Here is a 55910-nt window from a genome sequence, read left to right as displayed (position 1 = left end):
ATATCGGCAGACCAGACCAGCACCATGACCGCGAGAATGAGCCAGTTACCCATCTCCGCCCGCTTGAGCACCATCAGCCCCTGCCAGGCCGGCAGCAGGATCAGCGCGCCGATCAGCAGGCGGCAGGCGACGCTGGCCCACAGCTCGCTGCTGCGCGGGTAGGTCATCACCAGCCAGGTCGCCACGCCCCACCACAACACCGAAGCCCCGAGGATCCAGGGTTCCAGGTCAGGCATCAGGTACAGCAGCATCAACAGGCCAGCGATCACCGCAGCGTAGGCCACCCGCACCACCTGAGAGACCAGACCGGCAAGCCGGGCCCACTCCCAGGCGCCGAGGGAAACCACCAGGCCGATGAACAGGGCGAAGTCCGAGCCATCGAGCAGGAAGAACCCGCCCAGGGCGATCGGCAACAGGATCAGTGCGGTAATGATGCGTTGCTTGAGCATTAGGCACGGGCTCCAGCTTCGACCTGCTCGCTGGTTTTACCGAAACGGCGCTGGCGCGAAGCGAAATCGGCCAGCGCAGTGCGCATGGCCTCGTGTTTGAAGTCCGGCCAGAAGAGGTCGGAGAAGTACAACTCGGCGTAAGCCAGTTGCCACAGCAGGAAGTTGCTGATGCGATGCTCGCCACCGGTGCGGATGCACAGGTCCGGCAGCGGCAGGTCGCCCGTAGCCAGGCAGGTCTGCAACAGCTCGGGAGTGATGTCTTCCGGACGCAGATGACCGGCCTGGACCTCGCGCGCCAGGCGCTGGGCGGCCTGGGCGATATCCCACTGGCCACCGTAGTTGGCGGCGATCTGCAGGATGAAGCGATTGTTGCCGGCGGTCAGCGCTTCGGCTTCACGCATGGCGGCCTGCAGCTCGGGATGGAACCGCGAACGGTCGCCGATGATGCGCAGGCTGATGTTGTTTTCGTTGAGGCGCTTGGCCTCCCGGCGCAAGGCCGAGAAGAACAGCTCCATCAACGCCCCGACCTCGTCGGCCGGGCGTTGCCAGTTTTCGCTGGAGAAGGCGAACAGGGTCAGCACTTCGACCTTGGCCTCGGCGCAGACCTCGATAACGGCCCGCACCGCGTCCACACCTGCCTTGTGCCCGGCGACGCCGGGCAACAGGCGCTTCTTCGCCCAGCGATTATTTCCGTCCATGATGATCGCGACGTGGCGCGGCACCGAGGACGGCACACCCTGCTTGCTCTTTTCCATTAAAAAAGCCCCGACCTTAAACGGCCATCAGGTCCTTTTCTTTTGCTTCCAGAGCTTTGTCGACTTCGCCAACGTACTTGTCGGTGAGCTTCTGCAGCTCGTCGGACGCACGACGCTCTTCGTCTTCGCTGATTTCCTTGTCCTTGGCCAGCTTCTTCAGGTCGGCCAGGGCATCGCGACGCACGTTGCGCACGGCAACCTTGGCGTCTTCGGCAACACCGCGCGCCTGCTTGGTGTAGCCCTTGCGGGTTTCCTCGGTCAGGGCCGGCATCGGTACACGGATGGTGGTACCGGCGCTGCTCGGGTTCAGGCCCAGGTCGGAGGTCAGGATGGCCTTCTCGATCGCAGCGCTCAGGTTCTTGTCGTGAGCGACGATCTTCAGGGTACGGGCGTCTTCGACGGAGACCGCAGCCACCTGGTTCAGCGGCATCTCGCTACCCCAGGCCGGGACCTTGACGCTATCCAGGATGCTCGGGTGGGCGCGACCGGTACGGATCGCCGCCAGGTTGCGACCCAGGGCCTCGATGGACTTGCCCATGCGGTCCTGTGCGTCTTTCTTGATATCGTTGATCATTCTTCGCCTTCCTCGATCAGAGTTCCTTCAGCGCCGCCCACTACGATGTTCAGCAAGGCGCCAGGCTTGTTCATGTTGAAAACCCGCAACGGCATCTTGTGGTCACGGCACAGGCAGATTGCGGTCAGGTCCATCACACCCAGCTTGCGGTCGAGCACTTCATCGTACGTCAGACGATCGAATTTCTCGGCATGCGGATCCTTGAACGGATCGGCAGTGTACACGCCGTCGACCTTGGTTGCCTTCAGCACGACGTCAGCATCGATTTCAATGGCGCGCAGGCACGCGGCCGAGTCGGTGGTGAAGAACGGGTTGCCGGTACCGGCGGAGAAGATCACCACGTCGCCGGAGTTCAGGTGGCGGATACCCTTGCGGCGATCATAGTGGTCGGTAACGCCGACCATGGAGATGGCCGACATGACGATGGCGGGGATGTTCGAGCGCTCCAGGGCGTCGCGCATGGCCAGGGCGTTCATCACGGTCGCCAGCATGCCCATGTGGTCACCGGTCACGCGGTCCATGCCGGCCGCGCTCAGGGCCGCACCACGGAACAGGTTGCCGCCACCGATCACCAGGCCAACCTGGACGCCGATACCGACCAGTTGACCGACTTCGAGGGCCATGCGATCCAGCACCTTCGGGTCGATCCCGAAGTCTTCCGAGCCCATCAGGGCCTCGCCGCTAAGTTTGAGCAAAATGCGTTTATAGCGAGGTTGACGACCAGTAACCTGCTGAGCCATTGCGAATCTCTCCTGCGGCGTTTGTATAAATTCCGGGCGGGCTGTTTTCAGCCTGCGCCAACTGTAGCTTGGCACCCACGGGGCGCCAGCGCGCTGGCGAATCTCGGCTTGTGGCACGAAAAGCGCCTGCGCTTTGACAAAGAGGCTGCGCGCGTGAGCGGGCAGCCTCTTTGGGGCGACAGATGTGAATCCGTCTTATTGCTTCTGGGCAGCAGCCACTTGAGCGGCAACTTCGTCAGCGAAGTTGTCGACTGGCTTCTCGATGCCTTCACCTACCGCGAAGCGGGTGAACGAAACGATTTCAGCGCCGCCTTTCTTGGCCAGAGCACCCACGGTGATTTCCGGATCCTTGACGAAGGCTTGCTCGACCAGGCTGGCTTCAGCCAGGAACTTGGTGATACGGCCGCTGATCATCTTCTCGACGATTTCAGCAGGCTTGCCTTTCATCTTGTCTTCGTTGAGGCTCAGGAACACGCCTTTCTCGCGCTCGATCGCTTCAGCGGAAACTTCCGATGGCAGCAGGAACTCAGGGTTGCTGGCAGCCACGTGCATGGCGATGTCCTTGGCCAGCTCGACGCTGCCGCCCTTCAGGGAGACCACGACGCCAATCTTGTTGCCGTGCAGGTACGAACCCAGAACGTCGCCTTCAACACGCGCCAGACGGCGGATGTTGACGTTTTCGCCAGTCTTGGCAACCAGAGCGAGGCGAGCCTCTTCCTGGGCTTCGATCAGCGGAGCGACGTCGGTCAGCTTGTCGTTGAAGGCTTTTTCGACGCTGGCAGCAACGAATGCCTTGAAGTCGTCTTGCAGGGCGAGGAAGTCGGTCTGCGAGTTGACTTCGATCAGAACGGCGGTCTTGCCGTCGTCCTTGATGGCGATGGCGCCTTCGGCGGCAATGTTGCCAGCCTTCTTGGCAGCCTTGATGGCGCCCGAAGCGCGCATATCGTCGATGGCTTTTTCGATGTCGCCGCCGGCTTTGGTGAGGGCTTTCTTGCAGTCCATCATGCCTTCGCCAGTGCGCTCACGCAGTTCCTTGACCAACGCTGCAGTAATTTCTGCCATTTCAAAATCCTCTTGGATAGGTTTTCAACCATTCCACCCGCGATTAACGGGGGCTCAATTCTGGAAATCAACAGCCTGTCTCATAGGCGGCGCGTCGATGATGCGGACACTTGGCGACAGGAGGATTTCAAGGTGGCAAAAAGGGGGCCTAGCCCCCTTTTTGCGTGCCAAGTCGACGCGAGCGTCGCTTACTCGGCAGCTGGCGCTTCTTCAGCGTAAACTTCGGTGCCGCCGGCAACGTTGTTGCGACCACGGATGACGGCGTCAGCCATCGAACCCATGTACAGCTGGATAGCGCGGATGGCGTCGTCGTTACCTGGGATAACGTAGTCAACGCCTTCCGGGCTGCTGTTGGTATCGACAACGCCGATGACCGGGATGCCCAGCTTGTTGGCTTCGGTGATAGCGATGCGCTCGTGCTCGACGTCGATCACGAACAGTGCGTCCGGCAGGCCGCCCATGTCCTTGATACCACCCAGGCTGCGATCCAGTTTTTCCAGATCACGGGAGCGCATCAGGGCTTCTTTCTTGGTCAGCTTGGCGAAGGTACCGTCTTCAGCCTGGGTTTCCAGCTCGCGCAGACGCTTGATCGAAGCGCGGATGGTCTTGTAGTTGGTCAGCATGCCACCCAACCAGCGGTGGTCGACGTACGGCGAACCGCAACGTGCTGCTTCTTCAGCTACGATCTTGCCAGCGGAACGCTTGGTGCCGACGAACAGGATCTTGTTCTTGCCCTGGGCCAGACGCTCTACGAAGGTCAGAGCCTCGTTGAACATTGGCAGGGTTTTTTCCAGGTTGATGATGTGAATCTTGTTGCGCGCGCCGAAAATGAACTTGCCCATTTTCGGGTTCCAGTAACGGGTCTGGTGGCCGAAGTGCACACCGGCCTTCAGCATATCGCGCATGTTGACTTGGGACATGATAGTTCCTTGATAAGTCGGGTTGGGCCTCCACGCATCCCAATGACCAACCCGCAGATCCAGTGGATCGGGGCACCCAGGTCACCGTGTCGATACGTGTGTGGGTTTGAGCTTTGGGGGCCATCCCCACAAAGCGGCGCACTTTATACCACACTCGGATGACCAACGAAACCTGATTTGCCAATCATGTTCAGGCCGTGGCATCACGCCGGGGATCACGCCAGAATGCCATCATCTATATAGGCAACCATGCGCCGCGCGAGCCCCAGAACCCCCGCGCGCTCTGTTAGAATCGCCCCTTTCCTGTTCGCCCGCGCCGCGAAGGCGCCGTAGAGAGCCTGCAATGACCGTCACCATCAAAACCGCCGAAGACATCGAAAAGATGCGCATCGCCGGCCGCCTTGCCGCCGAAGTCCTGGAAATGATCGAAGAGCACGTCAAGCCCGGCGTGACCACCGAGGAACTGGACCGCATCTGCCACGACTACATCGTCAACGTCCAGCAGGCGATCCCCGCGCCCCTCAACTACAAGGGCTTCCCCAAGTCGATCTGCACCTCGATCAACCACGTGGTGTGCCACGGCATTCCCAACGAGAAGCCGCTCAAGGCCGGTGACACCCTGAACATCGACGTCACCGTGATCAAGGACGGCTACCACGGCGACACCAGCCGCATGTTCCACGTCGGCAGCGTGCCGGTCTGGGCCGAGCGCCTGTCCCAGGTCACCCAGGAGTGCCTGTACAAGGCCATCGAGATCATCAAGCCAGGCACCCGACTGGGCGATATCGGCGAAGTGATCCAGAAACACGCGGAAAAGAACGGTTTCTCGGTCGTTCGCGAGTTCTGCGGCCACGGCATCGGCAAGGTGTTCCACGAAGAACCGCAGATCCTCCACTACGGCCGCGCCGGCACCGGCATGGAGCTGCAGGAAGGCATGACCTTCACCATCGAGCCGATGATCAACCAGGGCAAGGCCGACACCAAGGTCCTGGGCGACGGCTGGACCGCCATCACCAAGGACCGCAAGCTTTCCGCCCAGTGGGAACACACCCTGGTGGTCACCGCCACCGGCTATGAAATCTTCACCCTGCGCAAAGACGACACCATTCCCCGTACTTCAGCCTGACCAGACAGGACGATTCGATGCCCCAGGTGGATCCCGAGCTGTTCGATCGCGGCCAGTTCCAGGCGGAACTGGCCCTCAAGTCAAGCCCCATCGCGGCGTTCAAGAAGGCCATCCGCCGTGCCGGCGAGGTGCTTGACCAGCGTTTCCGCGAAGGCCGCGACATCCGTCGCCTGATCGAGGACCGCGCCTGGTTCGTCGATAACATCCTGCAACAGGCCTGGAACCACTTCGACTGGAGCGACGAAGCCGATATCGCCCTGGTCGCGGTGGGCGGCTACGGGCGTGGCGAACTGCACCCCCACTCGGACATCGACCTGCTGATCCTGCTGGAGCATGCCGACCACGAGATCTTCCGCGACTCGATCGAGCGTTTTCTCACGCTGCTGTGGGATATCGGCCTGGAAGTGGGCCAGAGCGTACGCTCGGTGGACGAGTGCGCCGAACAGGCCCGCGCCGACCTGACGGTGATCACCAACCTGATGGAAAGCCGCACCATCGCCGGCCCCGAGCGCCTGCGCCAGCGCATGCTCGAGGTCACCAGCACCGGGCACATGTGGCCGAGCAAGGAGTTCTTCCTGGCCAAGCGCGCCGAGCAGAAGGCTCGCCACCACAAGTACAACGACACCGAGTACAACCTCGAACCCAACGTCAAGGGCTCTCCCGGCGGGCTGCGCGATATCCAGACGGTGCTCTGGGTCGCCCGGCGCCAGTTCGGCACCCTCAACCTGCACGCCCTGGCTGGCGAAGGCTTCCTGCTGGAAGACGAGAACAAGCTGCTGGCCGCGTCCCAGGAATTCCTCTGGAAAGTCCGCTACGCCCTGCACATGCTTGCCGGGCGTGCCGAAGATCGCCTGCTGTTCGATCATCAGCGCAGCATTGCCACCCTGCTCGGCTTCGTCGATGACAACCCCAAGCGCGCCATCGAACAGTTCATGCAGCAGTACTACCGGGTGGTGATGAGTATCGCCGAGCTCAGCGACCTGATCATCCAGCACTTCGAGGAAGTCATCCTCGCCGACGACAGCAGCACCAGCACCCAGCCGCTGAATGCGCGCTTCCAGCTGCACGACGGCTATATCGAGGCGGTGCGCCCGAACGTGTTCAAGCGCACCCCGTTCGCCATGCTGGAAATCTTCGTGCTGATGGCCCAGCACCCCGAGATCAAGGGCGTGCGCGCGGACACCATCCGCCTGCTGCGGGAAAACCGCCACCTGATCGACGACAAGTTCCGCAACGATATCCGTAACACCAGCCTGTTCATCGAGCTGTTCAAGTGCGAGATCGGCATCCACCGCAACCTGCGGCGGATGAACCGCTACGGCATCCTCGGTCGCTACCTGCCGGAGTTCGGCCTGATCGTCGGGCAGATGCAGCACGACCTGTTCCACATCTATACGGTGGACGCGCACACCCTCAACCTGATCAAGCACCTGCGCAAGCTGCAGTACACCCCGGTCTCGGAGAAATTCCCGCTGGCCAGCAAGCTCATGGGCCGCCTGCCCAAGCCGGAGCTGATCTACATGGCCGGCCTCTACCACGACATCGGCAAGGGTCGCCAGGGCGATCACTCCGAGCTGGGCGCGGTGGATGCGCAAGCCTTCTGCGAACGTCACCAGTTGCCAGCGTGGGACAGCCGCCTGATCGTCTGGCTGGTGCAGAACCACCTGGTGATGTCGACCACCGCCCAGCGCAAGGACCTCTCCGACCCGCAGGTGATCCACGACTTCGCCCAGCACGTGGGCAACCAAGTCAACCTCGACTATCTCTACGTGCTGACCGTGGCCGATATCAACGCCACCAACCCCAGCCTGTGGAACTCCTGGCGCGCCAGCCTGCTGCGCCAGCTCTACACCGAGACCAAGCGCGCCCTGCGCCGCGGCCTGGAAAACCCGCTGGACCGCGAGGAACAGATCCGCCAGACACAAAGCGCGGCACTGGACATCCTGGTCCGCGAAGGCAACGACCAGGACGACGTCGAGCAGCTCTGGTCGCAACTGGGCGACGACTATTTCCTGCGCCACACCTCCGCCGACGTGGCCTGGCACTCCGATGCAATCCTTCAGCAACCTGCCGACAGCGGCCCGCTGGTGCTGATCAAGGAGACCACCCAGCGTGAATTCGAGGGCGGCACGCAGATCTTCATCTATGCCCCGGACCAGCACGATTTCTTCGCCGTGACCGTGGCCGCCATGGACCAGCTCAACCTGAACATCCATGACGCGCGGATCATCACCTCGAGCAGCCAGTTCACCCTCGACACCTATATCGTCCTGGACAACGACGGCGGCTCGATCGGCAACAACCCGCAGCGGGTCAAGCAGATCCGCGACGGCCTCAGCGACGCCCTGCGCAACCCGGACGACTACCCGAGCATCATCCATCGCCGGGTGCCTCGCCAGCTGAAGCACTTCGCCTTCCCGCCGCAGGTGACCATCCTCAACGATGCCCAGCGCCCGGTGACCATCCTCGAACTGATCGCCCCCGACCGCCCCGGCCTGCTGGCGCGGATCGGCAAGATCTTCCTGGACTTCGACCTGTCGCTGCAGAACGCCAAGATCGCCACCCTCGGCGAGCGGGTGGAAGACGTGTTCTTCATCACCGACGCCGACAACCAGCCGCTTTCCGACCCACAACTGTGCAGCCGCCTGCAGGACGCCATCGTCGAGCAGTTGCGGGTCGAGCAGGCCAGCGGGACCGAATCCTTTCGCCTGACCATTTGATGCCTTGACGAGACCTTTGCGCCGATGAACAACGCTTTGAACCAGCTTCAGCCCTACCCGTTCGAGAAACTCCGCGCCCTGCTGGGCGGCGTTACCCCCGCGGCGGACAAGCGCGCCATCGCCCTGTCGATCGGCGAACCGAAGCACACCTCGCCGGCTTTCGTGGCCAAGGCCCTGGCCGACAACCTCGACCAGATGGCGGTGTACCCGACCACCCTCGGCCTGCCGGCCTTGCGCGAATCCATCGCCCACTGGTGCGAGCAACGCTTCGGCGTGCCGGCCGGCTGGCTGGACGCGGCGCGCCACGTGTTGCCGGTCAACGGCACCCGCGAAGCGCTGTTCTCCTTCACCCAGGCGGTGGTCCAGCGCAGCGATGACGGCCTGATCATCAGCCCGAACCCGTTCTATCAGATCTACGAAGGCGCAGCCCTGCTCGCCGGCGCCAAGCCGCACTACCTGCCCTGCCTGGACCAGAACGGCTTCAACCCGGACTTCGACGCGGTGCCGGCGGACGTCTGGCAGCGCTGCCAGATCCTCTTCCTGTGCTCCCCGGGCAACCCGACTGGTGCCCTGGTGCCGCTGGAAACCCTGAAGAAACTGATCGCCCTGGCCGACCAGTACGACTTCGTCATCGCCGCCGACGAATGCTACAGCGAGCTGTACTTCGACGAGCAAAGCCCGCCGCCGGGCCTGCTGAGCGCCTGCGCCGAGCTGGGGCGCAGCGACTTCAAGCGCTGCGTGGTGTTCCACAGCCTGTCCAAGCGCTCCAACCTGCCGGGCCTGCGTTCCGGTTTCGTGGCCGGCGACGCGGAGATCCTCAAGGGCTTCCTGCTGTACCGCACCTACCATGGCTGCGCCATGCCGGTGCAGACCCAACTGGCGAGCATCGCCGCGTGGAACGACGAAGCCCACGTGCGTGACAACCGCGACCTGTACCGCGAGAAATTCGACGCCGTGCTGGAAATCCTCGCCCCGGTGCTGGACGTGCAGAAGCCGGACGGTGGCTTCTACCTGTGGGCCAAGGTCCCGGGCAATGACGATGCGGCGTTCTGCCGAGGGCTGTTCGAGCAGCAGCATGTGACCGTGGTGCCGGGTTCGTATCTGTCCCGTGAGGTGGATGGCGTCAATCCGGGTGCCGGCCGGGTGCGCATGGCGCTGGTCGCGCCGCTGGCCGAGTGTGTCGAAGCGGCGAAACGGATTCGCGCGTTCATCGAAGGCTGAGACAGGTGCGGCGCTGAACGACCTCAGCGCCGCACATTTTCTGCGGCAAACCGCAGAAAGTAGCCGAAGAACACGAGCAGACCTCCCGCTACTGCCAGGGCGACATAATCGCCAGTCGCCAGTGCAACACCTGACAGCACCAGACACACCAGCGCCAGTAGCGCTGCGACGCCTCTGCTGACCCTCCCTGTACCCCGCATACCCCGGCATGCCTGATAGAGAAATGGCGCCAGCAACAGCCATAACGCCAAGTCGAGTAGCACTATCACCAGCCAGGCCGGCCCCAGACTGTCGCCCCAGGCCGGATACAGGCTGCGTACCTGATCCCGGATGGTCATGTCGATGGCCAGCAACGGAAAAAGGACGAGGGTGCCGAAGCCATGGATCAGAAGCCGCCTGCACCCTGACTGCCCGCCCCTGGGTATCTGCATCATGAACACCGACAACAGCAGGAAGCTCATGCCATAGCCTTCCAGCTTCAACTTGGGCGTCAGCTCTTCCTTCACTGCCTGGTTGAACCGCTCGGCCTTGAGCCGGTAATCGACATTGTCCTCATGCCTGTTGATCGCCTCGATACGCGCGGCATCGCGGAACACCGGCATATCGGAGCTGATGCCGAGCAACAGGATGGCGGGCAGCAGGCAGGCCAGTGCCAGCCAATGGCGGAAATCGAAAGACATCGATGAAAGCCTCGAACCAGGAGAGATGGGCAGAGGCTATGTCCTTGGGTTTCTGCGAAATAGAGGATTGCGGAACTCTCCAGAGAATCTCCATGAACTCGTCATGGAACTTCACTTGCCCAGGCGTTTGACGTCGTTACTGATGGCCTCATCGCTGGCAAGCCAGCTCCCACAGGTTTAGCGGTGCACGCGATCTCTGTGGGAGCTGGCTTGCCAGCGACGAGGCCATCAGCAGCAACGAAGATTCACTTCACCTGCCCGAGATTCGCCTCACTCATATCCAGCTCCCCCAGCACCTTGCGCACCACATCGTCGCCGACCTCGTGATGCCGATGCATGCGATACAGCTCCAACCGCTGCGCCCGCAGTGCCCGCAGGCGCAGGCGCCGCTCCAGCTGATCCATCTGCTCGGCCAGCGCCCGGGCTTCAGCGCTGTCGTTGTAAGCGTCCAACTGCTGGCGATACTCGGCCATCAGGCGCGCCTTCAACTCGGCTGCCAACGCAGCCTGGGAAGCATCCTGGGCCGCCCCCGGCTCGGCGGTTTCCTCGGCTTCAAGGGCATGAATCGCCGCCTCGGCAGTCCGCCGCCAGGTTTCATCGGCCTCCTGCTGCAAGGCATCGTCCGGACTTTTTTCCACGCCCCGCAGCAACAGTGGCAAGGCGATACAGGCCGACACCAGCGACAACAGGATCACCCCGGCCGCAATGAAGATCAGCAGATCCCGCTCCGGAAAGCCGGTGCCAGCACTGATCAGCAACGGCACCGACATCACGCCCGCCAGGGTCACCGCCCCGCGCACGCCACCAATGGTCAGCAACCAGCAGGAACGCGCGTCCGGCAGCAATACCAGCTCCGACTTGCCACGCCAGCGCCGGACCACGCCGATCAGGCGCCAGATGCTCTGCACCCAGACGAAGCGCAGCAGCACCAGTACGGCGAAGATCGCCAGTACATCCAGGCAGCGCCAGGCCAGGGTCGGCCACAGCGAGGCTTCGTGACTGGTCACGGCCTTGATGATGTCCGGCAACTGCAACCCCAGCAGCAGGAAGATCAGCCCGTTGAAGGCGAACTCCAGCAGCGACCAGACGCTGCGGTTGAGCAGACGCGTGCTGGTCTGCCGTGGCAGCAGGTCGAGCCAGCTTTGCATCATGCCCGCCGCCACCGCCGAGAGGATCCCGGAAGCGCCAAGGCGTTCGGCCAGCACATAGGCGGCGAACGGCAACAGCAGCATGAACACCACATGTGTCGCCGGATCATCCCAACTGCGGGCGATCATCCAGGCCCGCAGGCGACCTACAAGCCAGCTCAGGGCCACACCGATGGCTAGGCCGCCAATCGCCACGAGCACGAAGGTCAGGCTGGCCTCGGTGAGGGAGAACACTCCGGTGATGGCCGCCGCCAGAGCGAACTTGAAGGTCACCAGGCCCGAGGCGTCATTCATCAGGGCCTCGCCCTGGAGCATGTGCATCAGCGGGGTCGGCAGGCGGTCCTGGGTGATCGCGGAGACCGCTACGGCGTCGGTGGGCGACAGCACGGCCGCCAGGGCGAAGGCCACCGGCAGCGGGATGCTCGGGATGATCCAGTGAATGAAGTAGCCGGCACCCACCACGGTAAACAGCACCAGCCCCACGGCCAGGGTCAGGATCGGGCCGCGCAGGCGCCACAGTTCGCGCTTGGGCATGCGCCAGCCATCGGAGAACAGCAATGGTGGCAGGAACAGGAAGAGGAACAGTTCCGGGTCGAGGGCCACATGCAGGCCAAGAGTCGGCCAGGCCAGCAGCGCCCCGGCGCCGATCTGCACCAGCGGCAGGGGCAACGGGATCATCCGCCCCACCAGCTTGGAGACACTGACCAGCATCAGCAGGATGAGGACGGTATAGGCTGACTGCATGTGGCGTGTTTCCCTGTTCGATTCAAAAGCTTGCCTGGCGTCACTGGACAGCTGGCCGGCATTGGACACATATAGTAACGAGCTGTGCCACCAAGAGACCGCTGCACCTAAGTCGCAGGTTACCGGACAATATGTAACATCATGCTACGCAACAATATTCTTCAATAAGCGCTGCTATAACTCCGCCACCGTGAACGCAAGGAAGGCCTGATGAGCAACGACGCCGTAAAGAACGATAGCCCCGATCGCGCCCTGCTCGTGATCGATATCCAGAACGACTTTACCCCCGGCGGCGCCCTGGCCGTGCCCCAGGGTGATGCGATCGTGCCGCTGGTCAACCGGATCGCCGAGGGTTTCCGCAACGTGGTCATGTCCCAGGACTGGCACCCGGCCGGGCATATTTCCTTCGCCTCCAGCCACCCGGGCGAAAAGCCCTTCGACGTCATCGAATTGCCCTACGGCCCCCAGGTCATGTGGCCGGACCACTGCATCCAGGGCAGCCACGGTGCCGAATTCCATCCGCAGGTGGACATTCCCCATACCCAGTTGATCGTGCGCAAGGGCGGCAATCCGCTGGTGGACAGCTACTCCGCCTTCTTCGAAGCCGACCGCAAGACCACCACCGGGCTGGCCGGCGCCCTGCGCGAAAAGGGCATCACCAGCGTCTACGTGGTGGGCCTGGCCCTGGACTTCTGCGTGACCTGGACCGCCCTGGATGCCCGGCGCGAGGGCTTCACCACCTACGTGGTGCTGGACGCCTGCCGGGCCATCGACAGCAACGGCTCGCTGGAACTGGCCATGGCCGAACTGGAGCAGGCCGGGGTGATATTCATCGAGTCCCGGCAATTGCTCGGCAACGCCTGAAAACTCGCCGGTCAGAAGCCGGCGCCACAGCCGTGGCGCCGTGCCGATTGATCCCGCATAATCCCGCCCACCCCACATTTCGAGGAGTTGCGGGGTCGCCCCGGGCAAGACCGGCGACCCTTGAAGTTCAATGGCTTACATTCTCTACGGCATCAAAGCTTGTGACACGATGAAAAAAGCGCGTACCTGGCTCGAAGAAAAAGCCATCGGCTACGACTTCCACGATTACAAGACCCAGGGCATCGACCGCGACAGCCTGAACCGCTGGTGCGCCGAGCACGGTTGGGAAAAGATCCTCAACCGCGCCGGCACCACGTTCCGCAAGCTCGATGACGCGCAGAAGGCCGACCTTGACCAGGCCAAGGCCGTCGAGCTGATGCTCGCCCAACCGTCGATGATCAAGCGCCCGGTCCTCGACCTCGGCGACAAGACCCTGGTGGGTTTCAAACCGGACCTGTACGCGGCCGCCCTGCAGTGAGCCGCCCGCTTTCCATCAATTTCAGTACGAGGTAACCGCATGTCCAATTCCCTGTTCAGCCTGGCCTTCGGGGTCGGCACCCAGAACCGCCAGGGCGCCTGGCTGGAAGTCTTCTACGCCCAGCCCCTGCTCAACCCGTCCGCCGAACTGGTCGCCGCGGTCAGCTCGCTGCTGGGCTATGAAGCCGGCAACCAGGCCATCGCCTTCAGCCCGGCCCAGGCTGGCCAACTGGCCGAAGCGGTCAAGTCGATCGACCCGGCGCAGGCTGCCCTGCTGACCCGTCTGGCCGAAAGCAGCAAGCCGCTGGTCGCCACCCTGCTGGCCGAAGACGCGGCCCTGAGCTCGACTCCGGAAGCCTACCTGAAGCTGCACCTGCTTTCGCACCGCCTGGTCAAGCCCCACGGCCTGAGCCTGGCCGGGATCTTCCCGCTGCTGCCGAACGTGGCCTGGACCAGCCAGGGCGCCATCGACCTGGCCGAACTGGCCGAAGCGCAACTGGAGGCCCGCCTGAAAGGCGAGCTGCTGGAAGTCTTCTCCGTCGACAAGTTCCCGAAGATGACCGACTACGTCGTGCCGAGCGGCGTGCGTATCGCCGACAGCGCCCGCGTGCGCCTGGGTGCCTACATCGGCGAAGGCACCACGATCATGCACGAAGGCTTCGTCAACTTTAACGCCGGCACCGAAGGCCCGGGCATGATCGAAGGCCGCGTGTCCGCGGGCGTCTTCGTCGGCAAGGGTTCGGACCTGGGCGGCGGCTGCTCGACCATGGGCACCCTGTCCGGCGGCGGCAACATCGTCATCAAGGTCGGCGAAGGCTGCCTGATCGGCGCCAACGCCGGTATCGGCATCCCGCTGGGCGACCGCAACACCGTCGAAGCCGGCCTGTACATCACCGCCGGCACCAAGGTGCAACTGCTCGACGAGCAGAACCAGCTGGTGAAAGTGGTCAAGGCCCGCGACCTGGCCGGCCAGACCGACCTGCTGTTCCGCCGCAACTCGGTGAGCGGCGCGGTGGAGTGCAAGACCCACAAGTCGGCGATCGAGCTGAACGAAGCGCTGCACGCCCACAACTAAGTGGTACGATCGGGTCTGGCCATTCGCCAGACCCGATATCCAGGCCCAAAGATCATGTTCCAGCCCTCTTCCTGGCGCGCGGACTTTCCCGCCATCGCCACCCTGCAACGCCAGCACCAGACCTATCTGGACAGCGCGGCCACCACGCAGAAACCCCAAGCCCTGCTCGATGCCCTGAACCATTACTACGTTCATGGCGCCGCCAACGTGCATCGTGCCCAGCATCTGCCCGGCGCCCTGGCGACCCAGGCCTTCGAGGCCAGTCGCGACAAGCTCGCCGCCTGGCTGAATGCCGGGGCGGACAGCCAGATCGTCTTCACCCACGGCGCCACCTCGGCCCTGAACCTGCTCGCCTACGGGCTGGAGCACCGCTTCGAAGCGGGTGAAGAAATCGCCGTCAGCGCCCTCGAACACCACGCCAACCTGCTGCCCTGGCAACAGCTGGCCAAGCGCCGTGGCCTGAAGCTAGTGATCCTGCCGCTGGCGGAAAACGGCCAGATCGACCTCGACGCCGCCTTGCAGTTGATCGGCCCCAGGACCCGCGTCCTGGCGGTCAGCCAGCTGTCCAACGTGCTGGGCACCTGGCAGCCACTGCAACCGCTGCTCAACCACGCCCGCGCCCAAGGGGCGATTACCGTGGTCGACGGCGCCCAGGGCATCGTCCATGGTCGCCATGACGTGAGCCAGCTGGGCTGCGACTTCTACGTGTTTTCCAGCCACAAGCTCTACGGCCCCGACGGCCTCGGCGTGCTCTACGGGCGCAACGAGGCGCTGGCGAAACTGCGCCACTGGCAGTTCGGCGGCGAAATGGTGCAACTGGCCGGTTACCAGGACTCCAGCTTCCGCCACGCACCGCTCGGCTTCGAAGCCGGCACTCCACCGATCGCCAGCGTGATCGGCCTCGGCGCGACCCTCGACTATCTCGCCAGCCTCGACAGCAATGCCGTGGCCGAGCACGAAGCCGCCCTGCACCGTCATCTGCTGCGCGGCCTCAACGACCGCGAAGGCGTGCGCATTCTCGGCGCCCCGCAAGCGGCCCTGGCCAGCTTCGTGGTCGAGGGCGTGCACAACGCCGACCTGTCCCACCTGCTCACCGAACAGGGCATCGCCGTGCGCGCCGGTCATCACTGCGCCATGCCGCTGGTCAACAGCCTCGGCCTGGACGGCGCGATCCGCGTGTCGCTGGCGCTGTACAACGATTCGGACGACCTGCAGCATTTCTTCAGCGCCCTGGATCAGGCCCTGGAGCTGCTGCGATGAGCCTGCCGATAGAAGCTCAGGAAGCCCTCGATACCTTCACTGCCGCCTCCGGCTGGGAACAGCACGCCCGCCTGCTGATGCAGTGGGGCGAACGCCTGGTGCCGCTGACGGATGAGGAAAAGTCGGAAGACAACCGCGTCCACGGTTGCGAAAGCCAGGTCTGGCTGGTGGCCCGCCAGGACGACGGGCGCTGGCGCTTCGCCGCGGCCAGCGACGCCCGCCTGATCCGCGGCCTGCTGGCCTTGCTGCTGGTACGGGTTGACGGCCTGTCCAGCGCCGAACTGCAGCAACTGGACCTGCCCGGCTGGTTCCGTCAACTGGGTCTCGACCGCCAGCTCTCCCCTTCCCGCAGCAACGGCCTGAACGCCGTGCTGCAACGCATGGCTCAGCTCGCTTCGGGGGTCTGAGCCGGCTTGCGCTCGGACGGCCGGCGGGCGCCGGCCACCAGCTTGTCCACTGCCTTGCTCGCGGCGACCATGCCGAAGGTCGCCGTCACCATCATCACCGCGCCAAAGCCACCGGCGCAGTCCAGGCGGGTGCCTTCGCCGACGAAGCTCTTGTCCAGGCACACGCTGCCATCCGGCTGCGGGTAGCGCAGTTGCTCGGTGGAAAACACCACCGGCACGCCATAGCTGCGGCTCTGGTTGCGCGAGAAGTTGTAGTCGCGGCGCAGGGTCGAACGCACCCGCGAGGCCAGCGGGTCGTTGTAGGTGCGGTTGAGGTCGGCGACCTGGATCTGCGTCGGATCGATCTGCCCGCCGGCGCCGCCGGTGCTGATGATGGCGATCTTGCGGCGCTTGCACCAGGCGATCAGCGCGGCCTTGGACATCACGCTGTCGATACAGTCGATCACGCAATCGATCTCCTCGGTGATGTACTCGGCCATGGTCTCGCGGGTGACGAAATCGCTCAGCGCATGCACCCGGCAGGCCGGGTTGATGGCGCGCAGGCGCTCGGCGGTCACGTCCACCTTGGGCTTGCCGACATTGCCTTCCAGGGCATGGGCCTGACGGTTGGTGTTGCTGACGCAAACGTCATCCAGGTCGAACAGGGAAATCTCGCCCACACCACTGCGCGCCAGGGCTTCCGCCGTCCACGAGCCGACGCCGCCGATGCCGACTACCGCCACATGGGCATCGCGCAGACGTTGCAGGCCATCGAGGCCGTACAGCCGGGCAATGCCGGCAAACCGTGGATCTTCATTGCTCATGACGCACACCCCGCAAAAAACCGGCGCGCATTATAGGCCCCCACGAGAGCAATGACAGCGCCTTCGGACAGCCCGTGCATTGGCAAGAGTGATAGCAATGCTGCTTTAATGTCCGACGAAATGTCCTACGCTGCAAAAAGTCTTGGACGACACCAACGGGTTTCAGAACTTAGCCTTCTGAAGAAAATCCAATGGCTGCCCGGTCGAAATTCCCACAAGAACTGACCCGACGCCGTCCCTGGATCCGCGCTTGCCGCGCCGGCCCGTTCCACTCTCCGGAACCCGAACTACTTATGTCATCGCGTAAATTTGGTCTCAACCTGGTGATCGTCATGGCGATCGCCGCGCTATTCACCGGGTTCTGGGCGCTGATCAACCGCCCGGTGTCCGCCCCGAACTGGCCGGAGCAGATCTCCGGTTTCTCCTATTCCCCTTTCCGCCTCGGCGAAAGCCCGCAAAAGGGCCAGTACCCGACCGAAGCCGAACTGCGTGAAGACCTCGAACAGCTGAGCAAGCTGACTGACAGCATCCGCATCTATACCGTCGAAGGCACCCAGGCCGAGATTCCGCGCCTGGCCGAGGAGTTCGGCCTGCGGGTGACCCTGGGCGTGTGGATCAGCCCCGACCAGGAGCGCAACGAGCGGGAAATCCAGAAAGCCATCGAACTGGCCAATACCACCCGTAGTGTGGTCCGGGTGATGGTCGGCAACGAGGCCCTGTTCCGCGAGGAGATCACCCCGGAAGAGCTGATCAAGTACCTGGACCGGGTCCGCGCTGCGGTGAAGGTGCCGGTGACCACCTCCGAGCAATGGCACATCTGGAAGGAGCACCCGGAACTGGCCAAGCACGTCGACCTGATTGCCGCGCACATCCTGCCGTACTGGGAATTCATTCCGATGAAGGATGCCGGGCAGTTCGTGCTGGACCGTGCCCGCGACATGAAGCACCTGTTCCCGCGCAAACCGCTGCTGCTGTCCGAAGTCGGCTGGCCAAGCAACGGGCGCATGCGCGGCGGTGCCGATGCCACCCAGGCCGACCAGGCCATCTACCTGCGCACCCTGGTCAACAAGCTCAACCGCCAGGGCTACAACTACTTTGTCATCGAAGCCTACGACCAGCCGTGGAAGGCCAGCGACGAAGGCTCGGTGGGCGCCTACTGGGGCGTGTTCAACGCTGCCCGCCAGCAGAAATTCAACTTCGAAGGCCCGGTGGTGGCGATCCCGCAATGGCGGGTGCTGGCGGTGGGCTCGGTGGTCCTCGCCCTGCTCTCCCTGACCCTGCTGCTGATCGACGGCTCGGCCCTGCGCCAGCGTGGCCGCACCTTCCTGACCTTCATCGCGTTCCTCTGTGGCTCGGTACTGGTGTGGATCGGCTACGACTACAGCCAGCAATACAGCACCTGGTTCAGCCTGACCGTGGGCTTCCTCCTCGCGCTCGGGGCGCTCGGGGTGTTCATCGTCCTGCTGACCGAGGCCCACGAACTGGCCGAGGCGGTCTGGACCCACAAGCGCCGGCGGGAATTCCTGCCGGTGCAAGCGGATGATGCCTACCGGCCGAAAGTCTCGGTGCATGTGCCGTGCTACAACGAGCCGCCGGAGATGGTCAAGCAGACCCTCAATGCCCTGGCTGCACTCGACTACCCGGACTACGAAGTCCTGATCATCGACAACAACACCAAGGATCCAGCGGTGTGGGAGCCGATCAAGGCCCACTGCGAGCTGCTCGGCGAGCGCTTCAAGTTCTTCCACGTCTCGCCGCTGGCCGGCTTCAAGGGCGGCGCGCTGAACTACCTGATCCCGCATACCGCGCCGGATGCCGAAGTGATCGCGGTGATCGACTCGGACTACTGCGTCGACCGCAACTGGCTCAAGCACATGGTCCCGCACTTCGCCGATCCGAAGATCGCCGTGGTGCAGTCGCCGCAGGACTACCGCGACCAGAACGAAAGCACCTTCAAGAAGCTCTGCTACTCGGAATACAAGGGCTTCTTCCATATCGGCATGGTCACCCGCAACGACCGTGACGCGATCATCCAGCACGGCACCATGACCATGACCCGGCGTTCGGTCCTGGAAGAACTGGGCTGGGCCGACTGGTGCATCTGCGAGGATGCCGAGCTGGGCCTGCGCGTGTTCGAAAAAGGCCTGTCCGCCGCCTATGCCCACAACAGCTACGGCAAGGGCTTGATGCCGGACACCTTCATCGACTTCAAGAAACAGCGTTTCCGCTGGGCCTACGGCGCCATCCAGATCATCAAGCGCCACACCGCCAGCCTGCTGCGCGGCAAGGACACCGAGCTGACCCGTGGCCAGCGTTATCACTTCCTGGCCGGCTGGCTGCCGTGGATCGCCGACGGCATGAACATCTTCTTCACCATCGGCGCACTGCTCTGGTCGGCGGCGATGATCATCGTGCCGCAGCGGGTCGACCCGCCGCTGCTGATCTTCGCGATCCCGCCGCTGGCGCTGTTCGTGTTCAAGGTGGGCAAGATCGTGTTCCTGTATCGCCGTGCGGTCGGGGTCAACCTGAAGGACGCCTTCGCTGCGGCGCTGGCCGGCCTGGCGTTGTCCCACACCATTGCCAAGGCGGTGCTGTACGGGTTCTTCACCAGCAGCATTCCGTTCTTCCGCACGCCGAAGAATGCCGACAGCCATGGGCTGCTGGTGGCCTTGTCGGAAGCCCGGGAAGAGCTGTTCATCATGCTGCTGTTGTGGGGCGCGGCGGCGGGGATCTATCTGGTCCAGGGTTTGCCGAGCAATGACATGCGCTTCTGGGTGGCAATGCTGCTGGTGCAGTCGCTGCCATATGTGGCGGCGCTGGTGATGGCGTTGCTGTCGTCGCTGCCGAAGCCGGCCGAGGCCGTGGAGCAGGCTCCCGCCGCCTGACTCAAGCACTGCACCGCACCTGTAGGAGCTGGCTTGCCAGCGATAGGGCCAGATCTGACAACATCATCGTCAGTGCCGGCCTCATCGCTGGCAAGCCAGCTCCCACAGGGGCCGTGCAATCCCTGCCATTACCTTCCCTTCCCGGACAAACAGCAGCGATCCGGCGTCCTGCCACCGCGCTTTTGCTATAAGATAACGCCCCAAAATCGTACCCCCTGCCTTGCTCCCGGAGTCCCTCATGACGGCCCCCGCCGAACTCTCGCCCACCCTCGAACTGGCCTGCGACCTGATCCGCCGCCCTTCGGTGACCCCGCTCGACTTCGATTGCCAGAAACAGATGATGCAGCGCCTGGGCGACGCGGGTTTCATGCTCGAGCCGATGCGCATCGAGGACGTCGATAACTTCTGGGCCACCCACGGCACCCAGGACGGTCCGGTGCTGTGCTTCGCCGGCCATACCGACGTGGTCCCCACCGGCCCGGTGCAGGCCTGGCAGAACGATCCGTTCGAGGCGCTGATCGACGCCGACGGCATGCTCTGCGGGCGCGGCGCCGCCGACATGAAGGGCAGCCTGGCATCGATGATCGTCGCCACCGAGCGCTTCGTCGCCGACTACCCGAACCACCGCGGCAAGATCGCCTACCTGATCACCAGCGATGAAGAAGGCCCGGCCCACCACGGCACCAAGGCCGTGGTCGAGCGCCTGCGCGCGCGGGGCGAGCGCCTGGACTGGTGCATCGTCGGCGAACCGTCGAGCACCACCCTGGTCGGCGACGTAGTCAAGAACGGCCGTCGCGGCTCCCTCGGCGCCAAGCTCACCGTGCGCGGCAAGCAGGGCCACGTGGCCTATCCGCACCTGGCCCGCAACCCGATCCACCTGGCCGCCCCGGCCCTGGCGGAACTTGCCGCCGAGCACTGGGACGAAGGCAACGCGTTCTTCCCGCCGACCAGCTTCCAGATCTCCAACCTGAACTCCGGCACCGGCGCCACCAACGTGGTCCCGGGCGAACTGACCGCGCTGTTCAACTTCCGCTTCTCCACCGAATCCACCGTCGAAGGCCTGCAGCAGCGCGTCTCGGCGATCCTCGACAAGCACCAACTGGACTGGGACGTGGAATGGGCGCTGTCCGGCCTGCCGTTCCTCACCGAACCGGGCGACCTGCTGGACGCGGTATCGGCCAGCATCAAGGCGGTCACCGGTCGCGAGACCAAGGCCTCCACCAGCGGTGGCACCTCCGACGGTCGCTTTATCGCCACCCTGGGCACCCAAGTGGTCGAACTGGGCCCGGTCAACGCCACCATCCACCAGGTCGACGAGCGCGTCCTCGCCAGCGACCTCGATGTGCTGACCGAGATCTACTACCAGACCCTGACCCGGTTGCTCGCCTGATGCTCGCCTGCCCCATCTGCCGCGAGCCCCTGCGCGACCTCGACAACGGTGTCGGCTGCCCCGCCGGCCACCGTTTCGACCGGGCCCGCCAGGGCTACCTGAACCTGCTGCCGGTGCAGCACAAGAACAGCCGCGACCCCGGCGACAACCAGGCCATGGTCGAAGCCCGTCGCGACTTTCTCAACGCGGGTCATTACGCGCCGGTGGCGAAACGCCTGGCCGAACTGGCCGCCGAGCGCACGCCCGCGCGCTGGGTAGATATCGGCTGCGGCGAGGGTTACTACACGGCGCAACTGGCCGAAGCCCTGCCAAAGGCCGATGGCTATGCCCTGGACATCTCCCGCGAGGCGGTCAAGCGCGCCTGCAAGCGCAGCCCGCAACTGACCTGGCTGGTGGCGAGCATGGCCCGGGTGCCGCTGGCCGATGCCAGTTGCCAGTTCATTGCCAGCGTCTTCAGCCCGCTGGACTGGCAGGAGGCACGCCGCCTGCTGAGCCCCGGCGGCGGCCTGATGCGGGTCGGCCCGACCAGCGGCCACCTGATGGAGTTGCGCGAGAAGCTCTACGACGAAGTGCGCGACTACGCCGACGACAAGCACCTGGCCCTGGTCCCGGCGGACATGGCCCACGCCCACAGCGAAATCCTCGAATTCCGCCTGAGCCTGGCCAACCCCGCCGACCGCGCCAACCTGCTGGCGATGACGCCCCACGGCTGGCGCGCCAGCGCCGAACGGCGGGCGGCGGTGATCGACCAGGCGGCGCCGTTCGACGTGACGGTATCGATGCGTTACGACTATTTTGTCCTGCAGGACTGAGCCTTTCCGGAGAATCCCATGCGCCAACCCGATATCGAGATTTACCTGAAGGACGCCGACGTCGACCACAAGCAGATCACCGCCTGGCTCAACGACGCCGTCGGTCCGTGCAGCGAGTGGAAGCAGAAAGGCCAGACCTTCAAATGCACCGCCGGTGACATTCCTGTTACCTGGCTGCCCAAGGCCGTAGGAAAATGGAACAGTCTCTACCTGGAAAGTGACAGCACGCCGTGGGAAGACGACATCGCCTGCGCTCGGGCTGCCCATGCCGCACTGAACGTCGAAGTACGCTGCGCACCGGGTAGCTGGGTCGAGGAAGAAGGCGAGGAAGACGCTGATCGCTGGATCCGCATCAGTGCCGATGGTGAAGAAGAGATTACCTGGCGCACCCACTGAAGCTGCAAGCTTCAAGCGGCAAGCTGCAAGTCTGGCGCGGTCAACTTGCAGCTTGTAGCTTGCGACTTAAAGCTTAAAGACCGATCACATCCTCGGCCTGCAAGCCTTTCTGGCCTTGGGTCAGGCTGTATTCGACCTGCTGCCCTTCCAGCAGAGTGCGATGCCCTTCACCGCGAATCGCACGGTAGTGAACGAAAACGTCCGCCCCGCCTTCCCGTTGAATGAAGCCATAGCCCTTGGCGTCATTGAACCACTTCACACTTCCAGTCTCACGAGACGACATCAGTAACACTCCGGATTTTTATTTTGGACTCGCCTTGTCAGCGGGGGAATGGGAACCCCTGCGTACGCCGCTTGCCGAATATTCCTGCAAACGGCGGACCGAGTATAAGACAGACATAAATTATTTTTCATGACCAGACCGGTTTTTGCTCAACTTACGCGGATACGGCACACTTGCCCGCCTGTCTGCACGACCGTTCCATTTTCCAGAGCACACTCCACATGACCCATTCCCCCTTGCGCCGCCTGATCTTTGGCGCCCTGCGCCGACTGTTGTACCTGTGGGTTCGCTCCGAGACCATCAACCAGTCCTCCTTCACCCTCAACCTGGACCGCAGCCGTCCGGTGTTCTACGCCATCCAGTCGCCGTCGCTGACCGACCTCGCGGTACTGGACAAGGAATGCACCAAAGCCGGGCTTCCACGCCCGGTATTGCCCGTGGCCGTGGGCGAGCTGATGGAGCCCGCCGCGTTCTTCTACCTGACCCCGGAGCCCGACTGGCTCGGCCGCCAGTACAAGCGCGGCGCACCGCCGACCCTGGGCCGCCTGGTCAGCGCGGTCAGCCAGCAGCCCGAGCAGGATGCGCAGATCATTCCGGTCAGCGTGTTCTGGGGCCAGTCGCCGGCCAGTGAGTCGAGCCCATGGAAACTGCTGTTCGCCGACAGCTGGGCGGTGACCGGGCGCCTGCGCCGGCTGCTGACCATCCTGATCCTCGGGCGCAAGACCCGGGTGCAGTTCTCCGCGCCGATCCACCTGCGCGAGCTGGTCGATCACAACAAGGGCCACGAACGCACCGTGCGCATGGCCCAGCGCCTGCTGCGGGTGCACTTCCGCAACCTGAAGACCGCGGTGATCGGCCCGGACATCTCCCACCGGCGCAACCTGGTCAAGGGCCTGGTCCATGACCCGCTGGTGCGCCAGGCCATCGCCGACGAGGCCGAGCGCGAGAAGATCCCGCTGGCCAAGGCCGAAGCCACGGCGCTCAAATATGGCAACGAGATCGCCTCGGACTACACCTACACCGCGATCCGCTTCCTCGAAGTGGTGCTGAGCTGGTTCTGGAACAAGATCTACGACGGCATCAAGGTCAACCATATCGAGCAGGTCCAGGGCATCGCCCCCGGCCACGAGGTGATCTACGTTCCCTGCCACCGCAGCCATATCGACTACCTGCTGCTCTCCTACCTGCTGTTTCGCAACGGCCTGACCCCGCCGCACATCGCTGCCGGGATCAACCTCAACATGCCGGTGATCGGCGGCCTGCTGCGCCGTGGCGGGGCCTTCTTCATGCGCCGCACCTTCAAGGGCAACCCGCTGTACACCGCGGTGTTCAACGAGTACCTGCACACCCTGTTCACCAAGGGCTTCCCGGTGGAGTACTTCGTTGAGGGCGGCCGCTCGCGCACCGGGCGCATGCTGCAACCCAAGACCGGCATGCTGGCCATCACCCTGCGCAGCTTCCTGCGTTCATCGCGCACGCCGATCGTCTTCGTCCCGGTGTACATCGGCTACGAGCGGGTGCTGGAAGGCCGCACGTACCTTGGCGAACTGCGCGGGGCGAGCAAGAAGAAGGAGTCGATCTTCGACATCTTCAAGGTCCTCGGCGCGCTCAAGCAGCGTTTCGGCCAGGTCTCGGTGAACTTCGGCGAGCCGATCCGCCTCAACCAGTTCCTCGACCAGCAGCAACCCGGCTGGCGCGAACAGCCACTGGCCCCGCAGTTCCGCCCGGCCTGGCTGAACGAAACGACGTCGCGCCTGGGTGAGAAAGTCGCCCGCCACCTCAACGAAGCGGCGGCGATCAACCCGGTCAACCTGGTGGCCCTGGCCCTGCTCTCCACCAGCCGCCTGGCCCTGGATGAACGCGCCCTGACCCGGGTCCTCGACCTGTACCTGGCCTTGCTGCGCCAGGTGCCCTACTCGCCGCATACCACCTTGCCGGAAGGCGACGGTGCGGCCCTGATCGACCACGTGCGCGGCATGGACCTGCTGGCCGAGCAACGTGACGCCTTGGGACGCATCCTCTACCTGGACGAGCAGAACGCCGTCCTGATGACCTACTACCGCAACAACGTCCTGCACATCTTCGCCCTGCCGGCGCTGCTGGCGAGCTTCTTCCAGAGCAGCTCGCGGATGAGCCGCGAGCTGATCCTGCAATACGTGCACGCGCTGTATCCGTACCTGCAATCGGAGCTGTTCATCCGCTGGGAGCAGGACGAGCTCGATGGCGTGGTCGACCAGTGGCTGCAAGCCTTCGTCGAACAGGGCCTGCTGCGCAAGGAAAACGACGTCTACCTGCGCCCGGCACCGAGTTCGCGGCAGTTCGTCCTGCTGACCCTGCTGGCCCGGGCCATCACCCAGACCCTGCAGCGCTTCTACATGGCCACCGCGCTGCTGCTCAACAGCGGCCAGCACAGCCTGAGCGCCGAGGAGCTGGAGGACCTGTGCGTGGTCATGGCCCAGCGCCTGTCGATCCTGCATGGCCTGAATGCCCCGGAGTTCTTCGACAAGAGCCTGTTCCGCCACTTTATCCAGACCCTGGTCGAGCAAGGCGTGCTGCGCCCGGACGCAGCCGGCAAGCTGGGCTTCCACGACAAGCTCGGGGAATTGGCCGAGGGCGCGGCCAAGCGTGTACTGTCGGCAGAGGTGCGCCTGTCGATCCGCCAGGTCGCCCTGCACCGTGACGAAGCGGTAAGCGGCGAATAATCCCCCAGCAGTGCGGGAAGTCGGCTACCGAAAAATCCGCTAAAGTCCTCGATATCGGCCACAAGCCGGTATCAAGGACCGGAGACCCCATGAAAAAACTCTTTATGCTGTGCTGCGCCTCGCTGATCGCGGCCTGCTCCAGCCACACCCCTGCCGACAAGGCCTCGCTGGAGGGCGAAGTGTTCTACCTGCAACGCATTGCCCTGCCGCCGACGGCGACCCTGAATGTTGCCTTGCAGGACATTTCCCTGGCCGACGCCCCCGCCGTGACCCTCGCCAGCCAGAATGGCCCGGTCAAGGGCCAGGTGCCGCTGCCGTTCCACCTGTCCTACGACAAGGCCCAGCTCAAGCCCGGCCACCGCTACGCGGTGAGCGCGCGCATCGAACTGGATGGCAAGCTGCTGTTCATTAATACCGAGCAGCACAGCGTCATGCTCGACGGCAGCGATGCACAGCCGCTGCGGATCAAGGTCGATGCGGTCCGCTGATCCCTCGTTTTCCCTGCTTTTTCCATAAGGATGTCGTCATGATTCGCCGTACCCTCACCCTGACCGGCCTGTGTGCCGGCCTGCTGCTGTCTGCCAGCGCGTTTGCCCTGTCCCTCAGCGACCTGTCGCAGAAAGATGCTTCCGGCGGCCTTAAGGATGCCCTGAGCCAGGGCGCGCAGATTGCCGTCAAGCAGCTCGGCACCCCGGGCGGCTTCAGCAACAACCCGGATGTGCGCATCGAATTGCCGGGCAAGCTCGGCAAGGCGGCGAAGAAGATGAAGCAGTTCGGCATGGGCGCCCAGGTCGACGAACTGGAGACCAGCATGAACAAGGCGGCTGAAGCCGCCGTGCCGCAGGCCCAGGCGATTTTGCTGGAAGCCGTGAAGAAGATGACCGTGGATGACGCCAAGGGCATTCTCAGCGGCGGCAAGGATTCCGCGACCCAGTACCTGAGCAAGACCAGCCGCGAGCAGATCCGTGAGAAATTCCTGCCGATCGTGAAAAACGCGACCGACAAGGTTGGCGTGGCGCAGAAGTACAACCAGTTCGCCAGCCAGGCCGCGACCTTTGGCCTGGTCGATGCCAACAGCTCGAATCTCGAGGGTTACGTGACCGAGCAGGCGCTCAACGGCCTGTTCGAGATGATCGGCAAGCAGGAAGCCAGCATCCGCGAGAACCCGGCGGCAGCGGCGACCAGCCTGGCCAAGAAGGTCTTCGGGGCCCTGTAACCTGCCCTCGAATAAAGGCTGAACACAAAACCCTGTGGGAGCTGGCTTGCCAGCGATGAGGCCGGCACTCACAAAAATGTTGCCAGATAGGGCCCTATCGCTGGCAAGCCAGCTCCCACAAGGTCCGCGTCGTTTTCACTCCTCTCTCTTGACCCTGAACCACGCCGCATACAACGCCGGCAGGAACAGCAAGGTCAACGCCGTCGCCACGATCAACCCACCCATGATCGCCACCGCCATCGGCCCGAAGAACACACTGCGCGACAACGGGATCATCGCCAGCACCGCCGCAAGCGCAGTCAGCACGATCGGCCGGAAACGCCGCACCGTCGCCTCGATGATCGCCTGCCAACGCCCCAGTCCTGCCGCGATGTCCTGCTCGATCTGGTCCACCAGGATCACCGAGTTGCGCATGATCATCCCCGACAGGGCAATGGTCCCGAGCATGGCCACGAAGCCGAACGGCTGGCGGAACACCATCAGGAACAGCACCACGCCGATCAGCCCCAGCGGCGCGGTGAGGAACACCATCGCCATGCGCGAGAAGCTGCGCAGTTGCAGCATCAGCAGGGTCAGCACCACCACGATGAACAGCGGCACCCCGGCATTCACCGAGTTCTGCCCGCGGGTCGAGTCTTCCACGGTGCCGCCGACGTCCAGCAGATAACCGTCCGGCAGTTCCGCACGCACCGGATCGAGGGTCGGCAGGATCTGCTTGACCAGGGTCGCCGGCTGGTCCTTGCCGTAGATATCAGCACGCACGGTCACGGTCGGCAGGCGGTTGCGGTGCCAGATGATGCCTTCCTCGAAGCCATACTCCAGGGTCGCCACCTGCGACAGGGCCACGCTGCGGCCGTTGTCGGTGGGCACCGACAGGCTCGACAGATGAGCCAGTTCGGTACGCTCCTCCTGGGTGCCGCGCAGCAGGATCTCGATCAGTTCGTTGTCCTCGCGGTACTGGCTGACGCTGCTACCGGTCAGCGAACTCTGCAGGAAGCGCGACAGGGCGGCAGTGCTGACGCCAAGGGCCCGGGCACGGTCCTGGTCGATGTTCAGGTAGACCACCTTGCTCGGTTCTTCCCAGTCCAGATGGACGTTGGCCACATGCGGATTCTCGCGCACCTTGGCCGCCACCTTGCGCGCCAGGGCGCGAACTTCCTCGATGTGCTCGCCGGTCACGCGGAACTGCACCGGGTAACCCACGGGCGGACCGTTTTCCAGGCGAGTCACGCGGGAGCGCAGGTCGGGGAACTGCTCGTTGAGGGTCTCGATCAGCCAGGTTCGCAGCACTTCGCGGTCTTCAATGGTCTTCGCCAGCACCACGAACTGCGCGAAGCTGGCGGCCGGCAACTGCTGGTCCAGCGGCAGGTAGAAACGCGGCGAACCGGTGCCGACATAGGCCACGTAGTTGTCGATGCCTTCACGCTGCTTGAGCATGTCCTCCAGGCGCTTGACCTGCTCGGCGGTGTTGCTCAGGGACGCGCCTTCGGCCAGCTTGAGGTCGACCATCAGTTCCAGGCGCCCGGACGCCGGGAAGAACTGCTGCTCGACGAAGCGGAAGCTCATCACGCTTCCGACGAACAACGCGACCGTCAGCACGATCACCGTCTTGCGCCGGGTCACGCACCAGCTCACCACCCGGCGCACGCGCTGGTAGAACGGCGTGCCGTAGGGGTCGGTCTCGCCATTGGTGGTGCCGTGCTTTTTCGCATGCAGCTTGGCCAGGTCCGGCAGCAGGCGCTCGCCGAGATACGGCACGAACACCACCGCCGCTACCCACGAGGCCAGCAGGGCAATGGTCACCACCTGGAAGATCGAGCGGGTGTATTCGCCGGTGCCGGACTGGGCGGTGGCGATGGGCAGGAAGCCCGCCGCGGTGATCAGGGTGCCGGTGAGCATCGGGAAGGCCGTGCTGGTCCAGGCGTAGCTGGCCGCCTTGAGCCGGTCGAAGCCCTGCTCCATCTTGATCGCCATCATCTCCACGGCAATGATCGCGTCGTCCACCAGCAGGCCGAGCGCCAGCACCAGGGCGCCGAGGGAGATCTTGTGCAGGCCGATGCCGAGGTAGTACATGGTGGCGAAGGTCATCGCCAGCACCAGCGGAATCGCCAGGGCGACCACCAGGCCGGTGCGCATGCCGAGGGAGAAGAAACTCACCAGCAACACGATGGCCAGGGCTTCGACCAGTACCCGGACGAACTCGCCGACGCCGGTCTTCACCGCTGCCGGCTGGTCGGACACCTTGCGCAGTTCCATGCCTGCCGGCAGGTTGCTGGAGATCCGCGCGAACTCGGCCTCCAGGGCCTTGCCCAACACCAGGATATCGCCGCCGGCCTTCATCGAGACCGCAAGGCCGATCGCGTCCTCGCCCATGAAGCGCATGCGCGGCGCGGGCGGGTCGTTGAAGCCGCGATGGACCTGGGCCACATCGCCGATGCGGAAGGTGCGTTCACCGACGCGGATCGGAAACTGCTCGATCTGCTCGACGCTGTCGAAACGCCCGCTGACCCGCAGTTGCAGGCGCTCGGCCGGGGTCTCGAAGAAGCCGGCGGTGCTTACCGCGTTCTGCTCTTCCAGCGCCTGCTGCACGGCCGCCAGCGGCAGGCCCAGGGTGGACAGCTTGGTGTTGGACAGCTCGATCCAGATCTTCTCGTCCTGCAGCCCGAGCAGTTCGACCTTGCCCACGTCCTTGACCCGTTGCAACTGGATCTGCACGCGGTCGGCGTAGTCCTTGAGCACGGCGTAGTCGAAGCCCTTGCCGGTCAGCGCATAGATATTGCCGAACGTGGTGCCGAATTCATCGTTGAAGAACGGCCCCTGGATCCCCGGCGGCAGGGTGTGGCGGATATCCGCGACCTTCTTGCGGATCTGGTACCACAGCTCGGGGATATCCGCCGAATGCATGGAATCCCGGGCCATGAAGGTGACCTGGGACTCACCGGGACGCGAGAACGAGACGATCTTTTCGTACTCGCCGGTCTCCATCAGCTTCTTTTCGATGCGTTCGGTGACCTGGCGCGAGACTTCCTCGGCGCTGGCGCCGGGCCACAGGGTCCGGATGACCATGGCCTTGAAGGTAAAGGGCGGATCTTCGCTCTGGCCGAGCTTGGTGTAGGACAGTGCCCCGACCAGTGCCAGCAGGATCATCAGGAACAGCACGATCTGCCGGTTGCGCAGGGCCCAGGCGGAAAGGTTGAAACCCATGGGGACTTACTCCTTGGCCGCCAGGTCTACCGTGCGATTGGACCGGTCCACCGGCCGTATCTGTTGTCCCTCGTGCAGCACATGGCCACCGGCGGCGACCACCCAGTCGCTGGCGCTGAGGCCTTCGAGCACCGGCACGCTGTCCTGTCCGTAGGCTCCGACCCGCACCGGCACGCGCTGCAGGGTGCTGTTGGCATCGACGCGCCAGACGTAGGCCTGGCCGTTCTCCGCGCTGACGGCCGAGAGCGGCACGGCCAGGGGAATCTGTTCGGCATGCTGGATGAAGACCCGGGCGCTCTGGCCCAGCTCGGCGGGCAGCTTGCCGGTGTTGAAGGCGATGCGTGCGGCGAAGGTGCGCGAACGCGGGTCGGCGGCCGGCGACAGCTCGCGGATACGGCCATCGAAACGCTGGCCGGGCTGCGACCACAGCTCCACTGTGACCGACTGGCCCACGCTGAAGCGGCCGAAGTTCTGCTCCGGCAGGCTGATCAGCACCTCACGTTCGCCGTCGGCGGCGAGGGTGAACACGGTCTGGCCGGCGGCGACCACCTGGCCGACTTCCACCTGGCGCTTGGACACCACGCCGTCCTGGGAGGCGCGCAGTACCGAATAGCCGGCCTGGTTGCCGGCCACGTCGAACTCGGCGCGCACCTGCTTGAGCCGGGCAAGTCCGGCGCGATAGAGGTTTTCCGCGTTGTCGTACTGGGAATGGCTGACCATCTGCCGGTCAAGCAGCTTCTGGTAACGATCACGCTCGGCCTGCACCAGGCTCAGGTTGGCCTCGGCGGCGGCGACCTGGGCGCGGGTCGCTTCCAGTTGCAGGCGCACGTCCTGCGGGTCCAGTTCGGCCAGTGGCTGGTCGGCCTTGACCCGCTGCCCCTCCTCCACCAGGCGCTTGCTCACCTTGCCGCCGATGCGAAACGCCAACTCCGGCTCGAAGCGCGCGCGCACCTCGCCGGGGTAGCTGTCCACCGCAGCCGAAGCCGGCTGCGGCTGCACCACCATGGCGGGGCGAATAACGGTTGGCGCCGCGGCTTCCTGCCCGCAAGCGGACAACAGCGCGACCAGAACGGCGGGCAGAGCGAGGGGCAAGGCATGACGCAACATGGGTAATGACCTTTCGCGAAGGGGGTGCTTCGAATATTTATACTGGCGGGTATATTAAATCAGTGGATTGCAGTGGGGAAGGTGGATTTTTGGCCTTGAATAGATCAACAGATGCGCATTGTTTTACGTATTACATTGCATATACTCCACGCCATGCATCGTGCATTCAGCGCGACCACCCTCTGTAAACGTATTGAGGCAAATGCCATGAGTGCACTTCTTGACCGGGCTGAGCAGGCGGTGTCTGCTACCGCGATGGTTCGAAGCTTCAGCGCGAAATTGAAGGAAGTTACCAGCGGGAAGCACTCTCATTTGGTGATCTTCAAGGACAACGAGCCCGCCGCTGTCCTAGTTGGAGTGCAGTCCTGGCAGGCATTGCAGGATGAGCTCGAAGACCTTCGCGCCGAACGTCTCGCCATCGATCGCCTGTCCACCTTGGACGAAGAGAAAACGGTGAGCCTTGAAGACATGGCCGCTCGGTTCAAGTAGGCAGTGGCGCAGGTAATGGCAATTGTGCGTGCGGGCACTTTATGTGCGCCGGGATGCCTATGACCCGGTCTGTCAACCCACGCACAATTGCCTCCTTGGCTAATGAAGTTGTCGCAGTCAGAAGCGTAGCTTGTCGGTTTGCCGAACCGTCGCAAAACCTGCGCCCTCGGACTTCCTGACACGTTGAAGTGGTTGGTTTCAGGGCCGCTCCGCGCCCCTTCGCGAGCAAGCTCGCTCCCACACGAATTCTGTTGCATATAGCTACGAAACTTCACCGATTTCCGACTTTCTTGTAGGCAATTTCCCAAGCATACTCACCAGCCCTATCAGTCGTTGCGTTCCCCAAAAATCACACCTAGTCTCCGTCGGTCGTTGAAAAATCAACGACAGGGCTTTGACAGGCTCTTGGGGTCATTACGCTCGGTTGCTATGGCGGCTGTGCGTGTGGGCACCTTCGGGTGCGCCAGGCTTTCTATGGCCCCTGGTCTGTCAACCCGCGCACAGTTGCCACCCTCCGTTTGACAGCGGACAAGGCAAATCCCGATCAACGGCCATAGAGATACAACCATGAAAAAACTCGTCCCCGATCCACCTCCCGTCCTGTGCGTCCGCGCCGGGATCTCCCACGAAAAATCCATCCATCTGGCGCAGCAGCACCTCGACAGCGCCATGAACATCGCCCATGAAATCGCCGAGCATGCCAGCACTGAACAACAGGAGCGGGTCAACGACGCCATCCTGCAGATGCAGATCACCCGTGCCTTGCTGAAGGTTTCGGCGGCAACGCTGGACGTGGTGGTGTAACCGCCAATCGCGACGGTTCGACAGCCTTCGGGCCGTCGCGATTACGGCAATTCGACAACCTGACCTGACCCCGCCTCGCCCGCGATGTACTATCTCCCGCTTCAAACCCTGCAAAAGTGACCCATGTCCCAAGATCCCACCGTATCCAACGGCCCAGGACGGCCCAAGGATCTGGCCAAGCGCCAGGCCATCCTCGAAGCCGCCAAGGAACTGTTTCTCACCAATGGTTATGCCAGCACCAGCATGGATGCGGTCGCGACAGCGGCAGGTGTGTCGAAACTGACGGTCTACAGCCACTTCAACGACAAGGAAAACCTGTTTACCGAGGCGATCATCGCCACCTGCCAGGCGCAGTTGCCGGGGCTGATCTTCGAGTTGCCCGAAGGCGTGCCGCTGGAACAGGTGCTGATGAAGATCGGCCGGGGGTTCCAGGTGCTGATCAACAGCGATCATTCGGTGAAGCTGCATCGTCTGATCATTGCCCAGGGTCCGCAGGATCCGCAGCTCGGGCAGATGTTTTTCGAAGCGGGGCCGGCGCGGGTGCTGCGGGAAACCGAAGTATTGCTGAAGCTGGCTGATGAGCGCGGCATGCTGCGGATTGCAAATCCGTCTACGGCGGCCGAGCATTTTTTCTGCCTGCTCAAGGGCGGGGCGAACTTCAGGTTGCTGCTGGGGTGTGCCGGGCCTTTGGAGGCTGAAGAGGCCGAGGCGCATGTGCGAGAAGTGGTGGAGCTGTTTCTACGGGCTTATCGCGTCTAGTCCGGACACCACAAACCCCTGTGGGAGCTGGCTTGCCAGCGATTGGGCCCGATCTGACAACATCTTTGTCAGTGCCGGCCTCATCGCTGGCAAGCCAGCTCCCACAGTTTTTTTGGTGTCTGTCAGATCGAATCAAGTCAGGGCTTGAGCGCTTTCTTCGGGTAGATGTCATACCGGCTGGATTTCCCCTCCAGGCTATGACTCGGCTTCGCCCCCTCGATGATCGGCGCCTTGCGCGGGCGCTTGACTACCACCCGGTGGGTCGCCAGCGCCAAAGCCGCTTCGAGCAACGCCGGCGCATCCAGGTCATCCCCGACCAGCGGCCGGAACACGCGCATTTCCTTCTTCACCAACGCGCTCTTGTCGCGGTGCGGGAACATAGGGTCGAGATAGATCACCTGCGGCGGCTCGCCCTCCCAGTTACGCATGCGCTCGATAGAGTTGCCATGCAGCAGTTCCATGCGCGCCACGATCGCCCCCACCTCGTCGTCCTTGGCCGCCCGCGCCAGACCATCCTCCAGCAACGCCGCCACCAGCGGCTGGCGCTCGATCAGCTGCATCCGGCAACCCAGGGTCGCCAGCACGAATGCGTCCTTGCCCAGCCCGGCCGTGGCATCCAGCACATGCGGCCGCACGCCCTGGGCAATGCCCACCGCCTTGGCGATCATCTGCCCGGCCCCGCCGCCATACAGCCGCCGATGGGCCGCACCGCCTTCAAGAAAGTCCACCCGCACCGGCCCCGGCGCCTGTGGCCCGAGCTGCTGGATCTGCAAGCCATCCACGCCAATCTGCACGGCAAACGCAGCCTCGGCATCGACCAGCGGCAAGCCCAGGCGCGCGGCCCATTGCTCGGCCTGCGCCTGATATCCGGCGTCCAGTGCCTCGACCCGGATCCCGCCTTCGACCTGCTGCTCCACGCTCACCTTCCTGCTCAAAAAAAGTTAAAGATCGGCACCAGCGGCCGATACACACAGTATCGCGCCATTTTGCCAGAGCTCTTCGACAACCATGTCAGAGATTCTTCAACTTCCCTCAGGCTACCTGTCACCCGTCGGTGACTACAGCCGCCACAACACCCAGGCCCTGGGCGGCGTCAGCCACCTGTGGTCGGACTTCTTCGCCCGCGCCCTGGCCGCGCAGCAGGAAGAAGGCGTGGTGCGCGAGCCGCTGCCGGTTGAAGAAACGGATGTCGAGACCGGCGAGCCGATCACCGGCAGCCAGACCCTGGCACAGATCCAGAGCCAGCGCCTGTGCAACGTCACCGATACCGAGATCGCCCCGCCTGAGCCGCTGTTCCTGCCGATCGCCGAGTTCGAGCTGGACCTGCTGGACAAACCCGCCCCACCCTTCAGCGCCGCCGAACTGATCGAGCAACAACGCCAACTGGATATCAGCAACAACTGGGTGCGCCCGGTGGTCATGAGCCAGGGCCATCCGCACCCCGAGCCCGGCCCGGCGCCGTCGCCTTACCCGCTGCACCTGCCGATCGCCGAACTGGAGCGCAAGCTGCTCGACCCGGCAGCCGAGCCGTTCGACGACGCCACCCTGGCCAAGCAGCAGCACGACCTGGACTTCGATATCCAGTGGGCCCGCCCGGTCGTCCTGAACAACGTACGCATCGCCGCCTAACGACAGACCCGCCAGCGCCCCATATCCAGGTGAAAGTGATTGTGATGGGCGGCGTTGTAGTCCGGCCCCAGCACCGTATTGAAACTCTCGCAGGCAGCATCCCGCGTTTCGCGCAAGAACCGCGCCTTCGGCCCGTCCCCGCTCCAGTCCTTTTGCAGTTCGATACGCTGGCCGTCCTTCAGGCGAAAGCCAGCGATATCCAGGGCATTGGCCGTGGCGTGCTGACTGAGACGACCCTCGGCGCGGTTGTAGACATTGCGACAGGCATAACTGCCGAGATGATCGACCTGCGCCACCGGCTGCCCGAACACCCGCTGCGCCGCCGGTTGCAGGCCATGGCGCTCGAACAGGGCAAAGGCCACCGCAACCGGGCAGGTGGCGAGAAAGCTGCTGCTCAGCCTCACTTCTGCGCCCTGGACGCGGACCACATTGGTCAGCGGGCAGTTGCCGCTGGTGGTATCTGCCTGCCGGCTGTAACGCAGGCCAGACGTCGCCAGGACCTCGGCACACAACTGCGGGTCGTCACGCAGACGACCGAGTTTCCACGACGTGAGGAAATTGGGTGGCTGACGCACATCCAGCGGCGCCCAGGGATTCCACTGATCCGGCAGACGCCAGCCCTGTCGCCAGCCGAACAGCGCCACGCCGGCCAGCACCGCTATCAGCACCAGTCCACCGTAGCGCATCGTCACCTCAGCGGCGGAACAGGTCGTTGAGCTGGGCGAAGGTCATGGCCTTGTCGCCATGGTCGAAGCGCCCTTCCCCGCGCATCCGTGTCGCCGCCTCGAAGAAGGCGCCATAGGCGACCCGGGCCAGGGACGAGCCGACACTGATGCGCTTCACGCCCAGCGCCTTGAGGTCTTCGAAACTCAAATCCACACCTGCCAGCCCCATCAGCACATTGACCGGCTTCGGCGCCACCGCCTTGACCACCCGCTGGATGTCTTCGGCAGTCCGCAAGCCGGGCGCGTAGAGCACATCGGCTCCCGCCTCGGCGAAGGCTTGCAGGCGGGCGATGGTGTCGTCCAGGTCATTGCGCCCGTGCAGCAGGTTTTCCGCACGGGCACAGAGCATGAAAGGGAAATCCAGGCTGCGGGCAGCCGCGACGGCAGCCTCGACCCGCTCCACCGCGCGGTGGAAGTTGTAGATCGGCTCGTCCTCGCGCCCGGTCGCATCCTCGATGGAGCCGCCCACCAGACCGATCTTCGCCGCCTGCAGGATGGTTTCGGCGCAACCGCTGGGCTCCTCGCTGTAGCCGTTCTCCAGGTCCGCCGCCACCGGCAGGGCCGTGGCATCGACGATGGACTGGGCATTGGCCAGGGTTTCGTCGCGACTCACCGCACCTTCCGCATCCGGCCGCCCGAGAGCGAAGGCCAGCCCGGCGCTGCTGGTGGCCAGGGCCTCGAAGCCAAGGCTGGCCAGCAGCTTGGCCGAACCGGCATCCCAGGGGTTGGGAATGACGAAGGTTCCGGGGCGTTCGTGCAGCGCCTTGAAGGCTTCGGCACGCAGGGTTTGCACATCCATGGTGGAACTCCCAGGCAGACGAGGGGAAATCAAAGCAGTCCGAGTTGTTCGACCTGCGGCCCCCGGTCGGGTTCATGCAAAGGCGCCAGCCCGGGCAGGCGTTCCATCAAGCCATGATGGAAACGCTGGGCCAAAGCCGCCGCCAGGCGGTTGTCAGCGGTATGCAGGAAAACATAAGGGCTGCGTCCTTCCTCGATCCAGGCCGCGACCTTGTCCAGCCACTGCACCAGGAACGGCTCGTTGGCCTCCAGCTCAGGGTGGCCGATAAAGCGCACCTGCGGTTGCTGGCTGAACGCCGTAGGCCGTGGTGGCACCCGCGGCTTTTTCGACTGGGCATGCAGCACGCTCGGATCGCGGGACGTGCAACTGAACAGCGCCCGCGGATCGAGGCAGATGCGCTCGATGCCGCGCTCGTTCAGCAGGCGGTTGAGCTGACGCTCCTCCTCGCCCTTGGCGAAGAAGGCGTCATTGCGCACCTCGACCGCCACCGGCACGCCAAGCTCGTCGATAAAGTGCATCAGCTCGCCCAGCCGCGCCGGGCCGAACATCGCCGGCAGTTGCAGCCAGTACGGCGAAACCCGCTCACCCAGCGGCTTGAGCAACTGCACGAAGGTCCGCGCCGCTTCGAGCTGGGCGTACAGATCGCCGCTATGGCTGATATCGCCGGGAAACTTGGCGGTAAAGCGGAAATGCGCGGGCATGACCTGGGCCCAGCGCTCAATGGTGGCCGGTGCCGGGCGGGCATAGAAGGTGGTATTGCCCTCGACCGCATTGAACACCTGGCAGTACAGGCCGAGGAAATCGGTGCTTTTCGCGTCGGAGGGATACAGGTAGTCGCGCCAGGCGTTTTCGCTCCAGGAGGGACAACCGAGGAAATAAGGCAGGGATGCTGAGCTCATTGGCTCAAATGTACAGATCCAGCCCCAGCACTTCCATCTCCCAATCCACGAAACCTGCGGTGGTCAGGTAGCTGGCCAGGGCGCCAGCGGTGCGCCGGTCACGGGCGCGGGGAAAGATCATGTCCTGCGGACGGGCCGGCAGGTTGGGCGTGGCGCGCTGGGCATTGCTGCTGGCAGGCTGCGCCTCGACCTCGCCAACGATATCGTCTTCCGATTCTTCAACGCGCACCGGCCCTTTGCGCTGGGGGCGCTTGAGCGGGTAACTCGATGAGGAAAAGCCGTCGATACGCATGGCAACAAAGACTCAGGGGTGATGATGGCAATTTAGCGGCACCTGAGATCCCTTGCAAATGCCCTACTGATAACTGGACCACATATACACATTTTGGTTTACGGCGAATGGCGATAACCGACCGAAGGTCATCATGCCTTCTTCGGCGTCGCCACCTTGTCGCGCAGGTAGACCGGCTGGGCCTGCTCGGCCGGCACGCTTTCGCCGCGGTCCCAGGCGAATTTCGCCAGGGTCAGCAGGTCCAGCGCGTGAGGCAGCATGTTCTCGTCCTGACCTTCGACCTTTACCGCCAGGCGCTCGCTATAACCCCAGCCTGTACCAGCACCGAACCATGAGCCAGCCGCGCCGTCGGGAAGCGCAACCTGCTCGGGCGGCAGTACCGCCTCGGCGCCCTGCAATTGCATCTCCCCTGCTACTTCTTGATAGCAGCCCCAATAGACTTCGTCCATGCGCGCATCGATGGCCGATGCCACCTGGGTAACACCGTGCTCACGCAGCGCGCGCTGGGCCAGCACCGCCAGGTTAGAGATCGGCAACACCGGGCGCTCCAGGGCAAAGGCCAGGCCCTGGACCACGCCGATGGCGATGCGCACACCGGTGAACGCGCCCGGACCGCGACCGAAGGCAATCGCCTCCACCGCCGACAGCGCCACGCCGGCCTCGGCCAGCAGGGTCTGGATCATCGGCAGGAGTTTTTGCGCGTGCAGGCGTGGAATCACCTCGTAGTGGCTCGTGATCTTGCCATCGTGCAGCAAGGCGACGGAGCAGGCTTCAGTGGCGGTATCCAGGGCCAGCAAGGTGGTCATCGGGGTGTTCCAGGCAAGAAAAAAAGAGCGGCAGTATAAACGACAACGGCCCGCAAGAGCGGGCCGTTGGCGATACAACAAAAGGGATCAGCTCAGGGCTGCCAGCACCTTGGCGGTGATGGATTCGACCGAACCGACACCCGGAATGTGGCTGACCTTCGGCTTGCCGTTGGTCGCTTCCAGCTTCTGGTAGAAGTCCACCAGCGGCTTGGTCTGCTCGTGATAGACCTTCAGGCGGCCGCGCACGGTTTCCTCGTTGTCGTCAGGGCGCTGGATCAGGTCCTCGCCGGTGACATCATCCTTGCCTTCAACCTTCGGCGGGTTGTAGACGATGTGGTAAACGCGGCCGGAGTCCAGGTGAACACGGCGACCGGCGATACGCTGGACGATTTCCTCGTCTTCGACAGCGATCTCGAGCACGGCATCCAGGGCAACGCCGGCGGCGACCATGGCTTCAGCTTGAGGGATGGTGCGCGGGAAACCGTCGAACAGGAAACCGTTGGCGCAGTCAGGCTGGGCGATACGGTCCTTGACCAGATTAATGATCAGGTCGTCGGAGACCAGCTTGCCAGCGTCCATCACGGCCTTGGCTTCCAGGCCCAGCGGAGTGCCGGCCTTCACTGCGGCACGCAACATGTCGCCGGTGGAGATCTGCGGAATACCGAATTTCTCGGTGATGAACTTTGCCTGAGTACCTTTACCGGCCCCGGGAGCTCCCAGCAGAATTACGCGCATCTTGTGCTCCTCATTTTTTATAAGCAAATCAATGGATTCGCGAGATTGGCGAATCGCAGGAAATCGGGCGATGACCATAAATCGGTCAAAAGGCTGCCCAAGATACACAGCGCATGGGGACCATACAAGCGGTCGAAAGTCGGAAAAACCTGCGACAGGACGCCACGGTGTATACAGGTTGCGACCAGCGCAACCCGCTCTTTACAGGGTCATTTCTTACAAACTGCGGGATGCATTCCGACATCCCGCAGACACTCATCCGAACGTCAGCCGGTGTTGCGCAACCCCGCCGCGATACCCGCCACGGTCACCAGCAGGGCTTGCTCCAACGGGCTGTCCAGAGCGGCTTCGCGCTCCCGGGAGCGGGCCAGCAGCTCGGCCTGGAGCAGGTGCAGCGGGTCCAGGTAGGTGTTGCGCAGGCGGATGAACTCCAGGGTCGCCGGGCTGTGCGCCAGTAGCACCGGTTGCCCGGTCAGGCCGAGCACCACCTGGCACGCCTGCGACAATAGGTCGCGCAATTGTTCACCCAAAGGTCGCAGTTCTGGTTGCACCAGACGTTCGTCGTAGGACGCGGCGATTTCCGCATCGGCCTTGGCCAGGACCATCTCCAGCATATCGATGCGGGTGCGGAAGAACGGCCACTCCTCGCGCATCTGCGCCAGCAGCGGACCTTGCCCGCGGGCCAGGGCATTGTTCAGGGCGGCTTCCCAGCCGAGCCAGGCCGGCAGCATCAGGCGGGTCTGGGTCCAGCCGAAGATCCACGGGATGGCGCGCAGGCTTTCGATACCCCCGGCGCGGCGCTTGGCCGGGCGGCTGCCCAACGGCAGGCGGCCCAGTTCCTGCTCTGGCGTGGACTGGCGGAAGTACTCGACGAAATCCGGGTTTTCCCGCACCACGCCGCGATAGGTCTGCACCCCGTCGGCGGCCAACTGGTCCATCACCTCGCGCCAGGCCGGTTGCGGCGGTGGCGGCGGCAGCAAGGTGGCTTCCAGCACGGCCGCCAGATACAGGTTGAGGTTCTGCTCGGCGATATCCGGCAGGCCGAACTTGAAGCGGATCATCTCGCCCTGTTCGGTAGCGCGGAAACGCCCGGCCACCGAGCCCGGCGGCTGCGACAGGATCGCCGCGTGGGCCGGCGCGCCGCCACGGCCGACGGTGCCACCGCGACCGTGGAACAGCAGCAGCTCGACTTCCTGCTCGCGGCAGATCTGCACCAGGGTTTCCTGGGCCCGATACTGGGCCCAGGCGGCGGCCGTGGTGCCAGCGTCCTTGGCCGAGTCGGAATAGCCGATCATCACTTCCTGCGGGCCGTGCAAGCCACTGCGATAACCCGGCAGCGACAGCAGGCGCTGCATCACCGGCCCGGCGTTATCCAGGTCGGCCAGGGTCTCGAACAGCGGCACCACGCGCATCGGCCGTTGCAGGCCGGCTTCCTTGAGCAGCAGCTGCACCGCCAGCACATCGGAGGCGGCGCCGGCCATGGAGATGACATAGGAACCCAGGGATGCCGCCGGAGCCGCGGCGATCTCGCGGCAGGTGGCAAGCACTTCGGCGGTATCGGCCTGGGGCTTGTAGTGCGGCGGCAACAGCGGGCGACGGCTGGCCAGTTCGCGCTGGAGGAAGTCGATGCGCGCTTCCTCGTTCCACTCGGTGTAGCTGCCCAGGCCGAGGTACTCGGTGATTTCGCTGAGCGCGGCGGCATGCCGCCCCGAGTCCTGGCGCACGTCGAGGCGCACCAGGAACAGGCCGAAGGTCACGGCGCGGCGCAGGGAGTCGAGTAGCGGCCCGTCGGCGATCACGCCCATGCCGCACTCATGCAAGGACTCGAAGCACAGGTGTAGCGGTTCGAAGAGTTCGCGGTTGTCCTGCAGCACCAGCGGACCCGGGGCTTGCGCCGTAGTCAGCGCCGACTGGGCCCAGGCCCGGGTTTCCCGCAGGCGCTCGCGCAGCGGCTTGAGTACGGCGCGGTAAGGTTCGGCGCAGTCGCCGACCTTGGCGCGCAGGGCCGGACTGGCCTCCTGCATCGACAGTTCGGCGGCGAGGGAGTGCACATCACGCAGGAACAGGTCGGCCGCCATCCAGCGTGCCAGCAACAGCACTTCGCGGGTGACGGCGGCGGTGACATTGGGGTTGCCGTCACGGTCACCGCCCATCCACGAGGCGAAACGTATCGGCGCCGCCTCCAGCGGCAGGTGCAGGCCCGTGGCCGCGTGCAGGGCCTGGTCGGCCTTGCGCATATGGCTGGGGATGGCGTGCCAGAGGGAATGCTCGATCACCGCGAAGCCCCACTTGGCCTCGTCCACCGGAGTTGGCCGGGTGCGACGGATTTCCTCGGTGTGCCAAGCCTCGGCGATCAGCCGTTGCAGGCGCTCGCGAACCTGCTCGCGCTCGGCGGGGGTCAGGTCGCGGTGGTCCTGGGCAGCCAGTTGCGCGGCGATGGCGTCGTATTTCTGGATCAGGGTGCGCCGCGCCACCTCGGTGGGGTGGGCGGTCAGCACCAGTTCGATATTCAGCTTGCCGAGCTGGCGGGCCAGGGCGTCGTCGCTGTGACCGGCAGCCTTGAGGCGGGCCAGCAGTTCGGGGAGCACCTGGGCCTCGAAGGGCTCGGGCTGGTCGGCGTCGCGACGGCGGATCAGCTGGTACTGCTCGGCGATATTGGCCAGGTTGAGGAACTGGTTGAAGGCCCGGGCTACCGGCAGCAGTTCGTCGTCGGCGAGGTCGGCGAGGGTCGAGCTGAGCTGTTCCTCACCGCCGCTGCGATCAGCCTTGGCGCTATGGCGGATCGCCTCGATCTTCTGCAGGAATGCCTCGCCGTGCTGTTCGCGCACGGTATTGCCCAACAGCTCGCCCAACAGATGAACATCTTCCCGCAAACGTGCATCGATATCGGTCATCAACCTTCTCCACCCTGGAAAAACTGCCTTTCTTGCAGAGTGCCCCACTACCGGTCGTGCTTTCAAGGCGCAGGCTCAAGCGAACTGGCTACGCTTTAACCAGTCCCAATGGTTTTACGGAGGGCATCATGAAGATTCGCGAACTTGCGCAGAGCTGGGAACAGAACGCCACAGGCCGCCTGAGCCCGACCGGTCATGTCCTGCACCTGGACGTGGAAGCCTCGGCGCGCCTGGCGGCGCTGGCCGAGATGTACCCGAAACGCACCCCGGAGGAACTGCTTGGCGAGCTGCTGGGCGCGGCGCTGGAAGAGCTGGAGGCGAGTTTCCCGTATATCCAGGGGCGGCAGGTGATCGCTACCGATGAGGAAGGGGATCCGCTGTATGAGGATGTCGGGCCGACGCCGCGGTTTCTGGCGCTTTCGCGGCGGCATCTGCATGCGTTGAGCAGTGGCAAGGATGGTTCGACCCACTGATATCACTGACACACTGGCCACCCTGTGGGAGCTGGCTTGCCAGCGATTTGGCCGGCATGAGCAATGAGGTTGCCCGATCTGGCCTCATCGCTGGCAAGCCAGCTCCCACAGGGGTCTCCAGCGGCCGCAAGACCGGTGAATACCGCTCCATCCCCGCAAAAGTTCCCGTCCTATCCCACTGACCAATCAGTCAGAAAAAGTCGCCCATCAAGCGGCACTTTTTGTGAACTTTTCAAAAATCGTTCGACTCCCACCCATTAGCCACTACGGCAAAAATACCTCCCGGCCCGCCCGGAGAGGCGTGTCGATGGACTGTTACGGATGTTCATCAGGAGTGTTCCAATGGAGTTGACCACCATGAAGACCCGCATCGAAAAATCCCCGTTCCAACTGCGCGGGATCAAGCTGGCCGCCCTGGCCCTGGGCAGCAGCCTGGTTCTGGCCGGTTGTGCTGGCAAGCCACCTACCGAGCAGTACGCCGTGACCCAGTCGGCGGTGAACTCGGCGGTCAGTGCCGGTGGCACCGAATACGCCGCCGTCGAGATGAAGGCCGCGCAGGACAAGTTCAAGCAAGCCGAAATCGCCATGCACGACAAGAAGTATGACGAAGCCAAGATCCTCGCCGAACAGGCCGAGTGGGATGCCCGCGTCGCCGAGCGCAAGGCGCAGGCCATGAAAGCCCAGAAAGCCGTGCAGGATGCCCGCCAGGGCGTCCAGGACGTACGTGAGGAAGGCATGCGTGCCGCTGACCCGATGCAGCCGCAGCAGTAAGCGCCGCCGCGCTCCGTGCATTCGAAATCGATCAAAGGACGAACACTATGCGTAACCACGTGATGATTCCCGCCCTCCTGGCCGTCAGCATGGGCCTGGTCGCCTGCGCCCACCAGCCGAACCCGAACCTGGAATCGGCCCGGACCAACTTCTCCGCCCTGCAAAGCGACCCGCAATCGAGCAAGGTCGCCGCCCTTGAAACCAAGGACGCCCAGGACTGGCTGAACAAGGCCGACAAGGCCTACATGGACAAGGAAGACGACAAGAAGGTCGACCAACTGGCCTACCTGACCAACCAGCGCGTCGAGGTGGCCAAGCAGACCATCGCCCTGCGCACTGCCGAAGCCGACCTGAAGAACGCCGCCGCACAACGCGCCCAGGCCCGCCTGGATGCCCGCGACGCGCAGATCAAGAAGCTTCAGGAAAGCCTCAACGCCAAGCAGACCGACCGCGGCACCCTGGTGACCTTCGGTGACGTGCTGTTCGACTTCAACAAGGCCGAGCTGAAAAGCAGCGCCTTCCCGAACATCACCAAGCTGGCGCAGTTCCTCCAGGAAAACCCTGACCGCAAGGTGATCGTCGAGGGCTACACCGACAGCGTCGGCAGCGCCAACTACAACCAGACCCTGTCCGAGCGCCGCGCCAACTCGGTGCGCATGGCGCTGGTACGTGCCGGCGTCGACCCGACCCGCATCGTCGCCCAGGGCTATGGCAAGGAGTATCCGGTCGCGGACAACACCAGCAACTCCGGTCGTGCGCAGAACCGTCGGGTGGAAGTGACCATTTCCAACGACAACCAGCCGGTGGCACCGCGTAGCAGCATGAGCAGCGCGCAGTAACCTGCAGGCTGTGACGAAAAATCCCGCCGGTTGGCGGGATTTTTTTTGCGCATGACGAGCGACGCGATTATTGAGCCGCCTGCGGCGTCTCCTGCCCCATACAGCGCACTGCCTGCTTCTTGCTGTCCACCAGCACGCCGGTCAGGCCCTTCTGCTGCATGTCGAACAGCACCAGCACGCCGTCGATGCACTGGGCCATCTGCGGTGCCGGGTTGATCGAGAGCTTGTAGTCCTCGCCCGGCACCGTCTTGAGCATGGTGAATTCCGACAGCAGCAGCGCATCCTCCGGTTTGGCGAAATGCAGGTAGCCGTAGTACCACAGGGCGCAGACCGTACCGACGATGCTGCAGACTCCGGTGATGATCAGGGGGATGGCGTTGCGTTCTTCACTCATTGCGACTTCTCGTCAGGATAATTGGGGACTTCGGCCAGACGCCGCAGGCCGTTGAAATGTTCGGGGTCATCGAGGAAGCGCAGCATGACCTGGCGCCAGGTCTTGTCGCCGAAGGTCTGCACATGCCCGCCCCGCACCAGTTGCAGCACCCGCGGCGGCGGCGCGGCCTGGTACAGGCGGATGCCGTTGTCCATGGGCACCAGGGCATCGTCGATGCTGTGGAAGAACAGCTTGGGCGGACTCTTCAGTTGGGCGATAGAGCGGATCGCACTGTCACCATCGGGCACCAGCCATGACAGCGGCACCTGCAACGGCCAGGTCAGCCACGAAGTACCCAGGGCATAACGCCCGACATCGCGATAACTGGCCGGCACCCCGTCGAACACCAGCGCCTTGAAGCGCGAAGCCTGCTCGGGATGTTGCGCCAGGTAGTGGATCGCCATGGCCCCGCCAAGGCTCTGCCCCAGCAGGACCTGCGGCTTGCCCTGCACCTCGGGCGCCTTGTCCAGCCAGTCGAACGCCGCGCCGATGTCCTGGTAAACCTCCGGCAACGTCGGCTTGCCCGCTGACAGCCCGTACCCGCGGTAATCGATCATCAGCACCTGGTAGCCCTGCTCCGGCAGCCAGTAACTGGCGCCCAGGTGCCAGGCCAGGTTGCCGCCGTTGCCGTGCAGGTGCAGCACCGTGCCCTTGACCTCCACGCCTTCCTTGGCCGGCAGCCACCAGCCATGCAGGCGGGTACCGTCAGCGGCGCTCAGGGTCACGTCGCGCCAGGCGATCTTCGCCTTCTCAGGGGTGAACGGCTGCCCGGGCTCGGGATAGAACAGCAACGAACTGCACCCGGACAACCCCAGCAGCAACAGGCACGGGAGCAGGATCCCGCGCCAGCGCTCAGAGAATGTTCGAGTAGTCGGCTTCAATCCGGTCCAGGCTCAGGTGATTGAGGAAGTTGGAGAAGCACATCCACGCCGACAGGGCATTGAGGTCGCGGAACTGCTCCGGCAGGTACTTGGGCGGCTCCACCAGCCCTTCGTCGACCAGCTGGCGCAGGGTGCGCATGTCTTCCAGGGTGGTCTTGCCGCAGAACAGCAAGGGAATCTGCTCCAGCTTGCCCTTTCTCACGGCCAACTGAATGTAGTTGTAAACCATGATGAAGCCCTTGAGGTAGGACAAGTCTTTGGTGAATGGCAGCCCGTTCGGCACCGAACCGCGGAACACCCGGCTGGCATTGCCATAGCTTTCCGCCATCTCGAAGCCCTGGTCGCGGAAGAACTGGTAGATCTGCAGGAAGTCGGCGCCCTCCTCGACCATATGGATGGCACGGGTGCGGTTGGTCAGCTTGCGCAGGCGGCTCGGGTAGGAAGCGAAGGCGATCACCTCCATGAGGATCGCCAGGCCTTCCTGGGTCACCGTCGACGAGGGCGGGCCCTTGGCGAGGAAGGTGCAGATCGGCTGGTTGAGGCCATTCAGCGTGGTGCCGACGTGCACCAGCCCTTCATGGACCTCCAGGGCCCGCACATCGCGGCTGTTGAACATTGCATCGGCGCGGATCTTGATGTAGTCGGCGCCCGCCGCGGCATCGGCGACGATACCGTCGGACTCGAACACGCGGATGGTGCCCTCGGCCTCGCCGAACACCTTGTTCAGGCGCCCCTGGAGAATCTCCACGGCCTCCTTGGCGGTCAGGCTCTTGGGCTCGTCCTTGAGGTCGCCGCGCCCGTCGATGTTGTTCAGGTAGTCGGAGAGCATCAGACCGAGGTCCGAGAGGGTCGGATCACCGGCATGGAAGGCGTCGGACGCCGCGCCGTAGAGCTCCTGGGAAATCAGTCCGAAATCATCGGTGCCACGCGCTTCGAGCATGCGCACCACCATGCGGTATTCCTTGCACATACGCCGCATGATCTGCCCGACCGGGTTGAACTGGCCGAGCTGGCGGGTGATATCGCGCTCGATATTCTGGAATTCCAGCTTCAGCGCGCCGGCATCGAAGGACAGCGGCCGGTTCTGGTAATACTCGCGGCTGATCGCCGGGGGTTCCTTGCCCTTGGCCTTGAGAAAGCCCTGGCGGATGCTGTCGTCCCACTTCACGGCGTCCAGTACGCGGATCGGCGTCTGCGCCTGGACGATACGGTCGGAAAGGGTGCGAATCGTCTGCTGGTACTCGTCCACGCTCATGCCTCGCTCTTCCTCTTGTGCTTACTTTCCGGCCCGCTGGAAACGCGCCACTTCGACGAACAGGTCGGAGTTGGCCGGATCGTCCAGGTAGGCCAGGACACGGGCGGGCGGGCTGTCGATCAACACCCCTTCGCCGTTCTCCTCGGGCACCTCGACGGTGCGGCCGCTGAGTTCCTTCTTGTCCAGGGCCTGGGTGATCTGCTCGACGTCGAGGTTGTAGACCACCAGTTCCTTGTTGTCGATCACTTCGAAACCGCCAATCAGGAAATTGCCGCCGAGTTTCTTCGGCACCCCCGCCGACAGGTACCAGCGGTTGCCATGCCGCGACACGGTGAACGCGTATTCCTGGCGTGGCTTGCCCTTGGCGGTAGCCACGGCCTTGTAGGCGTTGCCGCCGGAACGGCTGATCTGCAGGGTCAGCGGCTCGCCCCAGGCGTCCTTGCTCGACCAGTTGCCGAGCAGGGCCTTGGGCGCCGCCTGGTTGGCCGGAATCGGCTCGTTGAAGGTCACCAGGCAACCGTTCAACAGCAGGAAAGACAGGGCCAGCAGCACACGCCAGGCTTTCATCGACATCTCCTTGAGAGGCGCTTGCGACTCACTCCGCCGCCAGCACCAGGTGCAGGTAACGGACAAGAATAGCGAGCATCTGCCCTTCAGCCTGCGGTTTTGCGGCGTCGAGCAGGCCCTGATACTCCATCTGCTCGATGATTGCCGTCAATACAATGGCGTCCTGCTGCGGTTGGCGCGAGCCCACCACCTGCAACAACTGGCAGGCGCCGCGCAGGAGAATCTGCTCGTGGGACTTCACCAGCTCGGCCAGACGAGGGGACAACAGGGCCTCCTGGCGGAAGGCCTGTTCGGCCATGAGGAAGTCGCGGCGGTTGTGCAACTGGCGCTGGACGTACTCGCAGGTCATCTTCGCCACCTCGTCGGCCAGGCGGGCGCGGGAGGCCGGGCTGTCGTCGCCGTTGGCCATGAGCTGGCGCAGGACCACCTCGGTGCTCTCCCACAGCTTGGCCATGTAGGCGGCGCTGCGCTCGACGTACTGGGCGAAGGTGTCGCTGAGCAGGTCCTGGATATCGTCGAAGTAGTAAGTGGTGGCCGACAGCGGCACGCCGGCCTCGGCGGCCACGGCGCGGTGGCGCACGCCGCGCACGCCATCACGCACGACGATGCGCATGGCCGCGTCGAGGATCTGCTGGCGGCGCTGCTCGCTGCCCTGGCGGCTGGCCTTGCGGCCCTGGTACTGGACGCTTTCGGCGACGGCGGAGGCAACGCCGGCGGCGCCTTGCTGGGGCTGGGGGGGAGTCACGGGCGGTTACCTCGAAATCGGGATTTTCGGGCATGAAAAAGCCGCCAGGGGCGGCTGATTCATTGTGTCCTTCAGGGCCTCATCGCTGGCAAGCCAGCTCCCACAGGTACGGTGTGCACCGGTCCTTGTGGGAGCTGGCTTGCCAGCGATGGGGGCCTCAAGCCTGGTGAAGATCAGGCCTGTGGACGCATGTGCGGGAACAGGATCACATCACGGATCGACGGCGAGTTGGTCAGCAGCATGACCAGGCGGTCGATACCGATGCCTTCACCGGCCGTCGGCGGCATGCCGTATTCCAGGGCGCGGACGAAGTCGGCGTCGAAGTGCATGGCCTCGTCGTCACCGGCGTCCTTCTCGGCCACCTGGGCAAGGAAGCGCTCGGCCTGGTCTTCGGCGTCGTTGAGCTCGGAGTAGGCGTTGGCGATCTCGCGGCCACCGATGAACAGCTCGAAGCGGTCGGTGACGTTCGGGTTGGCATCGTTGCGACGGGCCAGCGGCGAGACTTCGAACGGGTACTCGGTGATGAAGTGCGGCTGCTCCAGCTTGCTCTCCACCAGCTCCTCGAAAATCATCACCTGCAGCTTGCCCAGGCCTTCGTGACCAAGAACCTTGGCACCGGCCTTTTTGGCGATGTCACGGGCCTTGTCGACGTCCAGCAGGTCAGCTTCGGTCAGCTCAGGGTTGTACTTGAGGATCGAGTCGAACACCGAAAGGCGCACGAACGGCTCGCCGAAGTGGAACACCTTGTCGCCGTACGGCACGTCGGTGCTGCCGAGGACCAACTGGGCCAGTTCGCGGAACAGTTCCTCGGTGAGGTCCATGTTGTCGGTGTAGTCGGCGTAGGCCTGGTAGAACTCCAACATGGTGAATTCAGGGTTGTGGCGGGTCGAGACGCCTTCGTTGCGGAAGTTGCGGTTGATCTCGAAGACCTTCTCGAAGCCACCGACCACCAGGCGCTTGAGGTACAGCTCCGGCGCGATACGCAGGAACATCGGCATGTCCAGGGCGTTGTGGTGGGTTTCGAACGGTTTGGCCGCAGCGCCGCCAGGAATGGTCTGCAGCATCGGGGTTTCGACTTCGAGGAAGTCGCGCTTGGCCAGGAAGCTGCGGATGTGCGAGATCACCAGGGAACGCACGCGGAAGGTCTCGCGGGTGTCTTCGTTGACGATCAGGTCGACGTAGCGCTGGCGGTAGCGCTGCTCGGTATCGGTCAGGCCGTGGTGCTTGTCCGGCAGCGGGCGCAGCGACTTGGTCAGCAGGCGCACGTTGGTCATCTCGACGTACAGGTCGCCCTTGCCGGAACGGGCCAGGGTGCCTTCGGCGGCGATGATGTCACCGAGGTCCCAGGTTTTCACCGCGGCCAGGGTTTCTTCCGGCAGGGTCTTGCGGTTGACGTAGACCTGGATGCGCCCGGTCATGTCCTGGATCACCATGAACGAGCCACGGTTGAGCATGATGCGACCGGCTACCTTGACCGGAATCGCGGCTGCTTCCAGCTCTTCCTTGGTCTTGTCGACATACTGCTTCTGCAGGTCGTTGCAGTAGCTGTCACGGCGGAAGTCGTTGGGGAAGGCCTGGCCCTTGGCGCGTTCTGCGGCAAGTTTTTCCTTGCGCAGGGCGATCAGGGCGTTTTCTTCCTGTTGCAGGTCTTGCGCTTCGGTCTTGAGGTCGCTCATGTCGTCATTCTTTCCATCAGGTATTCGTTGCCCGTTCCGGGCAGGGCACGCGAGCCCGGCGCCGGGCCGGGTCTCGCGGCAGTGGTGTGCGGCTTACAGCCCCTGCTTGAGGCTCGCTTCCAGGTACTGGTCGAGGTCGCCGTCCAGGACTTTCTGGCAGTCGCTGCGCTCGACGCCGGTGCGCAGGTCCTTGATCCGCGAATCATCCAGCACGTAGGAACGGATCTGGTGACCCCAGCCGATGTCCGACTTGCTGTCTTCCAGGGCCTGGGAGGCGGCATTGCGCTTTTGCATTTCCAGCTCGTACAACTTGGCCCGCAGCATTTTCATGGCGGTGTCCTTGTTGGCGTGCTGGGAACGTTCGTTCTGGCAAGCCACCACGGTGTTGGTCGGCACGTGGGTGATACGCACCGCCGAGTCGGTGGTGTTGACGTGCTGACCACCGGCGCCGGAGGAGCGGTAGGTGTCGATGCGCAGGTCGGACGGGTTGATCTCGATCTCGACCTTGTCGTCGATCTCCGGCGATACGAACACCGCGGAGAACGAGGTGTGGCGGCGGGCGCCGGAGTCGAACGGGCTCTTGCGCACCAGGCGGTGCACGCCGATCTCGGTGCGCAGCCAGCCGAAGGCGTACTCGCCCTTGATGTGCACGGTGGCGCCCTTGATGCCGGCGACTTCGCCTTCGGACAGTTCGATGATGGTCGCGTCGAAGCCGCGCTTGTCGGCCCAGCGCAGGTACATGCGCAGCAGGATGTTGGCCCAGTCCTGCGCTTCGGTACCGCCGGAACCGGCCTGGATGTCCAGGTAGGCGTTGTTCGGGTCCATCTCGCCGCTGAACATGCGGCGGAATTCGAGCTTGGCCAGGTGTTCCTCGAGGTTCTGCAACTCGGCGACGACGTCATCGACGGCGCCCTCGTCGTCTTCCTCGACGGCCATGTCGAGCAGGTCCTTGCAGTCGGCCAGACCGCCGGACAGCTTGTCCAGGGTCTCGACGACCTGCGCCAGCATGGCGCGCTCGCGGCCCAGGGCCTGGGCGTACTCGGGTTTGTTCCAGACGTTCGGGTCTTCGAGTTCGCGGTTTACTTCGGTCAGACGATCATGCTTGTGATCGTAGTCAAAGATACCCCCGAATGGACTCGGAACGCTCGGTGAGGTCCTTGATGGTATTCAGGATCGGGTTGATTTCCATGGGCGGGCTGCTCTCGTGCGTAATTCGGTGAAAAGCCGGAGAGTATAGCGCAGGGGGGGTGGCGGGGGACAAGCTGGAAGCTACGGGCGGCAGGCTGATTTACAGGGGAAGATCTGAAAATGGCTGTGTTTCTGCCGGCCCTATCGCTGGCAAGCCAGCTCCCACAGGTTCGGCGGTGCACGCGATCCCTGGACTGCCCCCGAAAAGTTGGACAGCTTTAGCCAGCGGCCTGAGCCCTGTAATCGACGGGGCTTAGGCCATTTAGCCTCAGCTTGATGCGGTCATGGTTGTAGTAGCGGATGTACTCATCTAGGCCGGTGATCAGCTCTTCGACGCTCTCAAACCGTTTCAAGTAGAAAAACTCCGACTTGAGCGTGCCGAAGAAGCTTTCCATAGCGGCGTTATCCAGGCAATTCCCTTTGCGCGACATGCTCTGCTTTACGCCGCGCTGCTCAAGCTTTTCTCGGTATTGGCGCTGCTGATAATGCCACCCCTGATCAGAGTGAATGACCAGCTTCGGCTCCTTTCCCAAGCTACTCAGGGCTTTTTCCAGCATGTTCCCCACCAGCTCATAGCTGGGCCGGCGAGCGATCTCGTAGGCCACGATCTCACTGTTGTACAGGTCCATCACTGGTGAGAGGTAGAGCTTTTGCTGAGCCACTTTAAACTCGGTTACGTCAGTTACCCACTTCTGATTGGGCCGCTGGGCGATGAAGTTCCGCTCCAGCAGATTCTCGGCAATCCTGCCTACCTCTCCTCGATAGGACCGATATTTTTTAGGCCGCACTACCGCCTGCAAACCTTGGTCTGCCATCAGTCGCTCCACAACCTTCTTGTTCACCAGGACGCCTTGATTCTTGATCGCCAGCGTCACGCGCCGATACCCATAGAGCCCTTTTTCCTTGTGATAGACCTGACTCACTAGTTCTTTCAGATGGGCGTGTTTATCCGGCCTTTGAAGGCTTTTGAGCTGGTAATAGAAGGTGCTGTTCGACAACTCAACCAAGTCCAGCAACGCTGACAGCGGGAACCGGGTTCGGAGTCTGGAAACGATCAGCGTTTTTTCTCTTGCCTTCGCTCCTTCTCCTCTCTCAAAGCCTTCAGCTCCTTTAGGACAGCGTTCTCCATGCGCAGATACTCGAGTTCCGCCATGAGCTGATCTCGTGGCTTCAGCGCGTCGTCGGTATCAGTGGGTTTGAGTGGCTTAATCTTCTTGGACACGTCGGTAGGCTTTTTTCGTTGAGAGGCAGAGGAGGCAAGGTTGCCACTGTAGTACTGGTCCTCCCAAATGCCTATCCGAGAGGACTGGCCCAAGCCAAAATGCGCTGCCGTTTGACGCAGGGAAAGCCGGTGCTCGCGCATGTGCTGCACAACTCTGCGCTTGAAGTCGATGTGGTAGCGCTGACTATGAGGTATGGAACTGATAGTGGAGCGAGCTTTGTAGCTGGCCACCCAGCGCCTCAGCAGGCTGAAATCGATGTTGAAATGCTGGGCTACCTTTCGAAAACCATCACTGCCCTCTAGATAGGCAGTGATGGCTGCCAGCTTGAACTGTTCGGTGTACTTCATAACTCCCCCAAGGGTTGGATTAGTCTCCAATTTCTTGGGGGCAGTCCACCCTGTGGGAGCTGGCTTGCCAGCGATGAGGCCCTCAGGCCATGGCGACGCGGTTGCGGCCGGCATTCTTGGCCTGGTACAGGGCATTGTCCGCCGCCGAGATCAGTTGCCGGCAGTGGCTGCCGATCGCCGGGGTCTGGGTGGCCAGGCCGATACTGACGCTGAGCACCGAGTCCGGGCCGGGCATGATATGGGCGATACGCGCCGCTGCCACGGTCTGACGCAGCTTCTCGGCCAGCAACCGCGCCCCACCCGGCGAGGTGTTGGGCAGCACCAGGGCGAATTCCTCGCCGCCATAACGCGCCGGCAGGTCGCTCGGCCGTGCGCAGCACGAGCGGATCGCCTCGGCCACCTGGCGCAGCGCTTCGTCCCCGGCCAGGTGGCCGAAGGTGTCGTTGAACGACTTGAAGTAGTCCACGTCCACCATCAGCAGCGACAACTGCGACTGCTCGCGCATTGCCCGGCGCCACTCCAGCTCCAGGTATTCGTCGAAGTGCCGGCGGTTGGACAGCCCGGTCAGGCCGTCGGAGTTCATCAGGCGTTGCAGCACCAGGTTGGTGTCGAGCAACTGCTGCTGGCTGACCCGCAACGCTCGATAAGCCTCGTCGCGCTGCAACAGGGTCAGGTAGGAGCGCGAGTGATAGCGGATGCGCGCCACCAGCTCGATGTTGTCCGGCAGCTTGACCAGGTAGTCGTTGGCCCCGGCGGCAAAGGCCGCGCTCTTGACCAGCGGATCTTCCTTGGTCGACAGGACGATGATCGGGATGTCCTGGGTCGCCGGGTTGGCGCGGTATTCGCGGACCAGGGTCAGGCCGTCGAGGCCCGGCATGATCAGGTCCTGGAGGATCACCGTCGGCTTGATGCGCATGGCCTGGGCCACCGCCTCGTGCGGGTCGGCACAGAAGTGGAAGTCGATGTTGTCTTCGTGGGCCAGGCCCCGGCGCACGGCTTCGCCGATCATCGCCTGGTCGTCGACCAGCAGGACCATCGCCGAGTTCTCGTCAGAGGTTGAAAAGCCGTCGATCGGTAGATCATTCATGCGCTGTCACCTGGGCACTGCCGGCGCCGCCGGCGTGACTGAATACATATCGTCATTTCGGAAAAATTTCCATTAGTCGTGGGGCTATCCGCTCCAGCGCACGCACTTCCACGGCCGCGTCTATGGCGACGGCCGCCTTGGGCATGCCGTACACCGCACTGCTCTGCTGGTCCTGGGCGATGGTCAGGAAACCCTGCTCGCGCATGAGCTTGAGCCCCTGCGCGCCATCGCGGCCCATACCGGTGAGCAGCACGCCCACCGCATCGCCACGCCAGAACCGCGCCACACTTTCGAAAAACACGTCGATCGAGGGGCGGTAGATTTCGTTCACCGGCTCCGCCGTATACGCCAGGGTGCAATCCTTGAGCAGACGGATGTGGTGATTGGTCCCGGCCAGCAGTACCTGTCCGGGTTGTGGCGGCTCACCCTCGCGGGCCAGGCGCACGTTCTGTCCTGAAGTACTGCTGAGCCATTCGGCCATGCCGGCGGCGAATACCTGGTCGACGTGCTGGACCAGCACGATCGATGCCGGAAACGCCTTGGGCAGGCCCTTGAGCAGCACTTCCAGCGCCGCCGGCCCGCCTGCGGACGAACCAATGGCGACCAGGCCCTGGCGCTGTGCCGCCTGGCGCAACGGCGTCGACAGCGTGCGCACGCTGCTGGGGCGCTGCTGGCCGATCAGCCAGGAAATATTGAGGATCTTGCGCAACAAGGGGGCGGCGGCTTCCTTCGGATCGCCACCACCCAGCACCGGGGTATCGACCACATCGAGGGCGCCATGGCCCATGGCCTCGAACACCCGGTGCACGTTCTGCCGGCGATCGACGGTCACGATGACGATGGCACACGGCGACTCGGCCATGATCCGCCGGGTCGCCTCGACCCCGTCCATCTGCGGCATGATCAGGTCCATCAGCAGCAGGTCCGGGGTGTGCTCGGCGCAGCGCTGCACCGCCTCCAGGCCATTGCTAGCGACCCAGATGACCTCGTGGGCCGGCTCGAAGGCCAGCGCACGGCGCAAGGCTTCCACGGCTAGCGGCATATCGTTGACGATGGCGATCTTCATCCCTGGGCTCCCCCGATCAGCTCGACTACGGCATCCAGCAAGGCGTCGTCATGGAAACTCGCCTTGGCCAGATAATAGTCAGCGCCGGCGTCGAGCCCTCGCCGTCGGTCTTCTTCCCGGTCCTTGTACGACACCACCATCACCGGCAGGGATTGCAGGCGGCTGTCGCGGCGCACCAGGGTCACCAGTTCGATACCGTCCATGCGCGGCATGTCGATATCGGTGATCAGCAGGTCGAAATCCTCGCTGCGCAGGGCATTCCAGCCGTCCATGCCGTCTACCGCCACGGCCACTTCGTAGCCGCGGTTGCTCAGCAGCTTGCGCTGCAGCTCGCGCACGGTCAGCGAGTCATCCACCACCAGCACGCGCTTGCGCGCGATCTCACGGGCCGCGCCACGGCGCTCGATGCGCTCCAGGCGGCCGGTGCTGAGGAGTTTTTCCACCGAGCGCAGCAGGTCCTCGACATCGACGATCAACACCACCGAGCCGTCGTCCAGCAGCGCCCCGGCGGAAATGTCCTGGATCTTGCCCAGGCGCGGGTCCAGCGGCATCACCACCAGCACCCGCTCGCCGATCAGGCGGTCGATGGCTACGCCGTAGAGCGTTTCGCGCTCGCGGATCACCACCACCTTGATGCTCTGCTCGCCGTTCTGGCTGACCGGCCGGTTGAGCAACTGGCTGGCCGAGACCAGGCCGATATGCCGGCCCTCGTGCCAGAACTGCTGGCGCCCCTCGATCTGCACGATGGCCTCGGCCGGCAGCTCCAGGGTGCGTTCGATATGGGCCAGGGGGAAGGCATAGGCTTCGCCGCTGACTTCCACCACCAGGCTGCGCACCACCGAAAGGGTCAGCGGCACTTCCAGATGGAAACGGCTGCCGCTGCCATCGCTCTGGGTCATCTCGACCTGGCCGCGCAACTGGCGAACCATATGCTGCACCGCATCCAGGCCAACACCACGCCCGGACACCTCGGTGACCTTGTCGCGCAAGCTGAAGCCCGGCAGGAACAGGAAGGTCAGCAGTTCCGCCTCGCTCATCTGCGCCACGGTCTCGGCCGGCGACAGATGACGTTCGACGATGCTCCGGCGCAGGCGCTCCAGGTCCACACCGCCGCCGTCATCGCTCAATTCCAGGATCAGCAAGCCGGCCTGATGGGACGCCCGCAGGCGAATGGTACCCTCCATCGGCTTGCCCGCCGCCAGGCGCTGTTCGGGCATCTCGATGCCATGGTCGACGGCATTGCGCAGCAAATGGGTCAGCGGCGCTTCGAGTTTTTCCAGCACATCGCGGTCAACCTGGGTCTTCTCGCCCTCGATCTCCAGGCGCACCTGCTTGCCGAGGGAACGGCCCAGGTCACGGACCATGCGGCTCTGCCCGGTCAGCACATCGGCGAACGGGCGCATGCGACAGGCCAGGGCCATGTCGTAGAGGTTCTGCGCGCGCTGCCCGGCCTGCCAGCCCAGTTCGTCGAGATCGACCACCTGCTGCTGGAGCATCTGCTGCGCTTC

General features: G+C 63.8%; 53 protein-coding genes (2 of these 53 only partly in view). 22 read left to right on the top strand and 31 right to left on the bottom strand.

The annotated features are described in order from the left end of the window. From AC2CQI_RS26830 to rpsB, 6 genes are all read right to left on the bottom strand, one after another. Nucleotides 1-449, bottom strand: partial view of a phosphatidate cytidylyltransferase gene (locus AC2CQI_RS26830; protein WP_075806214.1) — the 5' portion only. Its footprint begins 355 nt before the window's first position; only the first 449 of its 804 coding nucleotides appear in the window; its start codon is at nt 447-449; its stop codon lies beyond the left edge, outside the window. Next, nucleotides 449-1204 (bottom strand): polyprenyl diphosphate synthase, encoded by a 756-nt coding sequence (gene uppS, locus AC2CQI_RS26825; RefSeq protein ID WP_075806215.1) that lies wholly within the window; start codon nt 1202-1204, stop codon nt 449-451. Before uppS ends, AC2CQI_RS26830 begins: the two co-directional genes overlap by 1 nt. Before the next feature lie 16 nt (nt 1205-1220). Further along, the gene (gene frr / locus AC2CQI_RS26820) at nt 1221-1778 is read right to left on the bottom strand and encodes a ribosome recycling factor (RefSeq protein ID WP_075806216.1); all 558 of its coding nucleotides are present in this window, start codon (nt 1776-1778) and stop codon (nt 1221-1223) included. After that, nucleotides 1775-2518, bottom strand: a complete 744-nt coding sequence (gene pyrH, locus AC2CQI_RS26815) for a UMP kinase (protein WP_075806217.1) — start codon at nt 2516-2518, stop codon at nt 1775-1777. The genes frr and pyrH overlap by 4 nt, the downstream gene beginning before the upstream one ends. Before the next feature lie 195 nt (nt 2519-2713). Continuing rightward, nucleotides 2714-3580: a translation elongation factor Ts gene (gene tsf / locus AC2CQI_RS26810; protein ID WP_075806218.1), complete on the bottom strand. Its 867-nt coding sequence runs from the start codon at nt 3578-3580 to the stop codon at nt 2714-2716. Nucleotides 3581-3768: 188 nt separating this feature from the next. Next, on the bottom strand, nt 3769-4500 hold the full coding sequence (rpsB, locus tag AC2CQI_RS26805) for a 30S ribosomal protein S2 (RefSeq protein ID WP_009395267.1): 732 nt from the start codon (nt 4498-4500) through the stop codon (nt 3769-3771). Between the two features lie 343 nt (nt 4501-4843). On the opposite strand from rpsB, the gene map reads away from it, so the two are divergent. The 3 genes from map to dapC are packed head-to-tail and all read left to right on the top strand — an operon-like array spanning nt 4844 to nt 9567. Then, nucleotides 4844-5626, top strand: a complete 783-nt coding sequence (gene map, locus AC2CQI_RS26800) for a type I methionyl aminopeptidase (RefSeq protein ID WP_484578404.1) — start codon at nt 4844-4846, stop codon at nt 5624-5626. Between the two features lie 17 nt (nt 5627-5643). Continuing rightward, nucleotides 5644-8346, top strand: coding sequence for a [protein-PII] uridylyltransferase (locus tag AC2CQI_RS26795; protein WP_075806221.1), 2703 nt, complete (start codon nt 5644-5646; stop codon nt 8344-8346). 24 nt (nt 8347-8370) lie between these two features. Further along, nucleotides 8371-9567, top strand: a complete 1197-nt coding sequence (gene dapC, locus AC2CQI_RS26790) for a succinyldiaminopimelate transaminase (RefSeq protein WP_484578403.1) — start codon at nt 8371-8373, stop codon at nt 9565-9567. A 23-nt stretch (nt 9568-9590) separates the two neighbouring features. On the opposite strand, the gene AC2CQI_RS26785 is transcribed toward dapC, so the two are convergent. Together AC2CQI_RS26785 and AC2CQI_RS26780 are read right to left on the bottom strand one after the other, a co-directional pair. Next, a complete protein-coding gene (locus tag AC2CQI_RS26785) occupies nt 9591-10247 on the bottom strand; it encodes a hypothetical protein (protein WP_484578402.1) in 657 nt (218 codons plus the stop codon). A gap of 245 nt (nt 10248-10492) precedes the next feature. After that, nucleotides 10493-12139, bottom strand: coding sequence for a Na+/H+ antiporter (locus tag AC2CQI_RS26780; RefSeq protein WP_075806224.1), 1647 nt, complete (start codon nt 12137-12139; stop codon nt 10493-10495). A 210-nt stretch (nt 12140-12349) separates the two neighbouring features. Here AC2CQI_RS26780 and pncA point away from each other — a divergent pair, with 210 nt between their 5' ends. The 5 genes from pncA to AC2CQI_RS26755 all read left to right on the top strand — a co-directional run bounded on the left by pncA (nt 12350) and on the right by AC2CQI_RS26755 (nt 16222). Continuing rightward, nucleotides 12350-13003: a bifunctional nicotinamidase/pyrazinamidase gene (pncA, locus tag AC2CQI_RS26775; RefSeq protein WP_075806225.1), complete on the top strand. Its 654-nt coding sequence runs from the start codon at nt 12350-12352 to the stop codon at nt 13001-13003. A 130-nt stretch (nt 13004-13133) separates the two neighbouring features. Beyond that, nucleotides 13134-13481, top strand: coding sequence for an ArsC family reductase (locus AC2CQI_RS26770; protein WP_484578401.1), 348 nt, complete (start codon nt 13134-13136; stop codon nt 13479-13481). Nucleotides 13482-13520: 39 nt separating this feature from the next. After that, nucleotides 13521-14555, top strand: coding sequence for a 2,3,4,5-tetrahydropyridine-2,6-dicarboxylate N-succinyltransferase (dapD, locus tag AC2CQI_RS26765; RefSeq protein ID WP_484578400.1), 1035 nt, complete (start codon nt 13521-13523; stop codon nt 14553-14555). A 54-nt stretch (nt 14556-14609) separates the two neighbouring features. Continuing rightward, the gene (locus tag AC2CQI_RS26760) at nt 14610-15815 is read left to right on the top strand and encodes an aminotransferase class V-fold PLP-dependent enzyme (RefSeq protein ID WP_484578399.1); all 1206 of its coding nucleotides are present in this window, start codon (nt 14610-14612) and stop codon (nt 15813-15815) included. Then, complete coding sequence (locus tag AC2CQI_RS26755) at nt 15812-16222, top strand: SufE family protein (protein ID WP_484578398.1); 411 nt, start codon at nt 15812-15814, stop codon at nt 16220-16222. The genes AC2CQI_RS26760 and AC2CQI_RS26755 overlap by 4 nt, the downstream gene beginning before the upstream one ends. On the opposite strand, the gene tcdA is transcribed toward AC2CQI_RS26755, so the two are convergent. After that, nucleotides 16201-17025: a tRNA cyclic N6-threonylcarbamoyladenosine(37) synthase TcdA gene (gene tcdA, locus AC2CQI_RS26750; protein ID WP_484578397.1), complete on the bottom strand. Its 825-nt coding sequence runs from the start codon at nt 17023-17025 to the stop codon at nt 16201-16203. The two genes, AC2CQI_RS26755 and tcdA, sit on opposite strands and share 22 nt — an antisense overlap. A gap of 293 nt (nt 17026-17318) precedes the next feature. Here tcdA and AC2CQI_RS26745 point away from each other — a divergent pair, with 293 nt between their 5' ends. The 4 genes from AC2CQI_RS26745 to AC2CQI_RS26730 all read left to right on the top strand — a co-directional run bounded on the left by AC2CQI_RS26745 (nt 17319) and on the right by AC2CQI_RS26730 (nt 22508). Then, complete coding sequence (locus tag AC2CQI_RS26745; protein ID WP_484578396.1) at nt 17319-19910, top strand: glycosyltransferase; 2592 nt, start codon at nt 17319-17321, stop codon at nt 19908-19910. Between the two features lie 238 nt (nt 19911-20148). Continuing rightward, nucleotides 20149-21300: a succinyl-diaminopimelate desuccinylase gene (gene dapE / locus AC2CQI_RS26740; RefSeq protein ID WP_075806232.1), complete on the top strand. Its 1152-nt coding sequence runs from the start codon at nt 20149-20151 to the stop codon at nt 21298-21300. Beyond that, a complete protein-coding gene (locus AC2CQI_RS26735) occupies nt 21300-22112 on the top strand; it encodes a putative RNA methyltransferase (protein WP_075806233.1) in 813 nt (270 codons plus the stop codon). Before dapE ends, AC2CQI_RS26735 begins: the two co-directional genes overlap by 1 nt. An 18-nt stretch (nt 22113-22130) precedes the next feature. Next, entirely contained in the window at nt 22131-22508 is a 378-nt protein-coding gene (locus AC2CQI_RS26730) for a hypothetical protein (protein ID WP_075806234.1), read from the top strand. Nucleotides 22509-22581: 73 nt separating this feature from the next. On the opposite strand, the gene AC2CQI_RS26725 is transcribed toward AC2CQI_RS26730, so the two are convergent. Next, nucleotides 22582-22791 carry a cold-shock protein gene (locus tag AC2CQI_RS26725; protein ID WP_045189627.1) on the bottom strand — a complete coding sequence of 70 codons (210 nt, stop codon included), beginning with the start codon at nt 22789-22791 and terminating at the stop codon, nt 22582-22584. Between the two features lie 221 nt (nt 22792-23012). On the opposite strand from AC2CQI_RS26725, the gene plsB reads away from it, so the two are divergent. The 3 genes from plsB (at nt 23013) to AC2CQI_RS26710 (ending at nt 26709) form a co-directional block, all read left to right on the top strand. Next, nucleotides 23013-25493 (top strand): glycerol-3-phosphate 1-O-acyltransferase PlsB, encoded by a 2481-nt coding sequence (plsB, locus tag AC2CQI_RS26720; RefSeq protein WP_075806235.1) that lies wholly within the window; start codon nt 23013-23015, stop codon nt 25491-25493. Between the two features lie 89 nt (nt 25494-25582). After that, nucleotides 25583-25981 carry a YbaY family lipoprotein gene (locus AC2CQI_RS26715; protein WP_484578395.1) on the top strand — a complete coding sequence of 133 codons (399 nt, stop codon included), beginning with the start codon at nt 25583-25585 and terminating at the stop codon, nt 25979-25981. A gap of 38 nt (nt 25982-26019) precedes the next feature. Further along, nucleotides 26020-26709, top strand: coding sequence for a DUF4197 domain-containing protein (locus AC2CQI_RS26710; protein WP_075806237.1), 690 nt, complete (start codon nt 26020-26022; stop codon nt 26707-26709). Between the two features lie 135 nt (nt 26710-26844). On the opposite strand, the gene AC2CQI_RS26705 is transcribed toward AC2CQI_RS26710, so the two are convergent. Next, on the bottom strand, nt 26845-29913 hold the full coding sequence (locus tag AC2CQI_RS26705; RefSeq protein WP_484578394.1) for an efflux RND transporter permease subunit: 3069 nt from the start codon (nt 29911-29913) through the stop codon (nt 26845-26847). Between the two features lie 6 nt (nt 29914-29919). Continuing rightward, the gene (locus AC2CQI_RS26700; RefSeq protein ID WP_484578393.1) at nt 29920-31020 is read right to left on the bottom strand and encodes an efflux RND transporter periplasmic adaptor subunit; all 1101 of its coding nucleotides are present in this window, start codon (nt 31018-31020) and stop codon (nt 29920-29922) included. Nucleotides 31021-31131: 111 nt separating this feature from the next. Between AC2CQI_RS26700 and AC2CQI_RS26695 the strand changes: the two genes are divergently transcribed. The 3 genes from AC2CQI_RS26695 (at nt 31132) to AC2CQI_RS26685 (ending at nt 33072) form a co-directional block, all read left to right on the top strand. Next, on the top strand, nt 31132-31509 hold the full coding sequence (locus tag AC2CQI_RS26695; RefSeq protein ID WP_484578392.1) for a type II toxin-antitoxin system Phd/YefM family antitoxin: 378 nt from the start codon (nt 31132-31134) through the stop codon (nt 31507-31509). A 567-nt stretch (nt 31510-32076) separates the two neighbouring features. Then, the gene (locus AC2CQI_RS26690; protein ID WP_075806241.1) at nt 32077-32313 is read left to right on the top strand and encodes a hypothetical protein; all 237 of its coding nucleotides are present in this window, start codon (nt 32077-32079) and stop codon (nt 32311-32313) included. A 123-nt stretch (nt 32314-32436) separates the two neighbouring features. Beyond that, nucleotides 32437-33072: a TetR/AcrR family transcriptional regulator gene (locus AC2CQI_RS26685; RefSeq protein WP_484578391.1), complete on the top strand. Its 636-nt coding sequence runs from the start codon at nt 32437-32439 to the stop codon at nt 33070-33072. Nucleotides 33073-33209: 137 nt separating this feature from the next. Here the strand turns inward: AC2CQI_RS26685 and AC2CQI_RS26680 are convergent, their stop codons facing one another. Next, nucleotides 33210-33989, bottom strand: a complete 780-nt coding sequence (locus tag AC2CQI_RS26680) for a class I SAM-dependent methyltransferase (RefSeq protein WP_484578390.1) — start codon at nt 33987-33989, stop codon at nt 33210-33212. A gap of 91 nt (nt 33990-34080) precedes the next feature. Here AC2CQI_RS26680 and AC2CQI_RS26675 point away from each other — a divergent pair, with 91 nt between their 5' ends. After that, on the top strand, nt 34081-34701 hold the full coding sequence (locus AC2CQI_RS26675; RefSeq protein WP_484578389.1) for an energy transducer TonB: 621 nt from the start codon (nt 34081-34083) through the stop codon (nt 34699-34701). Here AC2CQI_RS26675 and AC2CQI_RS26670 read toward each other — a convergent pair. From AC2CQI_RS26670 to ppc, 7 genes are all read right to left on the bottom strand, one after another. Continuing rightward, nucleotides 34698-35387 (bottom strand): extensin-like domain-containing protein, encoded by a 690-nt coding sequence (locus AC2CQI_RS26670; protein WP_075806245.1) that lies wholly within the window; start codon nt 35385-35387, stop codon nt 34698-34700. The genes AC2CQI_RS26675 and AC2CQI_RS26670 overlap by 4 nt on opposite strands. A 7-nt stretch (nt 35388-35394) precedes the next feature. After that, nucleotides 35395-36225 carry an isocitrate lyase/PEP mutase family protein gene (locus tag AC2CQI_RS26665; RefSeq protein ID WP_075806246.1) on the bottom strand — a complete coding sequence of 277 codons (831 nt, stop codon included), beginning with the start codon at nt 36223-36225 and terminating at the stop codon, nt 35395-35397. A 29-nt stretch (nt 36226-36254) separates the two neighbouring features. Further along, on the bottom strand, nt 36255-37124 hold the full coding sequence (locus tag AC2CQI_RS26660) for a DUF72 domain-containing protein (RefSeq protein ID WP_484578388.1): 870 nt from the start codon (nt 37122-37124) through the stop codon (nt 36255-36257). Nucleotides 37125-37128: 4 nt separating this feature from the next. Beyond that, nucleotides 37129-37416: a hypothetical protein gene (locus AC2CQI_RS26655; RefSeq protein WP_075806248.1), complete on the bottom strand. Its 288-nt coding sequence runs from the start codon at nt 37414-37416 to the stop codon at nt 37129-37131. A gap of 131 nt (nt 37417-37547) precedes the next feature. Continuing rightward, entirely contained in the window at nt 37548-38222 is a 675-nt protein-coding gene (gene tsaB / locus AC2CQI_RS26650; protein ID WP_484578387.1) for a tRNA (adenosine(37)-N6)-threonylcarbamoyltransferase complex dimerization subunit type 1 TsaB, read from the bottom strand. Between the two features lie 87 nt (nt 38223-38309). Then, nucleotides 38310-38957, bottom strand: coding sequence for an adenylate kinase (adk, locus tag AC2CQI_RS26645; protein WP_484578386.1), 648 nt, complete (start codon nt 38955-38957; stop codon nt 38310-38312). A 266-nt stretch (nt 38958-39223) separates the two neighbouring features. After that, nucleotides 39224-41851: a phosphoenolpyruvate carboxylase gene (gene ppc, locus AC2CQI_RS26640; RefSeq protein ID WP_484578385.1), complete on the bottom strand. Its 2628-nt coding sequence runs from the start codon at nt 41849-41851 to the stop codon at nt 39224-39226. Nucleotides 41852-41979: 128 nt separating this feature from the next. On the opposite strand from ppc, the gene AC2CQI_RS26635 reads away from it, so the two are divergent. The 3 genes from AC2CQI_RS26635 to lptF all read left to right on the top strand — a co-directional run bounded on the left by AC2CQI_RS26635 (nt 41980) and on the right by lptF (nt 43934). Next, on the top strand, nt 41980-42324 hold the full coding sequence (locus tag AC2CQI_RS26635; RefSeq protein WP_075806252.1) for a pilin assembly protein: 345 nt from the start codon (nt 41980-41982) through the stop codon (nt 42322-42324). Between the two features lie 342 nt (nt 42325-42666). Beyond that, the gene (locus AC2CQI_RS26630; RefSeq protein WP_075806253.1) at nt 42667-43095 is read left to right on the top strand and encodes a DUF4398 domain-containing protein; all 429 of its coding nucleotides are present in this window, start codon (nt 42667-42669) and stop codon (nt 43093-43095) included. Nucleotides 43096-43142: 47 nt separating this feature from the next. Continuing rightward, nucleotides 43143-43934: a lipotoxin F family OmpA-related lipoprotein LptF gene (gene lptF, locus AC2CQI_RS26625; RefSeq protein ID WP_075806254.1), complete on the top strand. Its 792-nt coding sequence runs from the start codon at nt 43143-43145 to the stop codon at nt 43932-43934. 67 nt (nt 43935-44001) lie between these two features. Here the strand turns inward: lptF and AC2CQI_RS26620 are convergent, their stop codons facing one another. The 11 genes from AC2CQI_RS26620 to AC2CQI_RS26570 all read right to left on the bottom strand — a co-directional run. After that, nucleotides 44002-44328 carry a PA3694 family proteiin gene (locus AC2CQI_RS26620; RefSeq protein ID WP_075806256.1) on the bottom strand — a complete coding sequence of 109 codons (327 nt, stop codon included), beginning with the start codon at nt 44326-44328 and terminating at the stop codon, nt 44002-44004. Beyond that, nucleotides 44325-45248: an alpha/beta hydrolase gene (locus AC2CQI_RS26615; RefSeq protein WP_484578384.1), complete on the bottom strand. Its 924-nt coding sequence runs from the start codon at nt 45246-45248 to the stop codon at nt 44325-44327. The genes AC2CQI_RS26620 and AC2CQI_RS26615 overlap by 4 nt, the downstream gene beginning before the upstream one ends. Next, the gene (locus tag AC2CQI_RS26610; protein WP_484578383.1) at nt 45220-46503 is read right to left on the bottom strand and encodes a flavohemoglobin expression-modulating QEGLA motif protein; all 1284 of its coding nucleotides are present in this window, start codon (nt 46501-46503) and stop codon (nt 45220-45222) included. Before AC2CQI_RS26610 ends, AC2CQI_RS26615 begins: the two co-directional genes overlap by 29 nt. Before the next feature lie 21 nt (nt 46504-46524). Next, complete coding sequence (locus AC2CQI_RS26605) at nt 46525-47070, bottom strand: hypothetical protein (protein ID WP_484578382.1); 546 nt, start codon at nt 47068-47070, stop codon at nt 46525-46527. 28 nt (nt 47071-47098) lie between these two features. After that, nucleotides 47099-47815: a TetR/AcrR family transcriptional regulator gene (locus AC2CQI_RS26600; protein WP_484578381.1), complete on the bottom strand. Its 717-nt coding sequence runs from the start codon at nt 47813-47815 to the stop codon at nt 47099-47101. A gap of 173 nt (nt 47816-47988) precedes the next feature. Then, nucleotides 47989-49491: a lysine--tRNA ligase gene (gene lysS / locus AC2CQI_RS26595; RefSeq protein ID WP_075806260.1), complete on the bottom strand. Its 1503-nt coding sequence runs from the start codon at nt 49489-49491 to the stop codon at nt 47989-47991. Between the two features lie 93 nt (nt 49492-49584). Next, a protein-coding gene (gene prfB, locus AC2CQI_RS26590; RefSeq protein WP_144443641.1) for a peptide chain release factor 2 occupies nt 49585-50680 on the bottom strand; the annotation gives its coding sequence in 2 pieces (ribosomal slippage) (nt 49585-50607 and nt 50609-50680; 1095 coding nt in all). 217 nt (nt 50681-50897) lie between these two features. Continuing rightward, nucleotides 50898-52249 (bottom strand): IS3 family transposase gene (locus AC2CQI_RS26585; protein ID WP_484577124.1). Its coding sequence is split into 2 segments (ribosomal slippage): nt 50898-51769 and nt 51769-52249, totalling 1353 coding nucleotides; the frame shifts between segments, so codons are not numbered across the junction. Nucleotides 52250-52331: 82 nt separating this feature from the next. Beyond that, on the bottom strand, nt 52332-53336 hold the full coding sequence (locus tag AC2CQI_RS26580) for a diguanylate cyclase domain-containing protein (RefSeq protein WP_484578380.1): 1005 nt from the start codon (nt 53334-53336) through the stop codon (nt 52332-52334). A 52-nt stretch (nt 53337-53388) separates the two neighbouring features. Next, nucleotides 53389-54402: a chemotaxis-specific protein-glutamate methyltransferase CheB gene (gene cheB / locus AC2CQI_RS26575; protein ID WP_484578379.1), complete on the bottom strand. Its 1014-nt coding sequence runs from the start codon at nt 54400-54402 to the stop codon at nt 53389-53391. Next, nucleotides 54399-55910 carry the 3' portion of a response regulator gene (locus AC2CQI_RS26570; RefSeq protein ID WP_484578378.1) on the bottom strand. It continues 765 nt past the right edge of the window, so only the last 1512 of its 2277 coding nucleotides appear in the window; its start codon lies beyond the right edge, outside the window; the stop codon is at nt 54399-54401. The genes cheB and AC2CQI_RS26570 overlap by 4 nt, the downstream gene beginning before the upstream one ends.

It is taken from the genome of Pseudomonas sp. P2S-1 (genome assembly GCF_057197725.1).
The sequence above is the reverse complement of the archived record's forward strand: the minus strand, read 5'-3'. Positions and strand labels throughout refer to the sequence as shown.

Coding starts and splice junctions, on each gene's coding strand:
- uppS (WP_075806215.1), bottom strand. CDS start 1,204: ATGGAAAAGAGCAAGCAGGGTGTGCCGTCCTCGGTGCCGCGCCACGTC.
- frr (WP_075806216.1), bottom strand. CDS start 1,778: ATGATCAACGATATCAAGAAAGACGCACAGGACCGCATGGGCAAGTCC.
- pyrH (WP_075806217.1), bottom strand. CDS start 2,518: ATGGCTCAGCAGGTTACTGGTCGTCAACCTCGCTATAAACGCATTTTG.
- tsf (WP_075806218.1), bottom strand. CDS start 3,580: ATGGCAGAAATTACTGCAGCGTTGGTCAAGGAACTGCGTGAGCGCACT.
- rpsB (WP_009395267.1), bottom strand. CDS start 4,500: ATGTCCCAAGTCAACATGCGCGATATGCTGAAGGCCGGTGTGCACTTC.
- map (WP_484578404.1), top strand. CDS start 4,844: ATGACCGTCACCATCAAAACCGCCGAAGACATCGAAAAGATGCGCATC.
- AC2CQI_RS26795 (WP_075806221.1), top strand. CDS start 5,644: ATGCCCCAGGTGGATCCCGAGCTGTTCGATCGCGGCCAGTTCCAGGCG.
- dapC (WP_484578403.1), top strand. CDS start 8,371: ATGAACAACGCTTTGAACCAGCTTCAGCCCTACCCGTTCGAGAAACTC.
- AC2CQI_RS26785 (WP_484578402.1), bottom strand. CDS start 10,247: ATGTCTTTCGATTTCCGCCATTGGCTGGCACTGGCCTGCCTGCTGCCC.
- AC2CQI_RS26780 (WP_075806224.1), bottom strand. CDS start 12,139: ATGCAGTCAGCCTATACCGTCCTCATCCTGCTGATGCTGGTCAGTGTC.
- pncA (WP_075806225.1), top strand. CDS start 12,350: ATGAGCAACGACGCCGTAAAGAACGATAGCCCCGATCGCGCCCTGCTC.
- AC2CQI_RS26770 (WP_484578401.1), top strand. CDS start 13,134: ATGGCTTACATTCTCTACGGCATCAAAGCTTGTGACACGATGAAAAAA.
- dapD (WP_484578400.1), top strand. CDS start 13,521: ATGTCCAATTCCCTGTTCAGCCTGGCCTTCGGGGTCGGCACCCAGAAC.
- AC2CQI_RS26760 (WP_484578399.1), top strand. CDS start 14,610: ATGTTCCAGCCCTCTTCCTGGCGCGCGGACTTTCCCGCCATCGCCACC.
- AC2CQI_RS26755 (WP_484578398.1), top strand. CDS start 15,812: ATGAGCCTGCCGATAGAAGCTCAGGAAGCCCTCGATACCTTCACTGCC.
- tcdA (WP_484578397.1), bottom strand. CDS start 17,025: ATGAGCAATGAAGATCCACGGTTTGCCGGCATTGCCCGGCTGTACGGC.
- AC2CQI_RS26745 (WP_484578396.1), top strand. CDS start 17,319: ATGTCATCGCGTAAATTTGGTCTCAACCTGGTGATCGTCATGGCGATC.
- dapE (WP_075806232.1), top strand. CDS start 20,149: ATGACGGCCCCCGCCGAACTCTCGCCCACCCTCGAACTGGCCTGCGAC.
- AC2CQI_RS26735 (WP_075806233.1), top strand. CDS start 21,300: ATGCTCGCCTGCCCCATCTGCCGCGAGCCCCTGCGCGACCTCGACAAC.
- AC2CQI_RS26730 (WP_075806234.1), top strand. CDS start 22,131: ATGCGCCAACCCGATATCGAGATTTACCTGAAGGACGCCGACGTCGAC.
- AC2CQI_RS26725 (WP_045189627.1), bottom strand. CDS start 22,791: ATGTCGTCTCGTGAGACTGGAAGTGTGAAGTGGTTCAATGACGCCAAG.
- plsB (WP_075806235.1), top strand. CDS start 23,013: ATGACCCATTCCCCCTTGCGCCGCCTGATCTTTGGCGCCCTGCGCCGA.
- AC2CQI_RS26715 (WP_484578395.1), top strand. CDS start 25,583: ATGAAAAAACTCTTTATGCTGTGCTGCGCCTCGCTGATCGCGGCCTGC.
- AC2CQI_RS26710 (WP_075806237.1), top strand. CDS start 26,020: ATGATTCGCCGTACCCTCACCCTGACCGGCCTGTGTGCCGGCCTGCTG.
- AC2CQI_RS26705 (WP_484578394.1), bottom strand. CDS start 29,913: ATGGGTTTCAACCTTTCCGCCTGGGCCCTGCGCAACCGGCAGATCGTG.
- AC2CQI_RS26700 (WP_484578393.1), bottom strand. CDS start 31,020: ATGTTGCGTCATGCCTTGCCCCTCGCTCTGCCCGCCGTTCTGGTCGCG.
- AC2CQI_RS26695 (WP_484578392.1), top strand. CDS start 31,132: ATGCGCATTGTTTTACGTATTACATTGCATATACTCCACGCCATGCAT.
- AC2CQI_RS26690 (WP_075806241.1), top strand. CDS start 32,077: ATGAAAAAACTCGTCCCCGATCCACCTCCCGTCCTGTGCGTCCGCGCC.
- AC2CQI_RS26685 (WP_484578391.1), top strand. CDS start 32,437: ATGTCCCAAGATCCCACCGTATCCAACGGCCCAGGACGGCCCAAGGAT.
- AC2CQI_RS26675 (WP_484578389.1), top strand. CDS start 34,081: ATGTCAGAGATTCTTCAACTTCCCTCAGGCTACCTGTCACCCGTCGGT.
- AC2CQI_RS26670 (WP_075806245.1), bottom strand. CDS start 35,387: ATGCGCTACGGTGGACTGGTGCTGATAGCGGTGCTGGCCGGCGTGGCG.
- AC2CQI_RS26665 (WP_075806246.1), bottom strand. CDS start 36,225: ATGGATGTGCAAACCCTGCGTGCCGAAGCCTTCAAGGCGCTGCACGAA.
- AC2CQI_RS26660 (WP_484578388.1), bottom strand. CDS start 37,124: ATGAGCTCAGCATCCCTGCCTTATTTCCTCGGTTGTCCCTCCTGGAGC.
- AC2CQI_RS26655 (WP_075806248.1), bottom strand. CDS start 37,416: ATGCGTATCGACGGCTTTTCCTCATCGAGTTACCCGCTCAAGCGCCCC.
- tsaB (WP_484578387.1), bottom strand. CDS start 38,222: ATGACCACCTTGCTGGCCCTGGATACCGCCACTGAAGCCTGCTCCGTC.
- adk (WP_484578386.1), bottom strand. CDS start 38,957: ATGCGCGTAATTCTGCTGGGAGCTCCCGGGGCCGGTAAAGGTACTCAG.
- ppc (WP_484578385.1), bottom strand. CDS start 41,851: ATGACCGATATCGATGCACGTTTGCGGGAAGATGTTCATCTGTTGGGC.
- AC2CQI_RS26635 (WP_075806252.1), top strand. CDS start 41,980: ATGAAGATTCGCGAACTTGCGCAGAGCTGGGAACAGAACGCCACAGGC.
- AC2CQI_RS26630 (WP_075806253.1), top strand. CDS start 42,667: ATGGAGTTGACCACCATGAAGACCCGCATCGAAAAATCCCCGTTCCAA.
- lptF (WP_075806254.1), top strand. CDS start 43,143: ATGCGTAACCACGTGATGATTCCCGCCCTCCTGGCCGTCAGCATGGGC.
- AC2CQI_RS26620 (WP_075806256.1), bottom strand. CDS start 44,328: ATGAGTGAAGAACGCAACGCCATCCCCCTGATCATCACCGGAGTCTGC.
- AC2CQI_RS26610 (WP_484578383.1), bottom strand. CDS start 46,503: ATGAGCGTGGACGAGTACCAGCAGACGATTCGCACCCTTTCCGACCGT.
- AC2CQI_RS26605 (WP_484578382.1), bottom strand. CDS start 47,070: ATGAAAGCCTGGCGTGTGCTGCTGGCCCTGTCTTTCCTGCTGTTGAAC.
- lysS (WP_075806260.1), bottom strand. CDS start 49,491: ATGAGCGACCTCAAGACCGAAGCGCAAGACCTGCAACAGGAAGAAAAC.
- AC2CQI_RS26580 (WP_484578380.1), bottom strand. CDS start 53,336: ATGAATGATCTACCGATCGACGGCTTTTCAACCTCTGACGAGAACTCG.
- cheB (WP_484578379.1), bottom strand. CDS start 54,402: ATGAAGATCGCCATCGTCAACGATATGCCGCTAGCCGTGGAAGCCTTG.